This window comes from Haemophilus sp. HMSC61B11, from assembly GCF_001838615.1.
Classification (GTDB): Bacteria; Pseudomonadota; Gammaproteobacteria; order Enterobacterales; family Pasteurellaceae; genus Haemophilus_D; species Haemophilus_D parainfluenzae_AD.
Genome location: NZ_KV837982.1, coordinates 1 through 55,926, shown reverse-complemented (window position 1 = coordinate 55,926; position 55,926 = coordinate 1). Strand labels below are relative to the sequence as shown.

Annotated in this window: 59 protein-coding genes; 28 read left to right on the top strand and 31 right to left on the bottom strand. The window is 39.9% G+C overall.

The window, feature by feature from the left end:
* Positions 1 to 298 precede the first annotated feature (298 nt).
* From accC to menB, 5 genes are all read right to left on the bottom strand, one after another.
* On the bottom strand, positions 299 to 1,645 hold the full coding sequence (accC, locus tag HMPREF3263_RS06555; RefSeq protein ID WP_005698310.1) for an acetyl-CoA carboxylase biotin carboxylase subunit: 1,347 nt from the start codon (positions 1,643 to 1,645) through the stop codon (positions 299 to 301).
* A 59-nt stretch (positions 1,646 to 1,704) separates the two neighbouring features.
* On the bottom strand, positions 1,705 to 2,169 hold the full coding sequence (gene accB, locus HMPREF3263_RS06550; protein WP_005698314.1) for an acetyl-CoA carboxylase biotin carboxyl carrier protein: 465 nt from the start codon (positions 2,167 to 2,169) through the stop codon (positions 1,705 to 1,707).
* A gap of 160 nt (positions 2,170 to 2,329) precedes the next feature.
* A complete protein-coding gene (gene aroQ, locus HMPREF3263_RS06545) occupies positions 2,330 to 2,782 on the bottom strand; it encodes a type II 3-dehydroquinate dehydratase (RefSeq protein ID WP_005698327.1) in 453 nt (150 codons plus the stop codon).
* A 60-nt stretch (positions 2,783 to 2,842) separates the two neighbouring features.
* Positions 2,843 to 3,832, bottom strand: coding sequence for an o-succinylbenzoate synthase (gene menC, locus HMPREF3263_RS06540; protein ID WP_049375662.1), 990 nt, complete (start codon positions 3,830 to 3,832; stop codon positions 2,843 to 2,845).
* A 69-nt stretch (positions 3,833 to 3,901) separates the two neighbouring features.
* On the bottom strand, positions 3,902 to 4,759 hold the full coding sequence (menB, locus tag HMPREF3263_RS06535) for a 1,4-dihydroxy-2-naphthoyl-CoA synthase (protein ID WP_005698319.1): 858 nt from the start codon (positions 4,757 to 4,759) through the stop codon (positions 3,902 to 3,904).
* 144 nt (positions 4,760 to 4,903) lie between these two features.
* On the opposite strand from menB, the gene HMPREF3263_RS06530 reads away from it, so the two are divergent.
* The 3 genes from HMPREF3263_RS06530 (at position 4,904) to HMPREF3263_RS06520 (ending at position 8,618) form a co-directional block, all read left to right on the top strand.
* Positions 4,904 to 5,473: a DUF5358 domain-containing protein gene (locus tag HMPREF3263_RS06530; RefSeq protein WP_005696924.1), complete on the top strand. Its 570-nt coding sequence runs from the start codon at positions 4,904 to 4,906 to the stop codon at positions 5,471 to 5,473.
* A 159-nt stretch (positions 5,474 to 5,632) separates the two neighbouring features.
* Entirely contained in the window at positions 5,633 to 6,775 is a 1,143-nt protein-coding gene (lldD, locus tag HMPREF3263_RS06525) for an FMN-dependent L-lactate dehydrogenase LldD (RefSeq protein ID WP_005698312.1), read from the top strand.
* A gap of 184 nt (positions 6,776 to 6,959) precedes the next feature.
* Positions 6,960 to 8,618 carry a phospho-sugar mutase gene (locus tag HMPREF3263_RS06520; protein ID WP_070853108.1) on the top strand — a complete coding sequence of 553 codons (1,659 nt, stop codon included), beginning with the start codon at positions 6,960 to 6,962 and terminating at the stop codon, positions 8,616 to 8,618.
* Between the two features lie 61 nt (positions 8,619 to 8,679).
* Here the strand turns inward: HMPREF3263_RS06520 and murQ are convergent, their stop codons facing one another.
* From murQ to HMPREF3263_RS06480, 8 genes are all read right to left on the bottom strand, one after another.
* Positions 8,680 to 9,588, bottom strand: a complete 909-nt coding sequence (murQ, locus tag HMPREF3263_RS06515) for an N-acetylmuramic acid 6-phosphate etherase (protein WP_070853107.1) — start codon at positions 9,586 to 9,588, stop codon at positions 8,680 to 8,682.
* 3 nt (positions 9,589 to 9,591) lie between these two features.
* On the bottom strand, positions 9,592 to 10,710 hold the full coding sequence (locus HMPREF3263_RS06510; RefSeq protein ID WP_005696929.1) for an anhydro-N-acetylmuramic acid kinase: 1,119 nt from the start codon (positions 10,708 to 10,710) through the stop codon (positions 9,592 to 9,594).
* A 97-nt stretch (positions 10,711 to 10,807) separates the two neighbouring features.
* A complete protein-coding gene (locus tag HMPREF3263_RS06505; protein ID WP_005698323.1) occupies positions 10,808 to 11,506 on the bottom strand; it encodes a LutC/YkgG family protein in 699 nt (232 codons plus the stop codon).
* Between the two features lie 5 nt (positions 11,507 to 11,511).
* Positions 11,512 to 12,924: a LutB/LldF family L-lactate oxidation iron-sulfur protein gene (locus HMPREF3263_RS06500; protein WP_070853106.1), complete on the bottom strand. Its 1,413-nt coding sequence runs from the start codon at positions 12,922 to 12,924 to the stop codon at positions 11,512 to 11,514.
* A 1-nt stretch (position 12,925) separates the two neighbouring features.
* Entirely contained in the window at positions 12,926 to 13,657 is a 732-nt protein-coding gene (locus tag HMPREF3263_RS06495) for a (Fe-S)-binding protein (RefSeq protein WP_005698316.1), read from the bottom strand.
* Between the two features lie 96 nt (positions 13,658 to 13,753).
* Positions 13,754 to 15,355, bottom strand: coding sequence for a lactate permease LctP family transporter (locus HMPREF3263_RS06490; RefSeq protein ID WP_005696934.1), 1,602 nt, complete (start codon positions 15,353 to 15,355; stop codon positions 13,754 to 13,756).
* Positions 15,356 to 15,645: 290 nt separating this feature from the next.
* Positions 15,646 to 16,485, bottom strand: a complete 840-nt coding sequence (locus tag HMPREF3263_RS06485; RefSeq protein ID WP_005698307.1) for a CAF17-like 4Fe-4S cluster assembly/insertion protein YgfZ — start codon at positions 16,483 to 16,485, stop codon at positions 15,646 to 15,648.
* 8 nt (positions 16,486 to 16,493) lie between these two features.
* Positions 16,494 to 17,357 carry a YicC/YloC family endoribonuclease gene (locus tag HMPREF3263_RS06480; RefSeq protein ID WP_005698326.1) on the bottom strand — a complete coding sequence of 288 codons (864 nt, stop codon included), beginning with the start codon at positions 17,355 to 17,357 and terminating at the stop codon, positions 16,494 to 16,496.
* A gap of 176 nt (positions 17,358 to 17,533) precedes the next feature.
* On the opposite strand from HMPREF3263_RS06480, the gene HMPREF3263_RS06475 reads away from it, so the two are divergent.
* On the top strand, positions 17,534 to 18,748 hold the full coding sequence (locus HMPREF3263_RS06475; RefSeq protein ID WP_005698320.1) for an aromatic amino acid transporter: 1,215 nt from the start codon (positions 17,534 to 17,536) through the stop codon (positions 18,746 to 18,748).
* Between the two features lie 41 nt (positions 18,749 to 18,789).
* Here HMPREF3263_RS06475 and HMPREF3263_RS06470 read toward each other — a convergent pair whose 3' ends face one another.
* Positions 18,790 to 19,425 carry a DUF421 domain-containing protein gene (locus HMPREF3263_RS06470; protein WP_005697329.1) on the bottom strand — a complete coding sequence of 212 codons (636 nt, stop codon included), beginning with the start codon at positions 19,423 to 19,425 and terminating at the stop codon, positions 18,790 to 18,792.
* Entirely contained in the window at positions 19,425 to 19,880 is a 456-nt protein-coding gene (locus HMPREF3263_RS06465) for a DUF3290 family protein (protein WP_005697351.1), read from the bottom strand. Before HMPREF3263_RS06465 ends, HMPREF3263_RS06470 begins: the two co-directional genes overlap by 1 nt.
* Before the next feature lie 147 nt (positions 19,881 to 20,027).
* On the opposite strand from HMPREF3263_RS06465, the gene nudC reads away from it, so the two are divergent.
* From nudC to glmS, 6 genes are all read left to right on the top strand, one after another.
* Positions 20,028 to 20,813: an NAD(+) diphosphatase gene (gene nudC / locus HMPREF3263_RS06460; protein WP_032803903.1), complete on the top strand. Its 786-nt coding sequence runs from the start codon at positions 20,028 to 20,030 to the stop codon at positions 20,811 to 20,813.
* Between the two features lie 19 nt (positions 20,814 to 20,832).
* The gene (gene hemE / locus HMPREF3263_RS06455; protein WP_005697338.1) at positions 20,833 to 21,897 is read left to right on the top strand and encodes a uroporphyrinogen decarboxylase; all 1,065 of its coding nucleotides are present in this window, start codon (positions 20,833 to 20,835) and stop codon (positions 21,895 to 21,897) included.
* Between the two features lie 11 nt (positions 21,898 to 21,908).
* On the top strand, positions 21,909 to 22,499 hold the full coding sequence (locus HMPREF3263_RS06450; protein WP_032803901.1) for a YjaG family protein: 591 nt from the start codon (positions 21,909 to 21,911) through the stop codon (positions 22,497 to 22,499).
* A 136-nt stretch (positions 22,500 to 22,635) separates the two neighbouring features.
* Positions 22,636 to 22,908, top strand: a complete 273-nt coding sequence (locus HMPREF3263_RS06445; RefSeq protein WP_005696943.1) for an HU family DNA-binding protein — start codon at positions 22,636 to 22,638, stop codon at positions 22,906 to 22,908.
* 126 nt (positions 22,909 to 23,034) lie between these two features.
* On the top strand, positions 23,035 to 23,817 hold the full coding sequence (locus HMPREF3263_RS06440; protein WP_005697343.1) for a DeoR/GlpR family DNA-binding transcription regulator: 783 nt from the start codon (positions 23,035 to 23,037) through the stop codon (positions 23,815 to 23,817).
* 50 nt (positions 23,818 to 23,867) lie between these two features.
* Positions 23,868 to 25,700 (top strand): glutamine--fructose-6-phosphate transaminase (isomerizing), encoded by a 1,833-nt coding sequence (glmS, locus tag HMPREF3263_RS06435; protein WP_005697352.1) that lies wholly within the window; start codon positions 23,868 to 23,870, stop codon positions 25,698 to 25,700.
* 64 nt (positions 25,701 to 25,764) lie between these two features.
* Here glmS and lpxH read toward each other — a convergent pair whose 3' ends face one another.
* Positions 25,765 to 26,469: a UDP-2,3-diacylglucosamine diphosphatase gene (lpxH, locus tag HMPREF3263_RS06430; protein WP_005697334.1), complete on the bottom strand. Its 705-nt coding sequence runs from the start codon at positions 26,467 to 26,469 to the stop codon at positions 25,765 to 25,767.
* Positions 26,470 to 26,556: 87 nt separating this feature from the next.
* On the opposite strand from lpxH, the gene HMPREF3263_RS06425 reads away from it, so the two are divergent.
* The 8 genes from HMPREF3263_RS06425 to HMPREF3263_RS06390 all read left to right on the top strand — a co-directional run bounded on the left by HMPREF3263_RS06425 (position 26,557) and on the right by HMPREF3263_RS06390 (position 33,415).
* Positions 26,557 to 27,279 carry a 1-acylglycerol-3-phosphate O-acyltransferase gene (locus HMPREF3263_RS06425; RefSeq protein ID WP_005697324.1) on the top strand — a complete coding sequence of 241 codons (723 nt, stop codon included), beginning with the start codon at positions 26,557 to 26,559 and terminating at the stop codon, positions 27,277 to 27,279.
* Between the two features lies 1 nt (position 27,280).
* Positions 27,281 to 28,690 (top strand): multicopper oxidase domain-containing protein, encoded by a 1,410-nt coding sequence (locus tag HMPREF3263_RS06420; protein ID WP_070853105.1) that lies wholly within the window; start codon positions 27,281 to 27,283, stop codon positions 28,688 to 28,690.
* Positions 28,691 to 28,721: 31 nt separating this feature from the next.
* Positions 28,722 to 29,201, top strand: coding sequence for a hypothetical protein (locus tag HMPREF3263_RS06415; RefSeq protein ID WP_005697318.1), 480 nt, complete (start codon positions 28,722 to 28,724; stop codon positions 29,199 to 29,201).
* 144 nt (positions 29,202 to 29,345) lie between these two features.
* Positions 29,346 to 29,705 (top strand): MmcQ/YjbR family DNA-binding protein, encoded by a 360-nt coding sequence (locus HMPREF3263_RS06410; RefSeq protein WP_005696951.1) that lies wholly within the window; start codon positions 29,346 to 29,348, stop codon positions 29,703 to 29,705.
* 131 nt (positions 29,706 to 29,836) lie between these two features.
* Positions 29,837 to 30,814 carry an ABC transporter substrate-binding protein gene (locus HMPREF3263_RS06405; protein ID WP_070853104.1) on the top strand — a complete coding sequence of 326 codons (978 nt, stop codon included), beginning with the start codon at positions 29,837 to 29,839 and terminating at the stop codon, positions 30,812 to 30,814.
* 21 nt (positions 30,815 to 30,835) lie between these two features.
* On the top strand, positions 30,836 to 31,633 hold the full coding sequence (locus HMPREF3263_RS06400; RefSeq protein ID WP_005697337.1) for an ABC transporter permease: 798 nt from the start codon (positions 30,836 to 30,838) through the stop codon (positions 31,631 to 31,633).
* Positions 31,633 to 32,325: an ATP-binding cassette domain-containing protein gene (locus HMPREF3263_RS06395; protein WP_005697331.1), complete on the top strand. Its 693-nt coding sequence runs from the start codon at positions 31,633 to 31,635 to the stop codon at positions 32,323 to 32,325. The genes HMPREF3263_RS06400 and HMPREF3263_RS06395 overlap by 1 nt, the downstream gene beginning before the upstream one ends.
* Positions 32,318 to 33,415, top strand: coding sequence for an NnrS family protein (locus tag HMPREF3263_RS06390; RefSeq protein ID WP_005697315.1), 1,098 nt, complete (start codon positions 32,318 to 32,320; stop codon positions 33,413 to 33,415). Before HMPREF3263_RS06395 ends, HMPREF3263_RS06390 begins: the two co-directional genes overlap by 8 nt.
* Positions 33,416 to 33,466: 51 nt before the next feature.
* Here the strand turns inward: HMPREF3263_RS06390 and HMPREF3263_RS06385 are convergent, their stop codons facing one another.
* Positions 33,467 to 33,850, bottom strand: a complete 384-nt coding sequence (locus tag HMPREF3263_RS06385; RefSeq protein ID WP_005697341.1) for a MerR family transcriptional regulator — start codon at positions 33,848 to 33,850, stop codon at positions 33,467 to 33,469.
* An 85-nt stretch (positions 33,851 to 33,935) separates the two neighbouring features.
* Between HMPREF3263_RS06385 and HMPREF3263_RS06380 the strand changes: the two genes are divergently transcribed.
* Entirely contained in the window at positions 33,936 to 34,547 is a 612-nt protein-coding gene (locus tag HMPREF3263_RS06380) for a cation diffusion facilitator family transporter (protein WP_005697319.1), read from the top strand.
* Between the two features lie 54 nt (positions 34,548 to 34,601).
* Here the strand turns inward: HMPREF3263_RS06380 and folB are convergent, their stop codons facing one another.
* Positions 34,602 to 34,958, bottom strand: coding sequence for a dihydroneopterin aldolase (gene folB, locus HMPREF3263_RS06375; protein ID WP_005697339.1), 357 nt, complete (start codon positions 34,956 to 34,958; stop codon positions 34,602 to 34,604).
* 97 nt (positions 34,959 to 35,055) lie between these two features.
* Between folB and plsY the strand changes: the two genes are divergently transcribed.
* On the top strand, positions 35,056 to 35,655 hold the full coding sequence (plsY, locus tag HMPREF3263_RS06370) for a glycerol-3-phosphate 1-O-acyltransferase PlsY (protein ID WP_005697345.1): 600 nt from the start codon (positions 35,056 to 35,058) through the stop codon (positions 35,653 to 35,655).
* Between the two features lie 49 nt (positions 35,656 to 35,704).
* Here plsY and rpoH read toward each other — a convergent pair whose 3' ends face one another.
* The 7 genes from rpoH to HMPREF3263_RS06335 form a co-directional block, all read right to left on the bottom strand.
* Positions 35,705 to 36,547: an RNA polymerase sigma factor RpoH gene (gene rpoH / locus HMPREF3263_RS06365; RefSeq protein WP_005697336.1), complete on the bottom strand. Its 843-nt coding sequence runs from the start codon at positions 36,545 to 36,547 to the stop codon at positions 35,705 to 35,707.
* Between the two features lie 146 nt (positions 36,548 to 36,693).
* Positions 36,694 to 37,005: a DUF2322 family protein gene (locus HMPREF3263_RS06360; RefSeq protein ID WP_005697354.1), complete on the bottom strand. Its 312-nt coding sequence runs from the start codon at positions 37,003 to 37,005 to the stop codon at positions 36,694 to 36,696.
* A gap of 19 nt (positions 37,006 to 37,024) precedes the next feature.
* A complete protein-coding gene (gene murB / locus HMPREF3263_RS06355; RefSeq protein WP_005697332.1) occupies positions 37,025 to 38,050 on the bottom strand; it encodes a UDP-N-acetylmuramate dehydrogenase in 1,026 nt (341 codons plus the stop codon).
* 9 nt (positions 38,051 to 38,059) lie between these two features.
* Complete coding sequence (gene narQ, locus HMPREF3263_RS06350; protein ID WP_005697347.1) at positions 38,060 to 39,763, bottom strand: nitrate/nitrite two-component system sensor histidine kinase NarQ; 1,704 nt, start codon at positions 39,761 to 39,763, stop codon at positions 38,060 to 38,062.
* 134 nt (positions 39,764 to 39,897) lie between these two features.
* Positions 39,898 to 41,112 carry an MFS transporter gene (locus HMPREF3263_RS06345; RefSeq protein ID WP_005697322.1) on the bottom strand — a complete coding sequence of 405 codons (1,215 nt, stop codon included), beginning with the start codon at positions 41,110 to 41,112 and terminating at the stop codon, positions 39,898 to 39,900.
* 142 nt (positions 41,113 to 41,254) lie between these two features.
* Positions 41,255 to 41,407: a DUF1232 domain-containing protein gene (locus HMPREF3263_RS06340; RefSeq protein WP_005696968.1), complete on the bottom strand. Its 153-nt coding sequence runs from the start codon at positions 41,405 to 41,407 to the stop codon at positions 41,255 to 41,257.
* 35 nt (positions 41,408 to 41,442) lie between these two features.
* Complete coding sequence (locus tag HMPREF3263_RS06335) at positions 41,443 to 41,703, bottom strand: YfhL family 4Fe-4S dicluster ferredoxin (protein WP_032803898.1); 261 nt, start codon at positions 41,701 to 41,703, stop codon at positions 41,443 to 41,445.
* A gap of 75 nt (positions 41,704 to 41,778) precedes the next feature.
* On the opposite strand from HMPREF3263_RS06335, the gene HMPREF3263_RS06330 reads away from it, so the two are divergent.
* The 5 genes from HMPREF3263_RS06330 to HMPREF3263_RS06310 all read left to right on the top strand — a co-directional run bounded on the left by HMPREF3263_RS06330 (position 41,779) and on the right by HMPREF3263_RS06310 (position 47,276).
* Positions 41,779 to 42,492 carry a ribonuclease T2 family protein gene (locus HMPREF3263_RS06330; protein ID WP_005697325.1) on the top strand — a complete coding sequence of 238 codons (714 nt, stop codon included), beginning with the start codon at positions 41,779 to 41,781 and terminating at the stop codon, positions 42,490 to 42,492.
* Positions 42,493 to 42,590: 98 nt separating this feature from the next.
* Positions 42,591 to 43,751 (top strand): phosphoglycerate kinase, encoded by a 1,161-nt coding sequence (pgk, locus tag HMPREF3263_RS06325; protein WP_005697344.1) that lies wholly within the window; start codon positions 42,591 to 42,593, stop codon positions 43,749 to 43,751.
* Positions 43,752 to 43,842: 91 nt separating this feature from the next.
* Positions 43,843 to 44,922 carry a class II fructose-bisphosphate aldolase gene (gene fbaA, locus HMPREF3263_RS06320; protein WP_005697353.1) on the top strand — a complete coding sequence of 360 codons (1,080 nt, stop codon included), beginning with the start codon at positions 43,843 to 43,845 and terminating at the stop codon, positions 44,920 to 44,922.
* Between the two features lie 81 nt (positions 44,923 to 45,003).
* On the top strand, positions 45,004 to 46,248 hold the full coding sequence (locus HMPREF3263_RS06315) for an O-antigen ligase family protein (RefSeq protein ID WP_005697308.1): 1,245 nt from the start codon (positions 45,004 to 45,006) through the stop codon (positions 46,246 to 46,248).
* Entirely contained in the window at positions 46,245 to 47,276 is a 1,032-nt protein-coding gene (locus HMPREF3263_RS06310; RefSeq protein ID WP_032803896.1) for a glycosyltransferase family 9 protein, read from the top strand. The genes HMPREF3263_RS06315 and HMPREF3263_RS06310 overlap by 4 nt, the downstream gene beginning before the upstream one ends.
* On the opposite strand, the gene HMPREF3263_RS06305 is transcribed toward HMPREF3263_RS06310, so the two are convergent.
* Positions 47,226 to 47,891, bottom strand: coding sequence for a membrane protein YczE (locus HMPREF3263_RS06305; RefSeq protein WP_032803894.1), 666 nt, complete (start codon positions 47,889 to 47,891; stop codon positions 47,226 to 47,228). The two genes, HMPREF3263_RS06310 and HMPREF3263_RS06305, sit on opposite strands and share 51 nt — an antisense overlap.
* Before the next feature lie 190 nt (positions 47,892 to 48,081).
* Here HMPREF3263_RS06305 and HMPREF3263_RS06300 point away from each other — a divergent pair, with 190 nt between their 5' ends.
* Positions 48,082 to 49,623, top strand: coding sequence for a YjjI family glycine radical enzyme (locus HMPREF3263_RS06300; protein ID WP_005697349.1), 1,542 nt, complete (start codon positions 48,082 to 48,084; stop codon positions 49,621 to 49,623).
* Between the two features lie 41 nt (positions 49,624 to 49,664).
* On the opposite strand, the gene recQ is transcribed toward HMPREF3263_RS06300, so the two are convergent.
* Positions 49,665 to 51,521 carry a DNA helicase RecQ gene (recQ, locus tag HMPREF3263_RS06295; RefSeq protein ID WP_005697313.1) on the bottom strand — a complete coding sequence of 619 codons (1,857 nt, stop codon included), beginning with the start codon at positions 51,519 to 51,521 and terminating at the stop codon, positions 49,665 to 49,667.
* The gene (gene cyaY, locus HMPREF3263_RS06290) at positions 51,521 to 51,826 is read right to left on the bottom strand and encodes an iron donor protein CyaY (protein WP_005697330.1); all 306 of its coding nucleotides are present in this window, start codon (positions 51,824 to 51,826) and stop codon (positions 51,521 to 51,523) included. The genes recQ and cyaY overlap by 1 nt, the downstream gene beginning before the upstream one ends.
* A gap of 95 nt (positions 51,827 to 51,921) precedes the next feature.
* Here cyaY and HMPREF3263_RS10800 point away from each other — a divergent pair, with 95 nt between their 5' ends.
* Together HMPREF3263_RS10800 and lysA are read left to right on the top strand one after the other, a co-directional pair.
* A complete protein-coding gene (locus tag HMPREF3263_RS10800; RefSeq protein WP_005697346.1) occupies positions 51,922 to 52,047 on the top strand; it encodes an LPS translocon maturation chaperone LptM in 126 nt (41 codons plus the stop codon).
* A 27-nt stretch (positions 52,048 to 52,074) separates the two neighbouring features.
* A complete protein-coding gene (gene lysA / locus HMPREF3263_RS06285; protein WP_005697316.1) occupies positions 52,075 to 53,325 on the top strand; it encodes a diaminopimelate decarboxylase in 1,251 nt (416 codons plus the stop codon).
* Between the two features lie 56 nt (positions 53,326 to 53,381).
* Here the strand turns inward: lysA and hemN are convergent, their stop codons facing one another.
* From hemN to yihI, 3 genes are read right to left on the bottom strand one after another with little or no spacing between them, the layout of a single operon-like run.
* Entirely contained in the window at positions 53,382 to 54,749 is a 1,368-nt protein-coding gene (gene hemN, locus HMPREF3263_RS06280) for an oxygen-independent coproporphyrinogen III oxidase (RefSeq protein WP_005697309.1), read from the bottom strand.
* Positions 54,749 to 55,192, bottom strand: coding sequence for a DUF2489 domain-containing protein (locus HMPREF3263_RS06275; protein ID WP_070853103.1), 444 nt, complete (start codon positions 55,190 to 55,192; stop codon positions 54,749 to 54,751). Before HMPREF3263_RS06275 ends, hemN begins: the two co-directional genes overlap by 1 nt.
* Positions 55,193 to 55,197: 5 nt before the next feature.
* Positions 55,198 to 55,755 carry a Der GTPase-activating protein YihI gene (gene yihI / locus HMPREF3263_RS06270; RefSeq protein WP_005697340.1) on the bottom strand — a complete coding sequence of 186 codons (558 nt, stop codon included), beginning with the start codon at positions 55,753 to 55,755 and terminating at the stop codon, positions 55,198 to 55,200.
* Between the last annotated feature and the right edge of the window lie 171 nt (positions 55,756 to 55,926).

Here is a 55,926-nt window from a genome sequence, read left to right as displayed (position 1 = left end):
GGACTGCTCAGTTGGTTTGGACTGCTCAGTGGGTTTGGACTGCTCAGTGGGTTTGGGTTGACTCACTAATTGATTATTACCACCGCCACCACTTCCACAGGAAGCTAGCATTACCGTTGTAAGAATAGTTAAGCTGAATTTCGAAAGATTAAATTTCATTGTTTTTCCTTAAGTAAAAAATAGCCAAAAATTATATAGGGATTTTATATCATTTCAAATACATTTTATAAATCATTGGGATAAAATTAACTAAACTTAATAAAAAACGGCTAATCCATCTTGAATTAGCCGTTTCATTTTAATCATACATTCCTAATTTCTTCTCTAAATAGTGGATATTCGCACCACCTTTTTGGAAATTTTCATCTTCAAGAATAAGTTCATGAAGTGGGATATTTGTTTTGATACCATCAATGATCGTCTCTGATAATGCATTTTGCATACGACGGATTGCTACATCACGAGTATCACCGTATGTGATTAATTTTGCGATCATAGAATCATAATGTGGAGGAACGGTATAGCCACCATACACATGAGAATCCCAGCGAACACCTAAGCCACCCGGTGAGTGCAAGTGTGCCACTTTACCTGGAGATGGTAAGAATGTTTTTGGATCTTCTGCATTGATACGACATTCAATTGCATGACCTTTCACTTTAATATCTTCTTGTTTGTAAGAAAGTGGTAAACCAGCCGCAATACGCAATTGTTCTTTAACCAAATCCACGCCGGTAATCATTTCTGTTACTGGATGTTCTACTTGAATACGGGTATTCATTTCGATGAAATAGAACTCACCATTTTCATATAAGAATTCAAACGTACCTGCACCGCGATAGCCAATTTCAACGCAAGCCTTCGCACAGCGAGAGCCAATATCACGACGAACTTCTTCGGTAATACCTGGTGCGGGTGCTTCTTCTACGACTTTTTGGTGACGACGTTGCATAGAGCAATCACGCTCTGCAAGATAGATTGCGTTACCGTGTGTATCCGCTAAAACTTGGATTTCAATATGGCGTGGATTTTCTAAATATTTTTCCATATAAACCATATCATTGTTAAACGCTGCTTTTGCCTCTGCTTTAGTCATCGCAATAGATTCTTCAAGTGCATCTTCACTACGTACCACGCGCATACCACGACCACCGCCGCCGCCAGATGCCTTGATAATAATTGGATAGCCAATACGTTTTGCAATTTCTTTATTTTTCGCGATATCGCTACCTACTGGGCCATCTGAACCAGGTACGCAAGGCACGCCTGCTTTTTTCATTGCTTTAATCGCAGAAACTTTATCCCCCATCAAACGAATAACGTCTGCAGTTGGACCAATAAAGATAAAACCAGAACGCTCAACTTGCTCTGCAAAATCCGCGTTTTCAGAAAGGAAACCATAACCAGGGTGAATCGCATCCGCACCGGTTACTTCTGCTGCAGCAATAATCGCAGGAATATTTAAATAACTTTTTACAGATGGCGCTGGTCCGATACAAACTGTTTCATCTGCAAGTAATACGTGTTTTAAATCACGGTCAGCGGTAGAGTGAACCGCCACGGTTTTAATGCCTAATTCTTTACAGGCACGCAAAATACGCAGTGCAATTTCACCACGGTTAGCAATCACAACTTTTTCTAACATAACAATTTCCACTTGGGTGAAAAATGGCGAGAAAGCTCGCCATTTCAGATTGATAGGGATTATTCGATAACGATCAATGGTTGATCAAATTCAACCGCTTCGCCATCATTTACTAAGATTGCTTTAACCACACCAGCTTTATCAGCTTCGATACGGTTCATCATTTTCATTGCTTCAACGATACAAAGCGCATCGCCTACTTTGACTGTTTGTCCCACTTCCACAAAAGCTTTCGCTTCTGGGCTTGGGCTACGATAGAATGTACCTACCATTGGTGAACGCACTTGGTGTCCTGACACTTCAGCTGCTGGAGCTTCCGCAGGTGCAGCCGCTGCTGGTGCTGGTGCAGCAGCAGGAGCCGCAACCGGTGCGACAGGGGCTGCTGCATATTGAATTGCAGCAGGTGCAACAGCTGGTGCCGCACGACTAATACGTACTGTACCTTCTTCTTCTTGCACTTCTAATTCAGTGATGCCCGATTCTTCTACTAATTCAATCAGTTTTTTGATTTTACGAATGTCCATACGTTCTTCCTAAAAATAATAATGAATTATTAACCGCACTTTCAGAATTGATTCCCAAAGTGCGATCATTTTGAAACCTATTTTTTGTGTCGGCAAGATTACCGCAAAATCATGAACTTTGCGATAAATTTCTGCGAAAATCTGTAAATTTTGTGAAATTTTATGCTTTTTTATTTAAAAAATCTAACGCAAATTGGAGAGCGAACTCATAGCCTTTTGCACCTAAGCCACAAACCAGACCTTCAGCTACATCACTAAAGTAAGAATGATGACGGAATGGCTCGCGTTTATGTACATTAGACAAATGAATTTCAACAAAAGGAATTGACACCGCAAGCAACGCATCGCGCAATGCAACACTGGTATGCGTATAAGCTGCAGGGTTAATTAAAATAAAATCCACTTTCTGAAAACTTTGATGAATCTTATCAATTAACTTTTCTTCGCTATTTGCTTGGAAACACTCCAAATTCACATCATGCTGCGCAGCAAGTTTACCCACATTTTCTTCAATGGCAGATAATGAAAGTGAACCATAATGTTTTGGTTCCCTTGCGCCCAACATATTCAAGTTCGGGCCATTTAACAGCAAAATATTGAATTTTTTTGACATTTTCACATCCTTTAACTTGTGCGAATTATAGCGATTTTTTATGTAATGGTGGTCGTATCTCTATGCAATTTTGGTAATAAATTCTGAATTCAAATCAATTAACGGTAAATCTGAGCCTGGCCATGCACGTAATACCTGATGTTGCATTAAATTCAGGGTATCCAATCCTGGAGTTACATTAGGCGTATACTGTGCCGCAATACGAGCGAGTTGCGTCAATCCAAGACTACTTTCAAGGCTCGAGCTGATCACTGCTTTTATGCCTAAACTATGCGCTTGAGCAATCAGCTTTTGACAATCTTGCAACGAGCCAATCAATGTTGGTTTAATCACAATGGCGCTTAAGTGCGGTTCTTTTTCTACAAGAAAATCTGGCTCACGCACACTTTCATCCCAAGCAATATTAATACCTGTTTGAGCAGCAAATTGGCGACTCTCCTCACGAGTTTTACAAGGTTCTTCTAAAAATTGAATTCGAGAACGATGTTGTAGTTTTACTTTCTCCGCAAATTTTAATGCCTTTTCCAAGGTCCATTGACGATTCGCATCTAGACGTAATTGCAAATCAGGAATAGCTTCAAGAAACATATCCGTAATCAAACCATCACGATTCGCTTCATACATACCGACCTTAATTTTAGCCACTTTGTCACCTGGCATTTGATTCAGTTCTGCATATAATTCATCAGGATCGCCATAGCACAACGGTGCAGTATGATAGTTACCTTCCTCATTTAAATAACGTTTCATCTCATCCATCGCCGTGCTAATACCAAAAGCAACGGAAGGATAGCAACCGTCAAGGGGCACTCTTGGCGCTTCGCAGCTTGCATGACACCAATTCGTTAGCCATTCAAGTGCTTGCCCTTGCGCTTGTTCAAGGGTTTCTTCACTAAAGCCAGGTAAAGGGGCGATTTCTCCCCATCCATCACGGCTACAGGCAACACGCACAATCAAGCCCTCACGGCGTTTTAAAAAACGTCCACGTAAAATTAACTGACTATCGACGGGAATAGAATAACGATAAAGATTAAATGATTTGGTTTCCATCTTATTCTCCTTGATGGTAAAAGTGCGGTTAAAAACACACAGATTTTTAACCGCACTTTTATGTTCAAATTAAGGATTACGTCTGAATTTACTGAAGTCTGGTGCGCGTTTTTCGTTAAACGCGTTACGGCCTTCTTGACCTTCTTCAGTCATATAGAACAACATGGTTGCGTTACCCGCAAGCTCTTGTAAACCTGATTGACCATCGCAGTCTGCATTCAATGCAGCTTTTAAGCAACGCAATGCAATTGGGCTATTACGTAACATTTCACGGCACCAACGCACAGTTTCTTTTTCTAAATCTGCATAAGGCACGACAGTATTCACTAAGCCCATATCTAATGCTTCTTGCGCATTATATTGGCGGCATAAGAACCAAATTTCTCGGGCTTTTTTCTGACCGACTAAACGGGCCATATAGCTTGCGCCCCAACCACCATCAAATGAACCTACTTTAGGGCCAGTTTGACCGAAAATCGCATTGTCTGCCGCAATGGTTAAATCACATAACATATGAAGTACGTGACCACCACCGATCGCATAACCTGCGACCATTGCCACCACTGGTTTTGGACAAGTACGAATATCACGTTGGAAATCCAATACATTTAAGTGATGTACACCGCTTTCATCTTTGTAACCGCCGTAGTCACCACGAATTTTTTGGTCGCCACCAGAACAGAATGCTTTTTCGCCTTCACCGGTTAACACAATCACGCCAATTTTTTCATCGAAACGCGCGTTAGAAAATGCATGGATCATTTCTTTGACTGTTTGCGGACGAAATGCATTGCGCACTTCTGGACGATTAATGGTGATTTTTGCAATACCATCAGTCGATTTGTGGAAACGAATATCGGTATAGCCTTCGCTATGATCAACCCACTCAACTGGTGCATATAAAACATCATCTTTTGGATTTTGCATTGTTCTTTCCTTTATAAGTGTAAAAAGTGCGGTCATTATAGCGGAAGTTTTTTAGTTCGGGAAAGAAAATCAATTATTGAAGACTTTACAATTATGTCGTTATTGTTAAAATTCCGCCATTCCAACTTTAGTAAGGAAATTTAAGTGAAAAAAATTATTTTTTTAAGTAGCATCATGTTATTAAATGCTTGTAGTTTATTTGGTTCATCACAATCAACTATTCCTGCTGAATTCGCACAAGCAGACTATCTCCTGTCTGATGCCAATGCGAAAACATGGGCTGTAGCAAGTAAACAAGCTGAACAATGTATCTATCCAAATTTAACTCGCATTCAGCAACAACATTTTGCCAAAGAAGATAGCTATATTCATTCCCAATATGTCTTTTTCTATCCGTTAGAAAAAATCATCGGTGAAGACTATGTAAAAATGATTCAAAAAGATGAAAAATCGATGAATTATGCGACCTACCAATTTAAAAAATTCCGCGCAGAAATTGGTGATGTCGATGCATTAGAACCCAAAGCTTGCCAAATCTTACGTACTCAGGCAAAAGAAGACTTAAATGTGGTGAAAGGCCAGTATGTAAATGGCATGGTAGATGAAACGAAAAATGACGATGGCACACTGAAGAAAAGTGGTGATGGCATTGCCACCAATCAAAACAAATTCTTCTTTGATATTATTAAATGGGGCTCAGCTCTCCTTCTTTAGTAATTTTACTCTTCACGAGCAAAATCAGTTAAATGCACGATTCAGATGGAAAATCGTGCATTTTTATTTCCTAATTACAAATCTTCAAAAACTAATACCTTTATTAATGAATTTAACCTACAATAGAAGATAATGATTATCATTAATAACGAGGTAAATATGATTATTTCATCCGCAAACGACTATCGTCAAGTTGCTAAACGTAAGGTTCCCCCATTTATGTTTCATTATGCTGATGGTGGCTCTTATTCTGAACATACACTTACACGTAATGTAAGCGATCTATCTAACATAGCATTACGGCAACGTGTGCTCAATGATATGTCTCAATTAAATACTGAAATTGAATTATTCGGTGAAAAGCTTTCTATGCCGTTAGTATTGGCTCCTGTAGGTGCATGTGGAATGTACGCAAGTCGTGGTGAAGTTCAAGCCGCAAAAGCTGCTGATAACAAAGGTATTCCATTTACGCTTTCAACTGTATCAATTTGTCCAATTGAAGAAGTAGCTCCAACACTCAAACGTTCCATGTGGTTCCAACTTTATGTTCTAAAAGATCGAGGCTTTATGAAAAATGCTCTCGAACGAGCAAAAGCAGCAGGTTGCAAGACATTAGTCTTTACTGTAGATATGCCAACCCCTGGTGCACGTTATCGTGATATGCATTCAGGCATGAGTGGCGAATATAAATGGCTTCGTCGAACATTACAAGGTTTCACTCATCCATTATGGTCTTACGATATGCTCATGAAGGGGCGTCCATTTACATTAGGTAATGTTTCTCAATATATGGGTAAACCGGTAGGGTTAGATGATTACATTGGTTGGTTAACTGACAACTTCGACCCTTCTATTTCGTGGAAAGATTTAGAATGGATACGTGATTTTTGGGATGGCTCGATGGTTATCAAAGGTATTTTAGATGCTGAAGATGCTAAAGATGCTGTTCGCTTTGGTGCTGATGGGATCGTGGTATCCAACCACGGAGGTAGACAACTAGACGGTACACCATCAACAGCTCAAGCTTTACCTTATGTCGCCGATGCCGTCAAAGGTAATATAAAAATTCTTGCAGATAGTGGTATTCGTAATGGATTAGATGTAGTACGTATGATTGCATTAGGTGCTGATGCTACTATGATTGGTCGTTCTTTTGTCTATGCTCTTGGAGCAGATGGTCAACGTGGCGTAGAGAATATGCTCGATATATTTTATAAAGAAATGCGTGTAGCAATGACACTAACAAGCAATAAGAATATCACAGATATTACTCGTGATGCTTTAGTGGACTTCAGCAAATAAATTTTAAATTTCATAATCTAAAATCATTTAACAGCGTGAATATTTTACGCTGTTTTTATTTTATTAGAAAACGATTGCGATCAAAAAAAGCTTATCTTTTCAGGAAAAAAGAAAAATAGTCGTTTTAATCCGATCCATTTTCCGTTAGTCTATCCAGAATTACTTTTTACAAGGAGAAAACATCATGACAACGCTTTTTGATATTGCACAAAACTGGTTAAATCAAGATCCTGATGCAGAAACTCACGCAGAATTAACCGCACTTTTAACGGCGGCGAAAAATGGTGATGAAAAAGCACAATCTGAATTACAAGCTCGCTTTAGTGGCCGTTTACAATTTGGTACTGCGGGGCTTCGTGGACCATTACAAGCAGGCCCTATGGGTATGAACCGTGTTTTAGTGGCACAAGCTGCGGGCGGTTTAGCAGATTATTTAAAAGATTACGACAAACAACCTTCCATCGTGATTGGTTACGATGGTCGTAAAAACTCTGATGTTTTCGCACGTGATACCGCTGAAATCATGGCGGGTGCAGGCGTGAAAGCTTATTTACTTCCACGTAAATTACCAACGCCAGTATTAGCTTACGCAATCCAATATTTTGATACCACCGCAGGTGTCATGGTGACTGCAAGTCACAACCCACCAGAAGATAACGGCTATAAAGTTTACTTAGGTAAAGCGAACGGCGGTGGTCAAATCGTTTCTCCTGCTGACAAAGATATCGCCGCATTAATCGATAAAGTGGCAGCGGGCAACGTAAAAGATTTACCACGTAGCCAAGATTATGTGGTGTTAGATGATGAAGTGGTTAACGCTTATATCGAAAAAACCGCATCTCTTGCTAAAGAACCTCAAGCAGACATTAACTACGTTTATACCGCAATGCACGGTGTAGGCTATGAAGTGTTAAGCAAAACCTTAACCAAAGCGGGTCTTCCACAACCTCACATTGTGGCTGAACAAGTATGGCCAGATGGCACATTCCCAACAGTAAACTTCCCTAACCCGGAAGAAAAAGGTGCATTAGATTTAGCCATTAAAGTGGCAAAAGAACACAATGCAGAATTCATTATTGCCAATGACCCAGATGCAGACCGCTTAGCGGTTGCTGTTCCAGATGCACAAGGTAACTGGAAATCTTTACACGGCAACGTAGTCGGTTGTTTCTTAGGCTGGTATTTGGCAAAACAATATCACGCAAAAGGTGAAAAAGGCACATTAGCTTGCTCCCTAGTGTCTTCCCCGGCACTTGCTGAAATTGCGAAAAAATACGGCTTCCAATCAGAAGAAACCTTAACCGGTTTCAAATACATCGGTAAAGTTCAAGGCTTATTATTCGGTTTCGAAGAAGCACTTGGTTACTTAGTTGATCCTGATAAAGTACGTGATAAAGACGGTATTTCTGCAGCTATCGTATTCTTAGATTTAGTGCGTCACTTGAAAGCTCAAGGCAAAACCTTAGCGGATTACGCCAATGACTTCACGCAAGAATTCGGTGCTTATGTAAGTGGTCAAATTTCTATTCGTGTAAGCGATTTATCTGAAATTGGTAAATTAATGGCCGCACTTCGCAACACGCCTCCAGAAGAAGTAGGTGATGTTAAAGTGGCACAATTCATCGACCACACTAAAACTGATCGCCAAAGCGACATCCTTGTATTCGTATTAGAAAACGGTAGCCGCTTAATCGCTCGTCCATCTGGTACTGAGCCGAAAATCAAGTTCTACCTTGATGCTCGCGGTAAAGATCCAAAAGACGCAGATCAAGTTTTAGCACAATTTGAGGAAGGCGTTCGTCAAATTCTACGTCAAGATGCTTACGGTAAACAAGATTGCTAATTAAGCAAACTATTAAATGATAAAAAACGCTAGGTTTGATGCCTAGCGTTTTATTTTTTGCTTATTTCAACGCAAGTTGTAACTTGCCGTGATGTTTTTCTAATAAAGCTTCCGCTTGAGCACGATCTAGTCCACTCAAAATCATCATAATTGCTAATTTCGCATTTTGATCGGCAAGCTTTAATGTCTCTTCTGCGAGTGTCTTATCGCAATCCGTGGCTTGCATGACGATACGAATGGCACGAGCTTTCAGCTTCTCATTACTTGCCTGCACATCCACCATTAAGTTTTGATAGCATTTGCCCATTAAAATCATGGAAGCCGTAGTAAGCATATTCAGTACTAATTTTTGGGCGGTGCCTGATTTTAAGCGACTCGAACCAGTCAGCACTTCTGGCCCCACTACCGTATCAATAGCAATATCCACAATATTCGCCATCGCTGAATTCGGATTACTTGCAATCGAAACGGTCACTGAACCTAAACTTTTCGCATATTCCAATGCACCGATCACATAAGGCGTTCTGCCGCTGGCGGCAATGCCAACCAATACATCTTTTGAGGAAAAATGAATGGTTTGTAAGTCAAATACAGCTTGTGCTTTACTGTCTTCTGCGCCTTCAATTGGATGACGTAATGCGCGCTCTCCGCCTGCAATAATACCTTTCACCATTTCAGGTGACACACCAAATGTTGGCGGGCATTCAGAAGCATCGAGTACGCCTAATCGACCACTGGTTCCCGCGCCAATATAGACTAATCGACCACCTTGTTGAAATGCAGCAACAATACATTCGACCGCTTGGGCAATTTGAGGTAAGCATTTTTCAATTGCCAAAGGCACTTGTTTATCTTCCTTATTCATTAACTGCACAATTTCCAATGCAGACAAGCTATCCACATGCATGGAATTGGGATTCCGTTGTTCAGTAATTAAAGTTGAAAGGGTTTGTAATAAATTTTCTGCCATGGTTTATTCCTTTGGAAAAATCGCCCCTAAACTGACCGCACTTGTGGCACCCGTCACACTCGGTAAATTAGCGGGCAAATTATGCATACGACGATAGGCCAACCAAGCAAAAGCTGCCGCTTCCACATAATCGATATCAAGTTCTAATTCCGTCGTCAGTTGAATACGCCAATTTAGTAATGCCTGTTTTAAACCATTCATGATCACCTGATTTTTAGCACCTCCGCCACAAACAAGTAATCTGCATGGTAATGTCGTCTGAATATTATTAAGGGCTAATACAATACTTTGCACGGTAAATTCAGCCAAGGTGGCTTGCACATCTTGTGGTAAAAGTGCGGTCGTTTTGCCTGTTATTTTTTGAATTTTATTCTCTAGCCAAGCCAAATTAAATAATTCACGCCCCGTGCTTTTCGGTGGTGGAAGCTGAAAGAAATCTTCATCTAATAATACCGCTAACAAATCTGGATTCACTTGACCTGAAGCCGCCCATTCACCATTTTTGTCGTAAGCTTTGCCTTGATGTTTTTCGATCCATTGGTCGAGCAAGGCATTACCGGTTCCCGTATCAAAGCCAATGACAGGCTGTTCGGGTATCAATAACGATATATTGCTAATACCGCCAATATTAAGCACCACCGTTGCCCAGTTAGGGTCAAAAAATACCGCTTGATGAAAAGCGGGTACTAAAGGCGCCCCTTGTCCACCAAACGCCATATCTTTACGGCGCAAATCACCAACAACCGTAATACCTGTTTTAGCGGCTAATAAATTCATATCACCGATTTGCATGGTAAACGGGAATTGACTTTTTGGGGAATGCCACACTGTTTGACCATGGCAGCCAATGGCTTCGACCTGCTCAGGTTTTAACTCATGTTTACGTAAAAAGGCATTTACGCAATCGGCATAAAGAAAACCAAATTGATGATCAAGCTCCCCTAGAGCCTGTAAAGTGGTTTCGCCAGATTGAATAAGTGCGGTCACTTTTTCACGTAAATTTGCTGGCATCGGCGTGAAATCGGCCGCAATTAATTTGGTTTGATTCGAATGGATGTCAGTAAGAGCAATATCGACACCATCAAGACTGGTGCCCGACATAATGCCAAGATAATAAGTCATAATATTCAATTCGTGAGTTTTTCAGAATTATAGCGGATTTTAAAAAAATAAAAAAAGAGAGAACATTGTAGTTCTCTCTTTTCATCATGGATGATTCTTATAAGTCGTCAATGACTAAATAGATTTTTGCTACTGGGCCATGTACGCCAATCACTTTAATCAATTCAATATCTGCCGTTGAACTTGGACCTGAGATAATATTGATACAAGATGGCATACGCTCGCCTTGTTGTGCTTTATCGTGTAATACTTTCGCTACTTGTGCAACACGTGGAAGTACTTGGCTTTTACGTACAACAACAATCGATTTTTCAGGTAATAAACTCACTGAACGTCCACGATCTGCACTAGAGAATAAGACGATTCCGCCAGTTTCCGCCAAACCATATTCTGCATAAACCACACCAAGATTAGCTTTTTCAGAAAAACTAATATTATCTTGTGCCGTTTCTGGTGACCATGTATGGCAAGTATATTTCGCTTCAAGCGCCGCTGGAATACCAAGTGCGGTCAATCTTTCATCGGAATTAAGCACAACATCACCGCCGCCATATTTTTCACAGAGAGCAAGTAAGGTTTGTACTGCATCAGACTCTCTACACACATTTACATCCACCATCATGGTTTTCGCAGAATTGATAAATTCATTCGCTAAATCAACCGCACTTAAATGGGTTAAACGCTCAGTTGGGTATGTATTGACAGGGGCATCCATCGGTTCAGGTATGATAGCACGGGCTTTACCCATTTTCGCCGCTAATTTATTAAGAAAATTTTCGCGATTTTGTAAATCCATGCTTATTACCCTCTCTCTCTATTATTAAACCATTGACGGAAACTTTCACCATCTGCTTGTGGTAAATCTCGTGCTTTTGTCCATTCACCCAATGCACCAAATGTAATTGGTGCTTTCCCATTTTTGATCAGCTTACCCGCTAATTTTGCACCGATATTCACACCAGTTTTCCATAGTATTGGGTTGGCATTGGCTGTAGTGAAACCAAAAATAGATAAACGTTCCATCGCGGGAGTTTTACCTAACTCTACCATTTTCTCGCGGTGTTTTAAGATTAACTGCGCTAATGGAATACGCACCGGGCAGACCGAATTACACGCATTACATAAAGAACAAGCATACGGCAATTCTTTGAATTCATCATAGCCACCTAGTAACGGAGAAATCACTACACCAATTGGCCCCGGGTAAATAGAACCATATCCATGACCACCGATTTGACGATATGCGGGACAAGTATTCAAACAAGCACCGCAACGGATACAACGTAAAACTTCTTGGAATTCAGACGCTAAAATATCTGAACGGCCATTATCCACAATAACCAAATGGAATTCTTCAGGACCGTCGGTTTCACCAGCAAGACGAGGACCGGTTAACCAAGTGTTATAACCAGTTAATTTCGCCCCTACCGCACTACGAGCAAGCATCGTAATTAACACATCCACCTCTTGGAAAGTTGGCGCTAAACGCTCCATTCCCATCACGGCAATATGTGTTTTTGGTAAGGTCGTCGCTAAACGTAAGTTACCTTCGTTTGTCACTAAACAAACTGAGCCGGTTTCCGCTACAGCAAAGTTACAACCACTGATACCGATATCAGCCTCTAAAAAATCTTGACGAATTTTTTCACGTACGAAACGCGTCATATCTTCAGGCGTTTCCTCACCTTCATAGCCGAGTTTTTCAGATAAATCTTTGCGGATTTGGTGACGATCTTTGTGAATTGCAGGCACAACGATATGGGATGGTTTATCACCTGAAATTTGTAATAGATATTCACCCAAATCGGTTTCGATCACTTGCATGCCCTCTTTTTCAAGCACTTCGTTTAAACCGATTTCTTCTGTCACCATGGATTTGGATTTTACTATGTTCTTCGCATTTTTCTCTAATGCTACTTTGCGAATATAAGCACTCGCTTCTTCGGCAGTTTCAGCAAAATACACTTTACCGCCATTTTCTATCACTTTTTCGCTCAATTGATACAAATAGGCGTCTAAATTAGCTAAAACATGGTTACGAATCTGTTTGGATAAATCACGCCATTCTTCCCAATGACCTAATTCGTCCACCATTTTTTGACGATTAGCCCCAATAGTTTCTTGAGCTTTTACTACCGCTTTACGCATGATTGTGTTATGCACTTCATGATCGACACGCGCTTTAAAAGGAAGATTACTGGTTTTCAATGACATCTTATTTCTCCCCTCGCATTAATACTTCCGCAATGTGCATCACTTTGATCTTGCTACCTTCGCGTTGTAAACGACCATCAATATTTAATAAACAACTTACATCTGCACCGATTAAATATTGCGGTTCAACCTCTTCAATATGCTCAACTTTTTCTTTCACCATTTCGCCAGAAATCTCTGCCATTTTCACAGAGAAAGTTCCACCGAAGCCACAGCAAGTTTGTTGATTATGAATAGAAAGAAGATCTAACCCTTTTACGCCTTTCAAGAGAGCGATTGGTTCATCAACAATGCCTAATTTACGAGTAAGACTACAAGAAGGATGATAAACCGCTTTACCAGGCAAATAGGCGCCAACATCTGTTACACCTAATTTATTGACGATAAAATCCGTTAAATCACAGAAACGTGCGACGACCTTTTTCGCTCGCTCAGCCCAACCTAACTCACCAGCTTTAGTGAAATAGTCAGGATAGTTTTTGATAGCATAAACACAGGAACCTGCAGGGGCAACAATGGGATAATCGTTCACTTCAAAGGTTTCGACTAAGTTTTTCATGCCAGGGATGGCTTGTTTGGTGTAACCGCTGTTTAATGCTGGTTGCCCACAACAGCCTTGTTTTTCAAGGAAGATAACATTACAACCGAGTTTTTCCAGTAGTAATACAGTGTTTTTTGCCACACCGCTCTTTACTACGTCGGCAATACAAGTAACGTAGAAATTTACGTTCATAAATAATTACTCCAACAATAATAGAAAATAAAAAGTAAAATATTCGATAAAAGTTAAGCAACCGCCCACAAAGTGCGGTTGCTTTTTGCCTCTATTTTAGAGCGCATAGAATAGCGGAATTAAGAAACTTGCGCAAAGGGCTGCAATGATACCGTAAACGACCATTGGTACAATCGTAGTCTTAATGATTGTTCCTTCTTTGTTTTGAATATTCAACACGGAAGAAACTGCTACGATATTATTAATACATACCATATTACCCATCGCACCACCGACTGATTGTAACGCCAGAATTAAAGTCACAGATAAACCTGTAGTTTCTGCTGTCGATAATTGTACGCTACCGAATGTTAAGTTAGATACGGTATTTGAACCTGAGAAAAATGCGCCTACAGCACCTAAGAAGGATGAGAAGATTGTCCAGTCACTACCGGTAACTTCTGCAAAGGTACGACCTATGATTTTTACCATAGAATGCTCGCCACCCACTAACATCAAGTTTACCATCACTAAGGCTCCCATTAAGGCAATAAATGGATTTTTTACTTGGCTTAAGCTTGTACTAAAAATGCCTTTTGTTCTGCTGAAGTTCACTCCGAAAAGTGGTAATGAAATTAATACGGTAATTACAAATGGAATTAACGCAGGTACATAAAGAAGTTTATAGCTTTCACTCACTTCTGAACCGAAGATATTTTTCAAACTAAAAATTAAACCTTTGCTGACTTCAAATGTGCCTAATGAACCTAACGCTGTGGAGAACCACACATCTTTGTTATTCATTAAGCCTTTTAAGCCTAATTCTGGAATACGTGTAACGATTAAGAATAAAATTAATAAACCGGTTGGTAGTAATGCTTTAGCAACTTGGCCTGCGCTAACAGCATTATTATCTAACTTGTTTTCAACTTTCGCTAAACCAATACCTTTATTCGCTACAAATACAGAAATAAAGAGACCAATTGCGCCACCAACTAATGATGGGAACTCATAGTTAAATTGTGCAATTAAGAAGTAAGGAATCACGCAAGAGAATACGCTGATATAAATGAAAACAATATTTTGACGGATTTCTTTCCAGGTCACCATGATGCGTAATGCCATCAATGGAATCACTAATGCCGCAATGGAGTGGATAAACGCTGTCATCGAACCAATTTCAAGAATCGATTTTGAATCTAATTTTAACGGACCAAAACCGAACCAAGTTGGTGTACCTACAGCTCCAAAAGAAACCGGAACCGAATTCATCACTAAAGCTAACATGGCGACTTTTAATGGATTAAAACCTAACCCCATTAAAATTGGAGCTGCAATCGCTGCTGGTGTACCAAAGCCGCTTGCCCCCTCAATCATAAAAGCAAATGCCCAACCGATAATCATTAATTGTGCAACTGGGTTTGGATTAATATTGCCTAACCATTTACGCATCGTATCAGTTGCGCCAGATACTTCTGAAAATTTGTTAAAGAGAATTGCACCAAAAATAACAGTAATTGGTGTTTGAACAGCCACGATTGCTGCAGTCACATTCGCACTAATTGTCACTATATCGGTATTAAAATGAAGAAGATGAACCCCCATTACTAGAGTTGCAATCCAAGGTAATGCAACATAAGAAGGTAATGCATTACGCTTTACCATTAAATAGATCAACAGGATGATCGGAAAAACACTAAGAATAAAAGATAGGGTCATACTTACTCCTCTTACATAACTAAAAATTGCGCGTATTCTATGGGTTTTAAAGAAAAAACCTATACCCTATTAAGTGAAATTTATTGAAAATGTGACAAAGATCTCATAATTTTTTAACATTTCCCTTTTATCCTTGTAACATTTTTTTAACTATTCAAAAAATCTGACAAAAATACAGAAATTGTGCTAGAAAATAAATTTTCATTACAAAAGGCATAATAAAAAAATCCTTGCAAAGATTGACTTCGCCAAGGATTTTTAAGTTTAAAATAGATTAAGAGACAATATCTTTAGTTGTTTATGGAATAAGGAAGAGATTTAATTTTCAGAACTGTTCCATCTTCAGGTAAACGGAAATGCGTCCCTTCTTCTAAATCGTTGTTCATCACCACTTGTAACCATAAAACACCGTCAAAATTGACCGCACTTACGATCGAGCCCGTTTTACGCCAAGCCGTTTCTAACTGCATTTCAATTTCGCTGCCGATTTTCGGTGTAACAGCTGTTTCCCCTGAAAGCACATACATCCCACGTTTATTGGCACCACGATATTTTGCTCGAGCAACAGTTTCCTGCCCGATATAACACCCTTTAGTAAAAGAAATCGCTTGTTCGATAGCTTGTAGATTTAATGCCTGCGGGATAAATTCATTTTGCGTTTCCGCACTCAAGCTTGGTAAGCCCGATTGAATATCCGCACAAAGCCATTGTTTTTCATCGCCATTGAAGGTGACATCTAACGGGGTAGGATTGATCAAAATTGTGCGATTTTCATCAATATCCAAGATGATTTGTGCTTGAATTCGACCGCACTTTTCACCAATCAAGCCAACAATTTGCCAATCTAATACTTGAAAAGTCACTTTTGAAAACACGGCGTATTTTTTTAAATGCTCGAGTGGAGTAAATAAATTTTTCGGCATTAAAATCAAAAACTGCTCAGATGAAAGCTTAATTAAGCGAAACAACGAGTTCATTTTGCCTTTAGGATCGCAATGCGCGGTAAGCGTTGAAGCGCCAGCTGCTAAATGCACCACATCACACGTTAATTGGCCTTGCAGATATTTCTCCGCATCCAAGCCCGCCACTTCCACCAAATCATATTGGTTTAATGAAATAAATGTTGCCATGATTTTTCCTATTCAAGGTTTTGAATTTGCTCACGCATTTGTTCGATTAATACTTTTAATTCCACGGCAGAAGCGGTGATATCAGCATTAATGGATTTTGATGCCAACGTGTTAGATTCACGATTCAGTTCTTGCATCATAAAATCCAGTTTACGACCTACTGCCCCACCTTTTTTCAAGATGTTGTTGGTTTCTTTCACATGCATTTGCAAACGATCTAATTCTTCTGCCACATCCACGCGTTGCGCCAATAAAATCATTTCTTGTTCAACACGTTGTGGATCAAGTTGAATCTTCGCTTCTTCAAAACGTTGCAATAAACGCTCACGCTGCCATTGTAAAACTGCCGGCATTTGTGACCGCACTTTTTCGGCTTCCACGGTGATGCCATCAAGACGTTGTTGAATAATGGCTTGCAATTTTTCGCCTTCACGTCCACGCATTGCAATAAATTCCACCAACAATTCATCGAAAGCTGTCAACAAATCTTGACTGATGGCATCTAAATCTTGCTCAGTCGCTTCCACCACGCCAGGATAACGCAATACATCCGTTAAATTGATTTCGCCCTCACCTGCTTGCGCCTTAATCCATTGTAAAGATTGAATAACTTGATTCGCCAACTCTTTATTTAAATTGAGTTCAGCCGCTGCTTGTTTTTTGCTATCAATACGCAATGAACATTCAATTTTACCGCGAGTGAGATTTTGACGAAGTTTCTCACGCAAAGCATTTTCCAAGCCTCTAAATTGCTCTGGCAAGCGGAAAAAGTTTTCCAAATAACGTTGGTTAACCGAACGAATTTCCCAAACTGCATCGCCCCAATCTTTCTTGATTTCAAGGCGTGCAAAAGCTGTCATACTATAAATCATAAGCGCTCTCCTACTATTGTCTCTCGTCTTAATTGATTTGGTGGCTATTTTATCGGGAAAGTGCTGTCATTTCTACCGTACATTTTGTAGAAGAATTTTGTTTCTTCTACTTTACACACTGTAAAGATTAAAATACAATCATCGTAAATTTATTATTACAATTAAAGGAAAGTAAAATGAACAAGACTGTAGGAAGTACCTTACTTGTTGCTGGAACCATGATTGGGGCGGGGATGCTGGCAATGCCGCTCACCTCTGCAGGGATTGGCTTAACGGCGACGGTTTTCTTATTAATTGGCTTGTGGGCGGTGCTCACTTTCACCGCATTGTTATTCGTGGAACTGTATCAAACCGCTGACAGTGATGCAGGGATCGGCACACTTGCTGCACAATATTTTGGTAAAGCAGGGCGAATTATTTCCACTGCTGTTTTAATTGTCTTCTTATATGCCTTAATTGCCGCTTATGTGAGTGGTGGTGGTTCTTTATTAATGGATTTACTCCCAGCCATTGGCGATAAAGACACCATGAACAAAATCGCGGTGCTTGTATTCACGATTTTCTTCGGTAGTTTTATTGTCATCGGCACGCACAGTGTAGACAAAGTCAATCGTGTCTTATTCTTTGTGATGATTGCCACTTTTATCTTAGTACTCGCATTAATGCTACCAAACATTAAATTTGATAACTTAATGGCGATGCCCATTGATAACGCCTTAATTATTTCTGCAAGCCCTGTATTTTTCACGGCATTTGGCTTCCACGGTTCGATTCCTAGCTTAAATAAATACTTAGACGGTAATGTGAAATCCTTACGCATTGCGATTTTAGTTGGTTCTGGCATCACGTTATTTGCTTACTTTTTATGGCAGCTTTCGACGCACGGCTTACTCAGCCAAAATGAGTTCTTACAAATTTTACGCGAAGACGCCACATTAAATGGCTTAGTGAAAGCAACCTTAGAAATCACCCAAAGCCCAATTATTGCAAATGCGGTAAAAATCTTCTCCACTTTGGCGTTGGTAACCTCATTCTTAGGCGTGGCATTAGGCTTATTAGAATGTATTGAAGACTTGCTCAAGCAATCTTTTAATATTCATGCAGGACGCATTTCATTAGGTTTAATGACCTTCATTCCACCGGTACTATTCTCCCTTTTCTATCCAGAAGGTTTTATTCTCGCACTGGGTTATGCCGGTCAAATGTTTGCGTTCTACGCGGTAGTTTTACCGGTGGCATTAGTCTGGAAAGCACGCTCAATTTATCCAAACTTGCCATATCGCGTATGGGGCGGTAAAGCGTTGTTAGTGATCATATTGATGCTTGGCGTGATTATTACTTCAATTCCTTTTGCTATCCGAGCGGGTTACTTACCTTTTGTTGTAGGTTAAAATGGAATAAAAAAGACCGCACTTTTAAGGTGCGGTCTTTTTTATTTATTTTCGTATAAATGGGTGACTAACTGACCATTTAAATATTCACCGACATACACTTGGTTAACTGCAAGATTCTGTTTTTCTAACTCCGATTTAACCCATTCCTCGTCACGCCCAACGACTTCTAAAATATCGTTATCTAATTGCCCATCAATAATTAATGGGTAACGTAAATTTTCATCGCCATATTGAATAATGGAAAGTTGCCCATTTTGTTCGAGTACAGCACGTTTTACACTATTAATTTCATAAATACCGGCAGCACGTAACTTAAACATGAGATCATGAGCGGTAATACCATTTCTCATACATTCAGCCGTCTGAACCTTACCATTTAAAATGACCCAAACAGGTTTACCATCAATCAAGGATTTAACAAATTGATTATGATTTTTGATAAAACGCAGGGTAAAAATCAATAACGTCCAAAGTACGAGTACGAGAGAGAATTGGAGCACTCCAATACTATCACTATAAATTACCCCACCAATAATACCGCCCAGCACGTAATTTTGTACCTGATCCATTGCGGAGGTCGGGGCGAGATTACCTTTACCCATTAAATTGATTTGAAGTACGAGTCCAATAATACCCATGGCCAATTTCAAGCCTAATAATGTATAGCCATCCATTAGTTTTCCTCCTTATCAATAACAGTAACATTAGGGTTTACTAAGTTAATTGGGGATAAGGTATATGCGGTAAAATCATTATTAAAATGGACTTCGAAATACTGATCCCGAATATTTAAAATCATGCCGTTACTTAATGTACGGCTATTGGTACGAATATCTTCTTTCTGTAAATTTTGACTGTCTTTCACCGAATTTAAAAATGTCACCACGCGAGAGGTATCAGCTGCATAGACTTCACTTCGCTCATATTGGTTATATTGCACACCGAGCAAGAAAATGATTAATAAAAGAAAAATGATACTGAGATCACGGTATTTGGTTTGTAACCGATGACGCAAATATAAGCTTGTCACCACAAACAATGCACCTAACGAGACAAAAATGGCGATATATTTAAGATAACCTTGAAAAGACATCGCATTTTCTAAAAAAGCAAAAGAGAAAAAAGACATTTTGCATTCCTAATTTTGAAGAGAAAAACAGACTGCCAATGTAGCACAACGAAAACTGACTAGCCATTTTTATCACATAAATTAAATTCGTTTTTCCGAAAAATCCCTTTTATAATGACCGCACTTTTGAAACAAAAAGAGAAAAATATGAAAGCAATTCAGCCCGAAGATCAGGGATATTGGCTGTTCACCAAAGGATCGATGATTTATTGGCAGGAAAATGATCTGCCTTTCGGATCAGCAAAGGAACTCGGCCTCACAACACAAAAAGCAATGTTGCTCGGGAAATGGAAATCACAACCTTTATGGCTTGTGGCAGAAAATGAGCAAGATGAACGAGAATATCTTTCCTTACGAAGTTTGTTGTCCTTACTGACTGAAGATTTTCATTTATTAAGCCGAGGCGTGGAAATCAATCATTTTCTGAAAACCCACCAATTCTGCGGAAAGTGCGGCCAAAAAGCGGAACAAACCCACGATGAGCTAGCGGTTCAATGCACAAGTTGCAGCTATCGTACTTACCCAGTTATTTGCCCTTCGATCATTGTCGCCGTTCGCCGTGGCACAGAGATTTTATTAGCCAACCATAAACGCCATTACACACCAGGCAAAGCCGGTATTTACACCACGCTAGCAGGTTTTGTGGAAGTAGGTGAAACCTTCGAAGATGCCGTTCGTCGCGAAGTGTTTGAAGAAACCGGCATTCGCATTAAAAATATTCGCTATTTCGGTAGCCAACCTTGGGCATTCCCAAATTCACAAATGGTGGGTTTTTTAGCTGATTACGACAGCGGGGACATTCAACTGCAAGAAACGGAACTGCATGATGCACAATGGTTTTCTAGCGCTGCCCCCTTGCCAGAATTACCGCCAACAGGTACTATCGCACTCAAATTAATTAATGCTACGCTTGAGCTTTGCAAAGCGGAATAAAATAAATAAAGGAAAGCCCATGTCTGAATTAAAAAATGATCGTTATTTAAAAGCCTTATTACGCGAACCAGTGGATATGACCCCCGTATGGATGATGCGCCAAGCGGGGCGCTATTTGCCTGAATATAAAGCAACGCGTGCAGAAGCGGGCGATTTTATGTCTCTTTGCCGTAATGCGGATTTAGCTTGCGAAGTCACCTTACAGCCACTTCGTCGCTATGCTTTAGACGCTGCCATTTTGTTCTCAGATATTTTAACTATTCCTGATGCAATGGGCTTAGGCTTAAGTTTTGGTGCTGGTGAAGGCCCGAAATTTGCTCATCCAATTAAAAATAAAAGTGCGGTCGAAAATTTACCGATTCCTGACCCTGAAGGCGAACTTCAATATGTGATGAATGCGGTGCGCACAATTCGTCGCGAACTAAAAGGCGAAGTGCCACTGATTGGTTTCTCTGGTAGCCCGTGGACACTGGCAACGTATATGGTTGAAGGTGGTAGCAGCAAAACCTTCAATAAAATCAAAAAAATGATGTATGCCGAACCGCAAACCTTGCATCTTTTATTAGATAAAGTGGCGGATTCCGTCATTTTATATTTAAACGCGCAAATCAAAGCCGGCGCACAAGCGGTGATGGTATTTGATACTTGGGGCGGAGTGTTAGGTCATCGTGAATATTTAGACTTCTCTCTACAATATATGCATAAAATCGTCGATGGTTTAATTCGTGAACATGATGGCCGTAAAGTGCCCGTGACTTTATTTACTAAAGGCGGCGGTTTATGGTTAGAAGCCATGGCTAATACAGGCTGTGATGCGCTAGGATTAGACTGGACAGTTAATTTGGCAGATGCAAAAGCGCGTGTAGGTCATAAAGTAGCGCTACAAGGCAATATGGATCCAAGCGTGTTATATGCACCTGCAGAGCGTATTGAGCAAGAAGTGCGGTCAATTTTAGCTGATTTTGGGCAAGGCAGTGGACATGTATTTAATTTAGGTCATGGTATTCACCAAGATGTGCCGGAAAGTGCGCCAAAAATCTTCGTGGATGCTATCCATGAGTTCTCTAAAGCCTATCATAAATAAGCGAGAAGAAAATGCGAAATCCGATTCACAAGCGTCTCGAAAATGTTGAAAGCTGGCAACATCTAACCTTTATGGCCTGCTTATGCGAACGCATGGCACCGAACTTTGCCCTGTTTTGTCAAATGACAGAACAGGAGCAAGCAGAAAAGACCTATCACAACATTTTAAACTTAGTGTGGGAATTTCTAACCGTTAAAGGGGCGAAAATCAATTTCGAAAACCAATTAGAGAAGCTCGAAGAAATTATTCCTAATGTGAATGATTACGACTTCTTTGGTGTGGTGCCCGCCCTCGATGCTTGTGAAGCGTTAGGTGAATTGTTGCATGCTATTATTGCAGGCGAAACATTAGAAAAAGCGATTCAAATCAGCCAAATTTCACTAGGCACAGTTTGTTCTTTGTTAGAAACACAAGAAAATCGTGATCTTTCCGAAGCAGAACTAAAAACCCGTGAAGAAATTGAAGAAGAACTTGACCTTCAATGGCAAATCTATCGATTACTCAAAGACTGTGAAAAACGCGATGTAGACTTAATTTTATCTCTCCGAAATGAGATCAAACAGGAGGGAATCTCCAATATTGGTATAAAAATTGAGCAATAACGTGAGATTTATCACAATTTTTGCAAATCGTGCTTTTATTTCCTAGAAAGTTAGATTATCCTTTCTTAAGCCATAGTTGGTTACAGGCCTCTTACTTAACAGAGTCAAATTTTAATTTAACAAAAGGTACAAATTTATGAACAAAACAGATTTAATCGATGCAATTGCAAGTGCTGCTGAATTAAATAAAAAACAAGCTAAAGCTGCATTAGAAGCTACTTTAGCTGCTATCACTGGTAGCCTTAAAAAAGGTGAACCAGTTCAGTTAATCGGTTTTGGTACATTTAAAGTAAATAAACGTGCAGCTCGTACTGGACGTAACCCACAAACTGGTGCGGAAATCAAAATCGCAGCATCTAAAGTTCCTGCATTCGTATCTGGTAAAGCATTAAAAGACGCAATCAAATAATTTGTCTTAAAACGGACTTTAATTGAACCCTGCTTTGTCAGGGTTTTTTGTTGCCTAAATTTTAGCTTTACAATCATCATTTTGCTTATATAATTCCGAACCGAAACTTATTACGGAATATAAATAATGAAACGAAACATTCAACACCGAAATACCCAACAACGCAGACATGCCATCATGCAACTTCTGCAGGAACAAGGTGAAGTCAGTGTAGAACAGCTAGTACAGTTATTTGACACCTCTGAAGTGACGATTCGAAAAGATCTCACTGCATTAGAAAGTAATGGTTTCCTTCTTCGTAAATACGGTGGTGCAATTTTAATGCCACAAGAAATCATCGAAGAAGAACAAGATGATGAACTTTCGCAACGAAAGTTAGTCTTAGCAAAGGCTGCCGCAGAACGTATTCGTGATCACAACCGCATTATTGTGGATAGTGGCAGCACAACCGCCGCCTTGATTAAACAACTTAATCGCAAGCAAGGCTTGGTTGTGATGACGAATTCGCTTTCGGTGGCCACCGCATTACATTCACTCGAAAATGAACCGACGCTCTTAATGACGGGAGGCACTTGGGACACACGTTCCGAATCCTTCCAAGGCAATATTGCCGAGCAAGTGCTACGTTCTTATGATTTTGACCAATTATTTATTGGTGCCGATGGCATTGATTTAGAACGTGGTACAACAACATTTAATGAGCTGGTTCGCTTAAGCCAAGTGATGGCTGAAGTGTCTCGTGAAGTGATTGTGATGGTGGAATCACAAAAAATTGGCAGAAAAATGCCAAATGTGGAATTAACCTGGCAGCAAATTGATGTACTGATTACCGATAACAAATTATCTCAGGCCGACAAAGAAGCCATAATGGCGCAAGGCGTAGAAGTAATTTGTGTAGACGTGGCATAAAGTGCGGTCAGAAAAACAAGACTTTTAATTTTAGTAAATAAGGAAAAACTATGTGTGGTATTGTTGGTGCGGTAGCACAACGTGATGTAGCAGAAATTTTAATTAACGGTTTACACCGCTTAGAGTATCGTGGTTATGATTCTGCAGGTGTGGCTGTTGTGGATCCAAACCATGAATTACACCGCGTGCGCTGCTTGGGTAAAGTAAAAGCCCTTGATGAAGCAGTTGCGGTAAAACCATTAATTGGTGGTACAGGGATTGCACACACTCGTTGGGCAACTCATGGTGAACCGTCTGAGGCCAATGCTCACCCGCATACTTCGGGCAACTTTGCTGTCGTCCATAACGGCATCATCGAAAACCACGAAGAATTACGTGAATTACTAAAATCACGTGGCTATGTGTTCAATTCTCAAACCGATACCGAAGTGATCGCTCACCTTGTTAATTGGGAGATGCGTACAGCCTCAACTCTTCTTGAAGCTGTTCAAAAAACCGTAAAACAACTTACTGGCGCATACGGTATGGTGGTATTAGATCGTGAGCATCCAGAACATTTAGTTGCTGCTCGTTCAGGTAGCCCATTGGTGATTGGTTTAGGGATCGGCGAAAACTTCCTTGCATCTGACCAACTCGCGTTATTAAGCGTAACTCGTCGTTTCATCTATTTAGAAGAAGGCGATATTGCAGAAATTACACGTCGTACCGTGGATATTTACGATGCGAATGGTCAGAAAGTAGAACGTGAAGTGCACGAATCTAACCTTGAAAATGATGCGGCAGAAAAAGGTAAATTCCGCCATTTCATGCAAAAAGAAATCTATGAGCAACCAAATGCATTAATCAACACGATGGAAGGTCGTATTCTTCATAATAATGTAATTGTGGATGCTATTGGTAATGGCGCAGCAGAAATCTTAGAAAAAATTGAACACATTCAAATCGTGGCTTGTGGTACCTCATATAATGCAGGGATGACCGCTCGTTACTGGTTTGAAGCACTAGCTGGCGTGAGCTGTGATGTCGAAATCGCGTCTGAATTCCGCTATCGCAAATTTGTCACTCGCCCAAATAGCTTATTAGTAACCATCTCTCAATCAGGTGAAACGGCAGATACCCTTGCCGCACTTCGTCTTGCAAAAGAAAAAGGTTATATGGCTGCCTTAACGATCTGTAACGTATCAAGTTCATCTTTAGTGCGTGAATCGGATCTTGCCTTCATGACTCGTGCAGGCGTTGAAGTCGGTGTGGCATCAACAAAAGCCTTTACCACTCAGTTGGCCGCATTATTAATGTTAGTCACTGCAATTGGTAAAGTAAAAGGCAATATCTCAAACGAACAAGAAGTGGAAATTGTAAAAGCGTTACAATCACTTCCAGCTGAAGTTGAAAAAGCCCTTGCATTTGATAAAGACATCGAAGCGTTAGCAGAAGATTTTGCCGAGAAAAATCATGCGCTTTTCTTAGGTCGTGGTGAGTTCTACCCTATCGCTATGGAAGCTTCATTGAAATTAAAAGAAATTTCTTATATTCATGCTGAAGCTTATGCGGCGGGTGAATTAAAACATGGTCCACTCGCCTTAATCGATGCAGATATGCCGGTTATCGTGGTTGCACCAAACAATGAATTGCTTGAAAAAGTGAAATCAAACATTGAAGAGGTACGCGCACGTGGTGGTCAGCTTTATGTGTTCGCTGATAAAGAAGCGGGCTTCACACCAAGCGAAGGCATGAAAATCATCACAATGCCAAAAGTGAATGAAATTATTGCGCCAATTTTCTACACCGTTCCAATGCAATTATTGTCATACCATGTGGCATTAATTAAAGGAACCGACGTGGACCAACCTCGTAACTTAGCTAAATCGGTAACGGTAGAATAAAGTGCGGTTGAAAATTAGCACGTTTTAATACAAAAAAGCACAGGTTTAATCCTGTGCTTTTTGTTTAAATAAACCGATAACCGTTTTCTGTCACTTCCAAAATGGAGGCATAATCCTTTCGCCAATCGCCTAACACAATGCGCGTGTATGTTTCTTCCTGATGAATGGCTTCTCGATGTGTATGACCGTGAATTAATCGTTCCACGCCAAATGCTTTCACCATTTGTGCTGTAAACGCTAAATTCACATCCATGATATCCAGTGACTTATATTGTTTATCTTGTTTACTCTTCGCGCGAATTTTCTCTGCAATTTTTAACCGCACTTTTAATGGCAAACATAAAAACAATCTTTGTCGCCATTTTTGATGCACTTTTCGGCGAAATTGTTGATATTTCACATCATCAATACATAAGGTATCACCATGACAAATTAAGGTTTTTACACCATAAAGATCAACACAATGATAATCTGGCAATAAGGTTAAACCACAATCTTGTGCAAATTTTTTCCCCAGCAGAAAATCACGATTGCCATGAATGAAATAACAAGCGATGCCCTTTTCTGTTAGGTTTTTGATTTGGTGTTTGACTTGTGAGATTAAAGGTGAGGTCTCATCATCACCAATCCAAAAATCAAAAAGATCTCCCAAAATATAAACCGCTTGTGCTTCTTGCGCTTTGTTTTGCATAAAATCGTTAAAAAGTGCGGTTAATTCCGGATACGTTTCGCTCAAATGAAGATCTGCAATAAAATAAATGGGTTTCATAACTATTCCGTCATTTTTTTCATTAGATTAGCACACATTTTTGTGTAATTTGCTATACTTTCCAAAAATTTTAATTAGGTATTTTCTATGTTAAAAATCGCCAGAATTGTCATCGTTGCACTTTGTTGTATTTTAATTTGTGTGCTTGGTACGATCTATTCCTTTATTTGTTTCAGAAACCCAAGCAATGTGGGCATTATGGCTCGCTGGTTTGGACGTTTATTCCCTTTATTTGGCTTAAATGTAGAACACCGCTTTCCACAAAATAAAGAGAATATGCCGCGCTGTATTTACATCGGTAACCACCAAAATAATTTCGATATGGTGACCATCTCTTACATGGTACTTCCACGCACGGTAAGTGTGGGTAAAAAAAGCCTAATTTGGATTCCATTCTTCGGTATTTTATACTGGGTGACGGGCAATATTTTCTTAGATCGTGAAAATCGTTCTAAAGCACATAGTACCATGACTGAGCTTGCTCGCCGTATCAATAAAGATAATCTATCAATTTGGATGTTCCCTGAAGGCACACGTAGCCGTGGTCGTGGTTTATTGCCATTCAAAACAGGCGCATTCCATGCAGCGATTGCGGCTGGCGTACCAATCGTACCTGTTGTATGCTCAACAACTCACAACAAAATTGATTTAAATCGCTGGGATAACGGCAAGGTGATTTGTGAAATGATGGACCCGATTGATGTATCATCATACACAAAAGACAATGTTCGCGAACTTGCCTCTTACTGCCATGATTTAATGGAAAAACGCATTGCCGAACTCGATGCGGAAATTGCGCAAGGAAAATAATATGTTGCGTCTTTCTCGTCGCCAATTATTAAAAACTACTGCAATTTCAACCGCACTTGCTGCCACACCTCAATCGGTATTAGCGGCATCCCGTGAAAAATTAACTATTCCTCCATTGATGGAAGCAAAACGTGGCCGTCCCATTATTCTTAATATGGAAGAAACCGGCTACAAGTTAGATGGTTCCCATAGTGTCAGTGTATGGGGCTTTAACGGCAATTATCTTGGACCCACTATTCGCATCAAATCGGGTTCTTTTGCAAAACTCAATTATCACAACAATTTGCCACAAAGCATTGCTCTCTCTATTCAGGGATTACAAGCCAGTGGCGAATTATTTGGTGGCGCCGCAAAAGTCCTCAAAAAAGGGGAATCTTGGGCACCGATTATTCCAATTGACCAACCTGCTGCGACTTGTTGGTATCGCTCTGCGACCTTGGCTAACTCGGCTTATCAAACTTATCGCGGCATCGTCGGGATGTGGTTGATTGAGGATGATCAAAGCTTAAAATCTCAGCTACCTCATAAATACGGTGTGGACGATATTCCATTAATCTTACAAGACATGGAGTTTAATGGTGATGGATTGCAATTATTTAAGCAAAATCAACCGCACTTTGTCGGCAACCGCCTTCTTGTGAATGGACAAGAAGCGCCTTATCTTGAAGTCCCGCGCGGTTGGATACGTTTACGTTTACTCAATGCTTCATTAGCAAGAGCCTACGATCTCCGTTTAGATAACGAACAAGACATGTTGCTCATTGCAAGAGATTTAGGCTTTTTATCACAAGGCAAAGCGATTAACTCTCTTATTCTTGCACCAGGTGAACGAGCAGAAGTGCTAGTCAATTTAAGCGAAGGGGAAGGTGTATCACTTATTTCGGGCGTAAAACGTGGTTTCTTCGATAAAATCAAAAATGTCTTCAGTTCAGGTAATGATTTTGCCGATAACACTGTTTTAGAACTTCGTCCACTTGGTGAAATCTCTGCATTCAACAAAAAAATGAATGAGTCATTCAATACTGATGCCACGGCTATGCTCGAAAGTAAAATCGCCCAAGAACGCACCTTTGAACTAGATGTGACTAACGGCTTAATTAACAAACAACGTTTTGATCCGCGTCGAGTTGATGTTTCAGCTAAAGTCGGTACTGTCGAACGTTGGATTATCAACAGCTCGTTGCCTGTCGGTTTTACCATTCAGAGTGCAAAATTTGTTATTGAAAATCAAGATGACGTCAATATCAGTCCAACTGAACTTGTTTGGAAAGACACCGTTTGGGTGAAAAAGAAAGTACAAATTTTAGTAAAATTTGAGCAACCTTCATCAAATAGCCATCCTTTTTTATTTGGTGCATCAAATTTGATGTTAGCTGATATGGGATGTATCGGAATGATGGTTATTCAATAAAACCAACTTATTACATAAAAAGGAATCAAAAATGAAAAAATTAACCTTCTTCTTAGCAACAATATTTCCAATCTCGGCCCTGGCTGTAACCGAACAATCAAAAGACACTAAACAACAAGCTGACGAGCCTCATATTTATCTTTCTATCTTTGATAGAACCCAAATGCCCTCAGTCGATTTACATAAAAAAGAAATTTCTCGTTCTAATAAAAATGAGAAAGTATGTTGGATTGCAACAGGACATTTCAGAAAAACTGTCAATGTCACTGAAACATTCAAAGCACAGGCTAAAAGTCAAATGGAGTTCAATGACGCGACTAATGGACAAATAACATCATCCCCTAATAAAAAAACTCACAGCATTAGTTATACTGCCAAACCGTTAGAAAATGGAAAATATGTAACAAATTGCTGGGAATTCGGTCGATGGGACCCTACCGGTAAATATGTACTTACTGTAAAAATTGGAAAACATGAATTTGAAAAACAAGTTTTCTATGTAACTGAGTAATTAAAAATATCCAAAAATGACTGCACTTTAAATGGTAATATTTGGTAACTTAAGTCTAAAAAGCCGCCTGAAATTCAATTTTCAGGCGGTCTTTGTTTATTCTAAGAACGATGACAAACCAACTCATTATTCAAGGAGCAAAACTTGAATCAAGTACAACAAATATTTGATTATGCTGCCAAACAATATGCTACGCAGCCAGAATATCTTTGGTCGAAATTTCCAGAATATGCAATCTTGCGTCATGGCAATGGTAAAGGAAAATGGTATGCACTTATCGGCAAAATTACGAAGATTAGATTGGGTTTACAAGAAGAAGGCACAACAGATTTCATCAATCTCAAATGTCCACCCGATATGGTAAGCATCTTACAGCAATCACCTAATTTCTTACCCGCTTACCATATGAACAAAACCCATTGGCTAACGATTGTGTTAGATCATGGCGTAGAAACCGAAGAAATCTTTAAGTTGTTGGATTGGAGTTACGACTTAACAAAGTAGAAGAATTTAAAAACACCTAAAAATCTGACCGCACTTTTGCTTTTCTTTACTTTAGTCACGGCTAGTAAGATAATGAATGAAAACTATTATCAAAATACAAGCATTGAGTTTGATTCAATAAGGAGATAACCATGGCAATGAATAGACGTAATTTTTTAAGAATGAGCGCAGCACTTACGGCAGCGAGCATGTCGCCTTCTCTCTTTGCAGCAACAAAAGAACAATTTACCATTTATGGCGCACCAGCGATGCCAAGTGTGACTATTGCGGTGGCTGCGGCACAAGGTAAATTAGCCAAACAAGCGGATGTCGCATTAGAGATTTGGCGTTCGCCTGATCAACTGCGTGCGGGTGTGGCAAGTGGGCAATTTAAAGTGATGATGAGCCCAAGTAATGTGGGCGTAAATTTACGTAATCAAGGGCAACAAGTTGGCATGGTGAATATTCTCACCAATGGCATTACGCAGTTGATGTGTAAAGGTGGCGCCATTACTTCACCGCAAGAATTGGTGGGTAAAAAAATCCTTGTGCCATTTAAAAACGATATGCCTGACATCGTATTGCAAGCTTTACTGAAAAAACTAAATATTGATATTAATAAAGTGGATATCACCTATGCCGCCACACCAACGGAAGCGATTGGTTTGTTTTTACTGAAAGATTTCCATGCGGCAATCTTGCCAGAACCAATGGCGAGTGCCGTTGTGCAGAAAGCTAAAATTGTCGGTACGGAGATTGTGCGTGGGTTTGACTTAGTGAAAGAATGGGGACAAGCGTTTAACACCAAACCACTTATTCCAATGGCAGGCATTATTGCCAATGAAGAATACTTCCACGCACATAAGGCAGAGTTTGATCTATTCCATCAAGATTTAAGCGATGCATTAAACTGGATTATGGCTAACCGAAAAAGTGCGGCTGAAATTGGTGCCAATTATCTGCCAGCACCAGAAGCCGCTATTGAAATGGGCTTAGACGGTGCGCGCTTAACGGTGACCAAAGCCAGTGAACTGAAGAATGAAATCATGCAATTCTATGAAACCTTGATGGAGTTCAATCCAAAACTCTTAGGTGGTAAATTGCCGGATGATAAATTCTTCTTGGCTTAATTTGAAACTGAATCACAACACATGATTAAAACTGACAAAATCCGTAAACCACAACCTGTCCTGTTTTACATTATCGACTATCTCTGGAGTGGCTTTACTGGCTTGAGTGTGGCGATGATGGTTGTTGCCTTGTGGGCTTGGGGCAGCGCAGTATTTGGTGAATTTATGCTGCCTGCTCCCGCGGATGTTTTTCAAAAAGCCCTTGAGCTGCTCGAACATTTCCAACAAAACGAAATCGGCATTTCGTTGTGGCGTTCTGTGGTGGGTATTACCATTGCATTAGTCGCTGGCTTAGCCGCAGGACTGATTGCAGGTAGCTTTAAAACCGCTATGGCATTGCTCAAACCCGTGATTACGATTTTGTTAGCCATGCCGCCAATCATTTGGGTCGTGATGGCCTTATTTTGGTTTGGCTTTGGCAATCCTAGCGTGCTATTTACCATTATCGTATTAGTCGCCCCGCTGACCTTTGCCAGCGCTGCTATGGGCATGGCAAGTGTAAACAAACAACATGAAGAATTGTTTGATGCTTACAAACTCGGATTGTGGAAAAAAATCCGCTATTTGTATGTTCCCCATCTCACAGGATATGTGATTTCCAGCATTGGCGTCGCGGTTGCCATGGGTGTGAAAGTGGTGATTATGGCAGAGCTTTTGGGTGCCAATGAGGGTGTGGGTGCAAAAATTGCCGATGCCAGAGCGATGTTAGATACGTCAACAGTAATGGCTTATGTGTTGTTGGTGATTGTGTTTGTTTCCCTCTTTGAATATTTGATTACCAAGCCATTGGAAATCCTGTTTATGCCGTGGAGAAGATAATGCTGAGTTTAAAGAATGTGCGTTTTGAAATTCTCCGCGATCCCATCGTTCGCGATTTCAGTATGGATTTACAATCGGGTGAAGTGAAAACTTTATTCGGTCCAAGCGGTTGTGGTAAAACCACTGTGCTGCGTTTGATTTCAGGTTTGGAAACGCCAAAATCGGGTGAAATCAAGAATACATTTCGTAAAACGGGCTTTCTGTTTCAAGAAAATCGTCTATTGGAAAATCTCACGGCTATGCAGAATATCGCCATTTTTATGGATGAACCAAATGAACATGAAATCATTACGCTGGCAGAAAAGATCGGACTTTCCTCTGGGGATTTGAATAAATACCCGACCGAATTATCGGGCGGTATGGCAAAACGCGTGGCATTTTTGCGTCTATTACTATGCGGCTGTGATTTAGCCTTATTGGACGAACCTTTTGTCGGTTTAGATCGCGATTTACGTGATATTTTAGCTGCGATGTTAGTGGAAAAAATTGAGCAACAAGGTATGGCTTGTATTTTAGTTACACACGATCGTTTTGAAGCAGCTCGATTAAGCCGAGAGATTATGCAACTTTCTCCAAAAGGGATGGATGTACAAAATGTGATTACTTTGCCAACGCCATTATCCGAACGCAATTCAGCCTTTGAAGAAACCGTAGTCGCACGCGAATTTCAAGGAATCCATTATTATGAATAATTTCTTTACCCATCCGATGCGACCCTTTTTTGTTGGTGCAGCCATTCTTGCGATTATTGGTGCCTTGAGCTTTTTCATCAACCCCGATGATCTCATCCTACACCGCAAAATTTTCTTAGAATTTATGCTGCCAGCCGCATACGGCGGCTTTCTGACAGCTTCCATGCTTGAATGGACAAATTACAAAGGCAATTTAAAACCTATTGCGACGATTTTAGCGGTACTCTTACTTACGGGATTGATGTTATTGCCATTTTCCCCGCAAACCGCCTCGTTTTTAGTGGCTGCTTATTGGCTCGCGTTGTTACTCTTTTGTGCTTGGCTGTTTTGGTTGGATCGCAATACCGACAATTTTACTTTACTGATGTTACTTGCGGCATTTATGGTTTGTCAGACTGCTTACGCCATGACTGATAGCCTGAAATTATTGCGGGCACAGGTGCATTTGAATATGGCGGCAGTGATGTTTGTATCAATTCGAGTCAGCATTCTATTAGGCGCAGAGGCACTGAAAGAAAGCACCTTAAAAGATCCTGTATTTATCCCAAATGTCGTGTATAAAAATATTGCAATTACATTCTTGCTGCTCCATACCGCAGCAGAGCTTTGGTTGCCTGCGCAAACAGCCACTTTTACTGCTTTTGCCGTTGGCTTTATCTTGCTGGCCAAGTTACGCGAATTACATCATCACGAACTGCTACGTAAACATTACGTACGCACTTATTATTTCCTTCAACTGTTCGCCGCAATTGGCTATTTGTGGATGGGCATCAATAAATTAATTGATGAACCTACTGCCGATCCATTACACATGGTGACACTCGGCGGCATTCTCGGCAGTATGATGATGATTTGGCTCACCGCGGGATTATGGCATAGTGGTTTTACGAAACTGGATTACCCAAAACTCTGTCGCCTTGCCGTGCTTTGTCTTTTCACGGCGGCGCTTTCCCGGGCTTGTTTAATGTATGTGGACGAGCTGTTTTTTATCACGATTCCCGCTATTTTAATTGCCATTGTGTTTGTGCTGTATCTCGCAACCTTTGTGCCGATATTCCGAAACAATGCCTTTACGGATGATCCGGAATAATGACCAATCCGCACATCCACGTGCGGATTTTTGATATTTTTTAGACCGCACTTAATAGGCTTTTAATTGGGCCATGGCTTTACAATCTGCAGCTTGATGATCATATTCAGTAATTAAACTCTGTAAGAAATGTTTAATTTCAGTCAGTTCGGCAATTTTTTCTTCGACTGAAACCAAATGTTTTGCCAACATACTATCCACTTCACAATGTTGAGATTGCTGCGTTTTCAACGCATTAAAAAATTTAATTTCGGCCAAGCTAAAATCTAATGCCCGGCAGGTTTTAATAAATTTTAATTGCTTCAAACTAGCTTCATCATAATCTCGATAACCATTTGCCAGCCGTTTAGGCTCTGGCATTAACCCCATTTTTTCATAATACCGAATCGTTTCTAAATGAATACCGCTTTGTTTGCTCAATTCGTGAATCTTCATCTTGTTAAAATTAAGCCTTGACCTTGTAGTTACTACGGGCTTTATACTTTATCCCAAGTTAATCAAATAGACAATAAGGAGCCGTATGTCCGAACATCATTCCCATGAACATCATGATCATTCATCTCATGAGCATATTCCACAGGATAAAAAAATCTTAGCGCTCAGTTTTGCCATCATTACTGGCTTTATGATTGTCGAATTTATTGGTGGCTATTGGTTTAACAGCTTGGCACTCATGGCTGATGCGGGACACATGGCAAATGATAGTTTATCGTTATTTTTAGCCTTGCTAGCGTTGTTTCTATCTACTCAAAAACAAAGATACATTGCCCTACTTAATAGCAGCTCATTGATTGTTGTGGCATTGATGATTTTAGTTGAAGCCATTCAACGCTGGCAAAATCCCATCGAGATGATGGCATTACCAATGCTTGGGGTTGCCTCTCTCGGATTATTGGTGAATCTTTTCGTTGCAAAGATCATGTTGAACAGCGATCATGATAATCCCAATATCAAAGCGGCGTATCTCCATGTACTGACCGATTTATTCGGTTCCATTATTGCTATGCTTTCGGGGCTAAGCGCCTATTTACTTGGATGGTTATGGGTTGATCCGCTAGCAAGTATGATATTAAGTGTGCTGGTATTAAAAAGTGGAATCGGAGCGTTCCGCTTGGTATTAAAAAACACTTAAAAAACTAACCGCACTTTGGTTTGATATTTCCAAAGTGCGGTCAATTTTCAGCGATTATTTCCACTCGCCTCGCTCTACAATAATGCCAACATTACTTGCTTGAGCAACCGCTCTGGGTTTGCTTAATTTGAGGCGTATCCATGAAATACCAAAACGTTGTTGTAATTGCTCTGCCACTTCATAAGCCACTCGCTCAATCAATAAAAATGGCTTAGCTTGGACATAATCTAAAATAAATTGGCTCACTTCGGCATAATTGAGGCAGTATTGCACATCATCCATCTCTGCGGCTTTTTGACAATCCCATGCCATTTCCAAATCAAAAACAAGCTTTTGTTTGATTTGTTGCTCCCAGTCATACACGCCAATTTGTGCGAAGACGACTAATTCTTCAATAAAAATTCGATCCATCTCTCATTCCTGTAAAAATATAGTGGGCTTATGCTATCAAGTTTGGTTAAAATAACGAACAAGTTTTTCAAATACAATCAAGATTGTGGAGCACAAAATGAGCCTATTTGCCCTTTTTTATATGATTTTTGCTTATTTGCTGGGTTCGATTTCCAGTGCAATTTTGATTTGTAAAATAGCAGGCTTGCCTGACCCACGAAAAAACGGATCTCATAACCCTGGTGCAACCAATGTATTGCGTATTGGCGGACGTTGGGCGGCTCTCGCAGTATTAATTTGCGATATTTTAAAAGGGATGTTACCCGTTTGGGCGGGTTATTATTTAGGCCTCACACAATTTGAATTAGGCATGGTTGCATTAGGCGCGTGCTTAGGGCACATCTTCCCCATTTTCTTTCAATTTAAAGGCGGGAAAGGTGTAGCAACCGCATTCGGTGCCATTGCGCCAATCTCTTGGGGCGTTGCCGGTTCAACATTAGGCACTTGGTTATTGGTCTTCTTAATTAGCCGTTATTCCTCATTAAGCGCTGTCATTACGGCACTTCTCGTGCCATTTTATGTTTGGTGGCTTAAACCTGAATTTACTTTCCCCGTTGCCTTAGTTTGCTGCTTGCTGATTTATCGCCACCACGACAACATTCAGCGCTTATGGCGCGGCCAAGAAGATAAGATGTGGGGCAAATCCAAAAAGAAATAAAGAAAAAAACCTGTCGATAATCGACAGGTTTTCTTTTTATCAAAACAGCTTAGAAATCAACCGCACTTTTAAGTTTTTTCAATGCGTTGGCTTCAAGCTGACGAATACGTTCTGCAGACACATTATATTTTGCTGCCAGATCGTGAAGGGTTGCTTTCTCATCATCTAACCAACGTGCTTTGATAATCTCTTGGCTACGTTCATCAAGATTTGCTAAGGCTGTACCTAATTTTTCTGTGGCTTGTTCTTCAAAGTTTTCACTTTCAAGTTCTGCAGCAAAGTTTGAGCTTTTATCTTCTAAATATAAAGAAGGTACATAAGCTTCGTCATCATCGTCTGTTGGCAAATCAAAGCCCACATCTGCCCCTGTCATACGGGATTCCATTTCGATGACATCTTCTTTTGACACGCCAAGCTCATTCGCCACCATATCCACTTCGTTTTCATTGAACCAACCTAAACGCTGTTTAGTTTTACGTAGGTTAAAGAACAATTTACGTTGTGCTTTTGTAGTAGCGACTTTCACAATACGCCAATTACGAAGGACATATTCGTGGATTTCGGCTTTGATCCAGTGCACAGCAAAAGACACAAGGCGAACGCCCACTTCCGGATTAAAACGTTTTACCGCTTTCATTAATCCGATATTACCTTCTTGAATTAAATCTGCTTGTGGCAATCCATAACCTGAATAACCACGCGCAACATGAATAACAAAACGTAAGTGTGATAAAACTAATTTTTTCGCTGCTTCAATATCACCGTCATAATACAAACGTTCTGCTAAGCTTTTTTCTTCCTCTGCAGTTAGCATCGGATATTCGTTTGCTGCTCGAATATAACCTTCGATGCTACCTTGAGGTACTAACATCATTTGAGTTTCTTTATTCATTCTTCTCCTCACAGCATGCGGAGCTAAGCCCCGACTCATTACTTATTTGTTATTGTATAACAACTATTGTCATTATACCTCAATTTGTTTTATTTGACAGTTTTTAACGATTAAAAGTTCAAATGAATCACTGAAAATTTTCCAAATCACTTTAATGGAACAAGCGAATAAACGACATCCTCTGCCACAACCTTAAACAATAGATCAATATTCGGGTGTTTTCCAGGGTTTTGTTTCGCATCTTCAACATGTTCTGCAAACCATTCAATGCCTTGTTGTGCGGAAGTGCGGTCTAATTTTCCGTTAAATTTTTCTGCTAACGCATTATAAAGACGGAGTGAGCCAAGCTTACCTGGTGCGGCAGGAATATGATGAATCACTGTTTCACCATTTAATACGTCTAAACCTGTTAGATGATCAATGGTGGGTAAAGTCTCTAAAATGTCTTTAAAATTCATGATTGCTTTCCTCTATAAATTAACTAATGGCTTGCTCTGAATTCACTTCACCATTCGCGCCCATAAAGCGCACTTCTGGCTGTAAATACACACCAAATTTATCCGCCACGGTTTGACGGATATGATGTGCTAGCTTCACAACATCCTGACCTGTGGCATTACCTTTATTAATCAGTACTAAAGCTTGTTGTTGATGAACAGCCGCACCACCAATTTGAAAACCTTTTAAATGGGATTGATCGATTAACCAACCCGCAGCAAGTTTCACAGAGCCGTCCGGTTGTGGAAAGTGCGGTAGATTTTCGACCTGTTTTTGGATTTTTGCAAATTGCTCTGCACTCACCACAGGATTTTTGAAGAAACTGCCCGCGTTGCCAAATTCTTTTGGATCCGGCAATTTACTGCGGCGAATATGGCACACCTCATAAAACACTTGTTTTGCCGTTACAGTTTGAGGATCAAAATTCACTAATGAGCCATATTTTAAAATAGGTTGCCAATTTTTGGTTAATTTCAATCCAACTGCTGTAATCACATAACCTTGTGCATAACGATGTTTAAAAATACTTTCACGGTAACCAAATTCACATTCGTTAGCCTGTAAGCGGAATTGTTCGCCTGAGTTGAGATTCAACACATCGACATAATTACACACATCTTTAAATTCTACACCGTACGCACCAATATTTTGAATCGGTGCAGAGCCGGCACAGCCTGGAATAAGTGCGAGATTTTCTAAACCATTAATTCCCTGTGAAAGCGACCATTCCACTAACTGATGCCAATTTTCGCCACCATTAACATGCAAATAATGGTAATCGCTATCTTCCGTATGCTGAATACCCGATAAACGGTTAACAATCACCATTCCTTGGAAATCTTCTAAAAACAGCATATTGCTGCCTTGACCTAAAAATAAGACAGGTAGCTTTTCAGCTTGTGCTTTTTGCCAAGCTTGTTGGATTTGTTCAATCGATGTGGCTTCAATAATTTCACGTGCATTTGCCGGAATATTGAAGGTGTGAAACGGTTGTAAACTTTGCATTAACTTTCCTTAAAAAAATGTGTGAGGGAGTGTAATTTTAACCATCGTACCACCTTGCTCCCCTTTTGAAATCGTAAGTTGGGCATTTAATTGGCGACTGCGTTCAGTCATGATATTTAAACCATAATGCCCTTCAGGTTCATCTAACGTTGGAATCCCTACCCCATTATCTTGCACAAGAATTTCGTATTCCCCTTCTGCATTGATATGTGCTTTTACCTCAATCAACGTACCTTTTGAGTGTTTAATCGCATTCAGCGTTGCTTCACGCACAATTTGCAAAACGTGCACTAATTCTTGTGGATTTAAACTTTGCGATGGCAAACTGCAGTCCACCGTCATTTGCATCTTCGTTTGTGAACGCAAGCTCTCAATAACTTGTTCTAAAGCAACCTGTAAATTAGCCTCTTGTACCGTTAAACGGAAGGTCGCCAATAATTCTCTCAGTTGAGAATATCCATCTGATAAGGCTTGTTCAAATTCACCAATGATCGCAATGCTTTTCTTTTTTGATTCCTCGTCTTCTTTCTTCAAATTATGTTTTAACAGCGTTAATTGAATTTGTAAGAAAGACAGCACTTGCGCCAACGAGTCATGTAATTCCCGTGCAATAATTGACCGCTCTTCCATCAATAATAGCTGCTCTTGCTGCCGTTGCGTTTTGTGTGAATACAACGCTTTTGCCACCATTTGCCCTAAGTTTTTCATCATACGCGGATCAGGACAAGGCAAACCGGCTTGCCACGAGAGCACTGCTAAGTTTTCATTTTCAATAGAAAGTTCTTCGACTTGAAGTGATTGTTTAGGATCTTTTTGTCCAAAGGAAATTTCCCAATGTTCTGAGCCGAAAATTTCTAACTCAATGTAGCGTAAATGTTCGCTAACACGAATATGATTGAGCACTTGGCTGAGAATTTTATCATTAATCTTCGTGGGCGTAAGCAACTGCGAGCTTTGATAAAGTGTGGTTAAAGAGCGGTTAGTTTGGCGTAACTTTTGCGTTTTCTCATTAACGGCATCTTCTAAACGTGAATAAAGTCGCCCTAATTCCGATGACATTTGCGTAAACACTTTCGCCAAAACACCAAGCTCATTACCACTTTCTGTATCAAGCTGGATATGTTTAAACTGCCCCATTTGCACTTGCATACTGGCTTTCGTCATGAGCTCTAAAGGCTTCACCACTTCGAGCTTCATATACCAAATGACATAAGACACCATCGCGAGGATCAATAGCATTGAAATACATAGCACTGAAACCGCACTAATCCATTTTTGTTCAGCAAAGCGTTGCAATTCCAACACGAAATCATCGACATCTTGTACATAACTTTTCAGTTCTGCATGATATTTTTCGATTTGATGCGCACGAGCGAAATCTGACATCACTGACCATCGTTGAAGGATTTTTTGATAAGACGCTTTCATCCCAGAAGGCGCAAAAAGCTGATTCTGCACAGTAAGCAAGACATTAGCGTTGAGACTATCTTGGTAACGCACTAAATTCTGTTCAACTGTATTAGGTGAACGTTCCATTTCCGTTAATAACCGATAACTTTGCATACGCAAAGAACCGGAAATATTAATAGCTTCCGCATCCGATTTATTACTGGCCATCACGAGCAAACTCAATGAGCTAATAATGCCCATGAAGATGATGACCACAAATAAATATTTAGCAATACGGGTAGAAACTGAACGTTTAGCGTACACAATAATTCTTCAACATTGGGGAAAGTGCCCATAGTTTAACATAAAGTGCGTTTAAAATTGGCTGATTTTTCACAAATAAAAAACATCGACTTTGACACCGATGTTTTCAAAAACTTAAATTTTTTTGACCGCACTTAGCTTAATTCTTTGCCTTTTAATTCGGGCACTAAGAAGACTGTCGCCACCATGTCGATAACATAAATCACCGCTAAGAAAGCAATCGCAATGCTGAATGAGTACGCGGATACAATCGCCCCAACAACAACCGGTCCAAAGCCACCAACAGCACGACCTAAGTTAAACAATACATTTTGTGCGGTTGCACGCGCTTCTGTCGGATAGGCTTCTGCCATTAACGCCCCATAACCGCCCATCATGCCGTTTACGAACATTCCTAAGAATGCGCCAGCCACCAACATCGCAGTTGGATCAGTTAATTGAGAATAAGTAATGATGCTGATCACAGCTCCAAGTTGGAATAATAAGAAACTTGGTTTACGTCCGATTCTATCTGCTAGACGCCCGAAGATCCAAATCCCCGCCATCATGCCGCATACGGTAACTGCCGTCCATAAACCTGATTTCGTTAAACTAAAGCCAAGTTGTTTAGATAAGAAGTTTGGCATCCAAATCATAATACCGTAGTAACCGAAGTTTTGTACCGAAGTTAACACCACTATACCAAGGCTTACTTTTGTGGTTGCTTTATCTTTCACTAAGAGTTTAAAAGATTCCAGTTTAGATATTTTTTGGGTAGAAAGTTCGGTCTGTTTTTGTGAGAAAATTTCAGGTTCATGTAAGCGAACTCGTAAATACCAAGCAACAAATGCCGGGAAGATACCGACAACGAACATACCGCGCCAGCCGATATGTGGAAGCAATACTGGTGTGAGTAACGCGGCGGCTAACACACCCACTTGCCAACCTAACGCCACATAAGACGCCGCTTTTGCGCGGTGTTTGGCAGGCCACGCCTCAATGGCTAATGCCATACCGATACCAAATTCACCGCCCAAACCGATACCTGCAATGGTGCGATAAATTAATAAATCCCAATAGCCTTGCGCAATTGCACATAATCCGGTAAAGACCGCGAAGAGGACAATTGTCCAAGTTAGTACGCGTACACGTCCATAACGATCGCTTAATGCACCAAATACAATACCGCCCACCACAGCACCAATAAGTGTCCAGGTGACTAATGAGCCAGATTGTGCGGGAGTTAAATTAAGATCGGCCGAAATGGCACTAAGCATAAATCCAAGAATAAGAAGATCGAATCCATCCATCGCGTAGCCGACAGCAGATCCAATCAAGGCTTTCCAGCCATATTGATTGACGTTTGTCATGATTGAGGTCCCTTTTGCTACTCACGGGTAGCGTTTAAAGTGAAATGATGAGGAAAGAAATATTCCGACGCGTAGTTTAGAGAAATTGACGGGATTTTGCAAGAATGAGAAAAGCAAAGTGCGGTTGATTTTATTCAAGTTTTTATTTTTTCAATAAAATTCGAATTAATAAAGCAATGGCTGCCGCATCATCCACCAAACCTAATGGGCCAAGCACCGCTTCAGGCAAAATATCAATGGGGCTGAACAAATAAATCAGAATGATGGCGATTTTAATTAACTTTGTTTTATTCATAGTCATTGGACGAAAAGAAAAAGATCAGGTAAATTCTACAACTTATCCGAATGGTGAATCATCACAAAATGTTCCCAAAGCTGCTCTTCGCTTTCTTGGTGTTCAGGATCTGGCTTAATGCAGTTTGTAATTGGGCAAACTTTTTGGCAGGTTGGCGTGTCATAATGACCAACACATTCCGTACAAAGTACAGGATCGATCACATAGATCTCCTCGCCGATTGAAATTGCTTCATTCGGACATTCGGGGAGGCACATATCGCAGTTTGTGCATTTGTTTGTGATCAGTAACGCCATACCATTCCTTTATATGAGAAAGCGGCGAATTATAGCCGACAAAAACAAAATTGACAAAATTTAAACAGGATTTTTATGAAAAAACAGGTTTCTACTCTTTCCCTTATTGCCCTTGCTACATTTAGTATTTGGCAATATTTCACTGAACACAAAAAAGACACAAACCCCGCCCCAACAACTACACAACAACAAAGCCAAAGTGCGGTCAAAAATACCAAAGATTTTGGAAATTATGATGTCATCATGCGCGATGATGCCATTGGACAAAATAAAAACGCCCCTGTTGATTACTATATGTTGGCCTTATCTTGGTCGCCTGCATTCTGTGAAAAACAACGTGCGCAATATGGCAATAATTTACCTGATTCAGCGCAATATCAATGTAGTACAAAAAATCATTTTGGCTGGGTGGTGCATGGCTTATGGCCACAAAATGCGAATGCACGTTCTGTTACGGATCATCCACGTTTTTGTAAGGGTGATTTAGCACCGCTTCCAATTGAAACCCTCGAACCTTATCTTTCAATCTCGCCAGGTGCAAAATTATTGCAAGGCGAATGGGAAAAACATGGTAGCTGTGCGTTTGATTCAGCGGAAGCTTATTTCAAACAAGAGAAAGCATTATTTGAATCACTCTTCTTGCCAAACGAACAATTAAGCCGTAAAGAATTATTTCAATGGATGAAGCAGAATAATCCACAACTAAAAGGCGCTTATTTAGGCGCGAGCCATAATGAATTATTCATTTGCTATGATCGCCAATGGCAAGTAATCGATTGCCCTAAATAAGCATAACTCGCTTTTTTATTTGATCTACATCGTTACAACCTAGTAAGATCTAGGTATAATGTCCCAGTTTAATTTTAACTAACCCAAGAGGAAAGCTTATGTCAGTAATCAAAATGACCGACTTAGATTTAAAAGGTAAACGTGTATTTATTCGTGCGGACTTAAACGTACCGGTAAAAGATGGCAAAGTGACATCTGATGCGCGTATTCGTGCGACTATCCCGACCTTAAAACTGGCTTTAGAGAAAGGCGCAAAAGTGATGGTTACCTCTCACTTAGGTCGTCCAACTGAAGGTGAATTCAAGCCTGAAGACTCTTTACAACCGGTTGTTGATTACTTAAAAGACGCAGGTTTCAATGTGCGTTTAGTACAAGACTACTTAAACGGTGTGGATGTTAAAGAAGGCGAAATCGTTGTTTTAGAAAACGTACGTGTAAACAAAGGTGAGAAGAAAAACGATCCTGAATTAGGTAAAAAATATGCCGCACTTTGCGATGTCTTCGTAATGGATGCATTCGGTACCGCTCACCGTGCACAAGCGTCAACTTACGGCGTAGCGGAATTTGCACCAATTGCTTGTGCAGGTCCATTATTAGCGGCTGAGTTAGATGCATTAGGTAAAGCATTAAAAGAGCCAGCTCGTCCAATGGTTGCGATCGTAGGCGGTTCTAAAGTTTCTACTAAATTAGAAGTATTAAACTCTCTTTCAAAAATTGCTGACCAAATTATCGTGGGCGGTGGTATTGCGAACACATTTATCGCGGCAGCAGGCCACAATGTAGGTAAATCGTTATATGAAGCAGATTTAATCCCTGTAGCAAAAGAATTAGCAGCCAGCACTGACATTCCAGTACCAGTTGATGTACGTGTAGGTACTGAATTCTCTGAAACTGCACCAGCGACAGAAAAATCAGTGACCGAAGTGAAAGATGATGAATCTATCTTTGATATTGGTGACAAATCTGCAGAACAATTAACAGAAATCATCAAAAATGCTAAAACCGTTTTATGGAATGGTCCAGTTGGCGTGTTTGAATTCCCTAACTTCCGTAAAGGTACTGAAATCATTTCTCACGCGATTGCAAACAGCGATGCATTCTCTATTGCAGGGGGTGGTGATACTTTAGCAGCAATCGATTTATTCGGTATCGCAGATAAAATCTCTTACATCTCTACCGGTGGTGGTGCATTCTTAGAATTCGTTGAAGGTAAAGTATTACCTGCAGTAGAAATTCTTGAAAAACGTGCAAACGGTTAATTAAATGGCTTCTATCCCCTCGCAAAGAGGAGATAAATATTGATTCTTCAAACAGAGGAATAAATCCTCCAAAACAAAAGGAAACACAACTATGGCTAAATTATTAGATATCGTAAAACCTGGCGTAGTAACAGGTGAAGATGTACAAAAAATCTTTGCTTATGCCAAAGCAAACAACTTCGCGATCCCAGCAGTAAACTGCGTGGGTTCTGACTCCGTAAACGCTGTATTGGAAACCGCTGCACGTGTGAAAGCGCCAGTAATTATCCAATTCTCAAACGGTGGTGCAGCTTTTTACGCAGGTAAAGGTATCAAACCAACAAGTGGTGCTCGTCCAGACGTTTTAGGTGCGATCGCAGGGGCGAAACACGTTCATACTTTAGCCAAAGAATACGGTGTGCCAGTTATTCTTCATACCGACCACGCAGCGAAAAAATTACTTCCATGGATTGATGGCTTACTTGAAGCCGGCGAAAAACACTTCGCAGAAACCGGTCGTCCATTATTCTCTTCCCACATGCTCGATCTTTCCGAAGAGCCAATGGAAGAAAACATGGCAATCTGTCGCGAATATCTTGCCCGTATGGACAAAATGGGTATGACTCTTGAAATCGAAATCGGTATCACCGGTGGTGAAGAAGATGGTGTGGATAACTCCGATGTGGATGAATCCCGTCTTTACACCCAACCGTCTGATGTGCTTTATGTTTACGACCAATTACATCCAGTTAGCCCGAACTTTACCGTTGCCGCAGCATTTGGTAACGTACACGGTGTTTACAAACCGGGTAACGTGAAATTAAAACCATCTATTTTAGGCGCATCACAAGAATTCGTGGCAAAAGAACGCAATCTTCCTGCTAAACCAATCAACTTCGTATTCCACGGTGGTTCAGGTTCTAGCCGCGAAGAAATCCGCGAAGCGATTAGCTATGGTGCGATCAAAATGAATATCGATACTGATACTCAATGGGCTGCATGGAATGGTATCTTAAACTTCTATAAAGCAAATGAAGCTTATCTTCAAGGTCAATTAGGTAACCCTGAAGGTCCTGATGCACCAAACAAAAAATACTACGACCCACGTGTTTGGTTACGTAAAATGGAAGAATCAATGTCTAAACGTTTAGAACAATCTTTCGAAGACTTAAACTGCGTTGATGTTTTATAATCCATAAAAATAGACTAAAATAAGACCGCACTTTCTAGTGCGGTTTTTTATTTTACATAACCTAAATATCGACCATAATCTATGCAAATAACAAAACAAAATTGGTTAATCACCATAATAAACGTCTCGGTAACGCTTTTTTTTCTTTCGATATTTATTGTCAAAGGGGGATATAATGCTGCACCGCTTCTACTGATGTTAATCGGTTTAGGTTATGGTGTCTATGCTTTAATCAAGAAACCGATCGTAAACTTATCAAAAGTCGATAAATACTTAATTTACAGTTACCTTTTTTATTTTATTACCTTTGTACTTTCTCTCAGTATTAATGGGGGGAAAATGCGCGATCTTGATACGGCAAGCCGCGTCGTTTTCTTTGTTCCTGTTTTACTTTTATTATTAAAATACCCTATCAAAACTTGCGTTTTGAGTTATTCTATTCCGCTTGGTAGTATTATTTCCCTTTGCGTAGCACTTTATGATAAATTTATCTTGAATTTACGCCCAGAGCAAAATCCTCGAATTATGCATATTCAAGGTGGCGATATTTCTATGTCATTAGGTATTTTTAGCCTAATTATTGCCCTATATGCCCATCAGAAAAAAGACGTAAGATTAACCACTCTTAGTGTCATCGGTGGTTTATGTGGCATCGTAGGAAGTTTACTTTCTACCGCTCGAGGTGGATGGGTAGCATTACCCGTCTTACTTATTGTTATCCCTTATATTTATCGCCATTCTCTTTCAAAACGTTTTTTCCTGACTTTCTTTGGAATTATTGTGGTCGCAAGCATTGGTATTAGTCAATTGCCAAATAACCGCATTATGGAACGAATTAATGTTGCTCAAAAAGATATCCAACTTTATCTAGACAAAAATAATGGCAACACCTCTCTAGGTGCTCGTTTTGAAATGTGGAAAAGTGCGATTGCAATGGCGAAAGAAAAGCCGTTATTTGGTTGGGGTATTCAAGGCGCAACAGAAAAACGTAAGCAAGAAACGAAAGAAAAAATTGCTACGGGTAATATTGGACAATTTACTCATGCTCATAATCAATATTTAGACGACCTATCCAAACGAGGAATTGTCGGATTACTTGCTTTGCTTGCTGTTTTATTTATTCCTCTACGTGCCTTTATGAAAAAGCTGAATACCAAGAATGATGAGGTCAAACTGATTGCAACGTTAGGCGTTGCCCATGTTTTATCTGTGATGATTTATGGCTTAAGCCAAGGTTTCTTGGTACATAATTCAGGTACTATTTTTTACTTTTTCTTAACGATTGTGTTTTATGCTGCAATACGAACACATCAGAAGGCAGAATAATGAAAATTTTAGTCATTCGTAACGATAAACTGGGCGACTTTGTTCAAGCATTCCCTGCTTTTGCGATGTTGAAAGCCTCAAATCCTGCGCTAAAACTGACCGCACTTGTGCCGGCTTATACCGCGCCTCTTGCTCAAATCTGCCCCTATTTAGATGATGTCATTATTGACAGTATTAAGAACGATAAAGCCGACTTCAATCGTCTTATTAAAGAAATCAAAGAGCAGAAATTTGATGGCATGATTAGCTTCTTTTCCAATACTCATAACGGTAAATTAGCTTGGAAAAGTAGGATTCCTTATCGTCTTGCACCTGCGACAAAATGGGTGCAAATCCTTTATAACCATCGTTTAACACAACGCCGTTCACGCTCAGAAAAATCTGAAGCAGAATACAATCAAGATCTGGCTCGAGCGTTCTTAAAGAAATATAACATGCCGATTGTGGAACCCAAACCACCTTACCTTTCACTTTCTGAAAGTGCGGTTAAAAATCAACGTGTTTTTCTTCAAGAACAATTCGGTTTATCGGCAGATAAAAAATGGGTGTTTGTGCATAACGGAACAGGTGGTTCAGCAACAAGTCTCTCATTGTCGCAATATGCTAAATTGATACAAGGCTTGTTAAGTGAATTTGATTGCCAGATTATCTTAACAGCAGGACCCGGTGAAAGTGAAAAAGCCCATGAGTTAGCGGCAAAAGTCGATCACCCAAATGTGGTTGTATACGATAAAAATAAAGGATTAGTGGATTTTGCACACTCTCTGGCTTGTTCAGATTTATTTATTGCGGGCTCTACTGGACCATTGCATTTAAGCAGTGCATTCAATGTGCCAACGATCGGATTCTATCCAAATAGTCGCTCATCTCAGCCTCGTCGTTGGAAGCCGATTAATGATGCAGATAAACATCTTGCTTTCTGCCCACCAAAAGGAAAAGAGGAAATGAATTTAGGCTTAATTTCGATTGATGATGCTTTAATTGAGATTATTCCCTTCGTACGGAAGATGTGGCAAACGGGCAATTGAGTTTAGGCATAACTGTACAATCCAACCTATTGCGGCGGCAAAAACAACGGTACCTATGCCAACTGTGCCGCCGAGGAGATAACCTAGCACACAAACCGACACTTCAAGGCTTGTTCTCACAATACCCACTTTTAAATGAAGGCGTTGACAAAACCCTACCATTAATCCATCCCGCGGGCCAGCGCCTTGATGACAGGTTAAATATAATGCTGTTCCAAGCCCATAAAGCAAAAGCCCAATTCCGCCGAATAAGATTCGACTCAAAAGTACGGTTGGTTCAGGTACAATTTTCACAGTTAAACCAAGAAAAAAAGCAATCACGATAATATTCAAAATCGTGCCAAGCCCAAATCTTAACTTAAGGGGAATCCAAGCTAACATCACCAAACAGCTAATCCAAAATGATGCCCAACCAATACTAACTCCAGCTTGTAATGCCACGCCTTGAGAAAGTACGGTCCAAGGTGAAGAACCCAAATTAGCGAGCACAATCAAGCCATCTCCAATGCCCAGTATTGCCAAAGCAAATAAGAGCATCAACATGGTTTTACCTTCGACTGACCATAGCGATTTAGCGGCCCAACTGGTGTGAGGAATCACCCGTGCTTTTTTCATATTATTCCCATTTATATTTAACGCTTACATCATAATGGGAAACCCCATAAAACCAAAGCATTTTAACGTCATATGATATAACCGAATTGACTGATAAATATCATAAATGTGATGTAGATCACATTGTCAAAATTGTCATCATCCAATCACTGACTTAAAATAGGCTACCCTTTTAAATTAGGACATAATTATGCTTGCATCTCTTCAAGATATTTTGGATACCGTAAAATCCAATACACTCACCTATCAACAAAAACTCATGTGTTTAGGCAATATTGCCGAGCGATTATTTGATCCTCGTGAATTATTAGGCTACACAGATGAAGAATGGCAATTCCTTCAAAATCAAATGATCTGTGATTTAAATGAAGGCTACGCGATTTATCGTCCTCGCTATATCTTGCCGGATTACAATGTGTATATTAAAAAAGGCTGTGAATTCCTTGAATTGCCAGCACCAAAAAATCTTGATGAAGCATTAGATGGCTTATTGATTTTATATTCCCACGTGCCATCAATTACCACATTCCCGGTTTACATTGGGCGTTTAGACATGCTACTTGATCCGTTTATTACCGATGAAAAACAAGACTACATCAAAATTAAACGTTTCTTAAATCATGTGGATAAAACTGTGCCAGATTCATTCTGTCATGCCAATATTGGACCTTATGACACCAAAGCAGGGCGTTTGATTTTAAAAGCGGTGATTGAGTTGGAAGCACCAACACCCAATATGACCATTCGTTACGATAAGAGTAAAACAAGTCATGAATTTGCAGAATTAGCGGCAAAAGCGTGCTTATTGGTTTCGAAACCATCTTTTGCCAATGATGCTTACTACATTTCTGACTTAGGTGAGCAATATGGTATTGCAAGCTGCTACAATGCGCTTCCTGAGTGTGGTGGCGCTTATACCCTCACCAGACTACGTTTGGGTACCATTGCACGTGCCTGTAAAACCGTGGATGAAATGGTCAATGAGCTTTTACCTCGTGTCGCAAAATGTGCACTTTCCACCATGGATAAACGCCATAAATTTGTAGTAGAAGAAAGCAACTTCTTCAATACCTCATTCCTCGAAAAAGAAGGGTTTATCAAACGAACCAATTTCACAGGAATGTTCGCCATTGTAGGGCTTGCAGATGCAGCAAATCACTTGTTACAACAAGAAGGATTAAATGAAACCTTTGGTAAAAGCCAACGCGGTGATGAAATTGCGACCTTGATTATGGATAAATTAAAAGAAGTCACGGATAACCATGAAGGCGTGTATGCTGAACGTACGGGCAACCGTTATTTATTGCATGCGCAAGTAGGTGCAAGCAATCATGAAGAAGATAAACGTAATGCACCTGCGCATCGTATTCGTGTGGGTGAAGAACCAACGTTATTGGCTCATTTAAAACAATCGGCGCCATTCCATAAATACTTCCCATCAGGTACGGGGGATTTGTTTGCCTTTGACCAAACCTATGTGGATCATTTAGATGCTGTCGTCGATATTATCGATGGTTCATTTGCACAAGGTTACCGCTATATCACCACTTACCTTAAAAACACCGATTTGATTCGTGTAACGGGTTATTTGGTGAAGAAAAGCGAAGTGGAAAAATACCGTAAAGGTGAAGTAGCATTGCGTGATACCACTTGGTATGGTTCGGGTACCGATGATTGCGCACAAGTCTTTGATCGTCAATTACGCGATGAACAAGATGTAAGTGCAAGCTAGAAAAAAGTGCGGTCAAAAAACTCTCTATTTTTTGACCGCACTTACTCTTTTTCTGCCTTTTCTAAAATTGCTTTGTGTTCTCGAATCAATGCCATAAACGGCTGCCCAAAGCGTTCTAATTTAATCGCCCCGACTCCATTAATTTGTAACATTTCAATATTGCTTGTTGGCATATATTGCGCCATTTCCTGTAACGTCGCATCGTTAAAGACAATATAAGGCGGAATATTTTCTTTATCCGCAAGTTGCTTCCTTAAGAAACGCAAACGCGCAAACAAATCTTTATCATAATTTGCCACTGTATTTTTGTGGGATGTATGCACAATTTTATTAACGGATGAAATGCGCGGCATCGCTAATTCAAGTGGCACTTCGCCTTTTAAAACAGGGCGTGCACTTTCTGTGAGCTGAAGCGTGGCACTATTAAACTCTCCGAGCACTTGCTGAATAAAACCCAGATGAATAAGCTGACGAATGACCGATTGCCAATGTTCTTTGCTTTTATCTTTGCCAATGCCATAAACACTTAACTTATCATGTTGACGTTCTACAATTTTTTGATTGTGCATCCCTCGCAATACCGCAATGACATATTGCACACCGAAACATTGCCCCACACGATAAATCGTCGACATCACTTTTTGCGCATCAATTAAGCCATCATATTTCTTTGGCGGGTCTAGACAAATATCACAGTTTTGACAAGGCGTTTGACGATGTTCACCAAAATAATTGAGTAACACCAAACGACGACAAGTTTGACTTTCTGCAAATTCACCAATGGCTTCCAATTTATGTTGCTCAATTTGACGTTGTGGTGTTTCTGGTTTTTCAAGCAGAATTTTCTGCAACCAAGCATAATCAGCCGGCTCGTAGAAAAGCACCGCTTCCGCAGGTAAATCATCTCGTCCCGCACGACCAGTTTCTTGATAATATGATTCAATGCTTCTCGGCAAATCAAAATGGGCAACAAAACGTACATTGGATTTATTAATGCCCATCCCAAACGCAATCGTCGCAACCACAACTTGAACATTATCTCGTTGAAAATCTTGTTGGACGCGTTCACGCAGTGCTGTTTCCATCCCTGCATGATACGCTGCAGCCGACACGCCTTTATTTCGCAAAATTTCTGCTATACGCTCCACTTTCGAACGACTATTGCAATACACAATGCCGCTTTTACCTTTCTGAGCTAAGACAAAACGCGTAAGCTGCTCCATCGGCTTAAACTTTTCTTCCAACGTATAACGAATATTCGGGCGGTCAAAACTGCCAATGTATTTGTGAGGATTGTCTAATTTCAGATGAGTCAGGATATCCTGTCTTGTCGCGTAATCAGCCGTAGCCGTTAATGCCATAATCGGCGCATTTGGAAACGCTGCTTTTAAGCCCCCAAGCTGAGTATATTCAGGACGGAAATCATGGCCCCACTGTGAAATACAATGGGCTTCATCAATGGCAATAAAGGAAATTTGAGCATAAGAAATCAGCTGAAAAAAGCTGTTTGTCATCACTTTTTCAGGTGAAACATATAATAATTTTAATTGGCCTGAAATCAGCTTATTCTCAACTTGCTGTTGTTGTTCGGGCGTCTGACTAGAATTTAGAAAATCGGCTTCAATACCGTTTGCTTGTAGTTGATCTACCTGATCTTTCATTAAAGAAATCAAAGGCGAAATCACTAACGTGAGACCAGGAAAACAAAGTGCCGGAATTTGATAACACAAGGATTTACCGTTTCCTGTGGCCATCACTACTAAAGCATCCTGACCGCTTAATGCGGCATGAATTACTTCTTCCTGCCCTTTGCGGAAAGATTGGTAACCAAAAACAGACCGCAACGTATGAAGTGCGGTCGTTTTTAAATCTGTTTTTTGCGGGGCAAGTTCCGCCATTAGAATGTTACCATTTCTCCATGAGCAGCAACCGCCTCGGTTAAAGAATCCCAAAAGCGTTTACCATCATTTGCCACCCAATCATTGTTTTTATAGGCAAAATGAAATCCACCCAATCGGCTCGCAAGCCAAAGCTCAAGGAGCGGCTCTTGCTTATTGATAACAATTTGTGAACGATCATCAAATGTAATAGTAAATACCGAACCTTGCGTTTCGCAATCTACATCACAACCTTGATTCTCTAGCTCTTCTTCAATTTTTTGCCAAACCTGTTCAATATTTTGGTGAAATTCTGCAACATTCATAAAATTTTCCGATTAAATCTGATAGAATGCCGTGAATTATAAAGCCTTTCACCTCGTTGGCAAAGGCAGATTTTACTTATTAGAGAGATTGAAAAATGAAAAAATTACTTTCTATTTTATTACTCAGTGCATTCTGTACTTTAGCGACAGGTTGTGGTGTAAAAGGGCCATTATATTTTCCTGAAAAAGAACAACCACAAAACACGCAAAAAACACAATAAAAACTGACCGCACTTAAAGGATTCGTCATGGATTTTTTCCAATATAAAAACGAGCAACTTTATGTTGAAGATTTGCCCGTCAAACAACTCGCTGAAGAATTCGGCACACCGCTTTATATTTATTCTCGTGCCACACTTGAACGCCATTGGCATGCCTTTGATTCTGCTTTAGGAAAGCATCCACACTTGATTTGTTATGCCGTTAAAGCCAATTCCAATATTGGTATCTTGAATGTCATGGCAAAATTAGGTTCTGGTTTTGATATCGTTTCGCAAGGCGAATTAGAACGCGTATTAGCAGCAGGTGGAGAGGCATCAAAAGTTGTCTTTTCTGGCGTGGCAAAATCTCGTGCAGAAATTATGCGAGCGTTAGAAGTAGGAATTCGTTGTTTTAATGTGGAATCTATTGCGGAATTACACCATATCAACCAAATTGCGGGTGAAATGGGCAAAGTAGCCCCTATTTCTTTACGCGTAAACCCAGATGTCGATGCCCATACACATCCTTACATTTCCACAGGATTAAAGGAAAATAAATTTGGTGTAAGCGTAGACGAAGCGCGTGAGGTATATAAATTAGCAGCAACCTTATCTCATGTAAAAATTACAGGTATGGATTGCCATATTGGCTCTCAGCTTACTGAATTACAACCTTTCTTAGATGCAACTGATCGCCTCATTCGTTTAATGGAACAATTAAAAGAAGATGGCATCACATTAAAACACTTAGATCTCGGCGGTGGTTTAGGCGTAACTTATACTGATGAAACGCCACCTCACCCAAGTGACTATGCAACTGCGTTGCTAAATAAATTAAAAGATTATGAAGATCTCGAAATTATTCTAGAACCTGGCCGAGCGATTGCGGCGAATGCGGGGATTTTAGTGGCTAAAGTTCAATACTTAAAAACTAATGAAAGCCGTAACTTCGCGATTACCGATACTGGCATGAACGATATGATTCGCCCGGCACTCTATGAAGCTTATATGAACATCATTGAAATTGACCGCACTTTAGAACGTGAAAGAGCCATTTATGATGTTGTTGGCCCAGTATGCGAAACCTCTGATTTCTTAGGTAAACAGCGTGAGCTCGCCATTGCTGAAGGGGATTATATTGCTCAACGTTCTGCTGGTGCTTATGGTGCAAGTATGTCTTCAAACTACAATTCTCGTCCACGTACGGCTGAAGTGTTAGTGGATGGAGACAAAGTTCATTTAATTCGTCGTAGAGAAAATCTCAGCGAGTTATGGGCTCTAGAAAGTATCGCAGAATAAAAATAGATAGAAAGAAAAAACGGTCGAGACTTACATCTTGACCGTTTTTTATATAACTAAATAATTCGAGAGAATTGTTGTCGTTTTGCCGCAGCTCTTGAATAGGTATCAAAGCATAAACAAATATTACGGATTAATAAGCGACCTTTAGGCGAAACTTGTAAGCCTGTTTCTGTTTCAGAAATTAATCCATCTTCAAGTAATGGTTTTAATAACTGTAAATCTTCAGCAAAGTGTTTTTTGAAATCAATATTGTATTGTTTTTCAATGGGTGCAAAATCAAGCTTAAAGTTACAAATCAACTGCTTAATCACATCACGGCGTAAGCAATCTTCTTCTGTCATCGCTAAACCTTTATGTAATGCGATTCCTGAATTTTCTACATCATGATAATAATGTTTTAATTCTTTTTGGTTTTGAGCATATGTATCACCTAATAAACTAATGGCTGATACACCTAAACCGAGCAAATCACATTCTTCCTGAGTGGTATAGCCTTGGAAATTTCGGTGTAAGATACCTTTCTCTTGAGCAATCGCTAATTCATCATCGGGTTTAGCAAAGTGATCCATACCGATAAACTTATAGCCTGCATTCCCTAAGGTTTCGATAGTTTTCTGTAAGATTTCTAACTTAGTTTCTGGTGGCGGTAATTGATCTTCTTTAATTTTTGCTTGCCCCGCAAATCGACTTGGCAAATGGGCATAGTTAAAGATACTTAAACGATCTGGATTCAATTCAATCACTTTATTTAATGTGAACATAAAACTTTCCACATTTTGAAGTGGCAATCCATAAATTAAATCAAGATTCGTCGATTGGAAACCTAACTCACGAGCGCGAACAAGCAATGCATTCACAAATTCTTCATCTTGTTCACGGTTTACCGCTTTTTGAACCGCTTTATTGAAATCTTGTACACCCATGCTAATTCGGTTAAAACCAATATTGCGCAAATGATCAAGCATATCGAGTTCAATTTCGCGTGGGTCCATCTCAATACTGACTTCTGCATTGTCCGCAATCGTAAAGTGATCTTTAAGCATCTTCATCAAACGAGCAGATTGCTCTTCTGTCAAATAAGTCGGTGTACCACCGCCCCAATGCACTTGAGTAGCAATGCGATTTTTAAATAATTCTGAACGCGCTTTGATTTCTTTTTCAAGGTAATCAAGATAAATATCCGCCTTATGTTGATGACGAGTAATCACCTTATTACAGCCACAGAAATAGCAAAGTTTGTGACAAAACGGAATGTGTACGTAAAGGGAAAGTGGTCTTTCCGGATAACGATTGACCGCTGCAATAAAATCTTCGTTTGTGTAACTTTCATTAAATTCTAATGCAGTTGGATAAGATGTATAACGAGGTCCTGATTGATTATACTTTTGAATTAACGCAAGATCCCAAATAATTTCAGACATTAAGCTTCCCCAAATTTCTCTACGTCATTAAAAAACTGACGCAACTCCAACATAATTTCTTCTTCAAATTTTGCTTCTGCACTTTCTCGCTCAAGATCAAGTTTCATTCTTTCTTTTTTTAACAATGCTTTCCGAGCTTCATGCGTAGGCATTTCTTTCACAATATTATAAAGTGCATACATCGCTTGATATGGCTGTAAAGATTGTCCAAAAGGGAGTAAAAGCATTGATAAACGAATCACCCCTTCTGAATGGTTACAATCTCCATTTTGCATTGCTTTAGCGATAATTACCATACTCTCTTTTAGGCGTTTTGTACGAGCTATTTTAGCCTGTTTGATGATCATGTTTTGCTCGCGTAACTTCCTCAGTAATTTGAAAGCATAAAATGATACGCCAGCAATAATTCCCAAAGCAATAATACTTAAAATAATCGACCACATGACAATTATCTGAATTGGTTAATATCAATCTTCTCGAAGGTTCGATAGAGATCATCCTCTGTCTCCTCTTCATCTTGAATACCTAATTCTTCCATTAATTGAGCAATACGATCTAAGCATTCATCCACAAATTGTTGATCAGCTTTACTAATTGTTTTGCCTTCATCTAAGGCATCCAACAATTCATTTAGAATTTCATTATTTTCTAAACGTTCTAACTCAACTTCAGGCGCAAGTTTTTTCGGTTCTTTTACGGTTAGAATTGTCATCCCTTTCTCAGGTTTATTCACAAATTCAACAATCAGTGGAACCTTTTTACGGCTACCAATACGCGGATCTTTTTGTTCAACGAATTGGTTATTTTTATTTTGCTCTGCGTGACTATGACGAGAACCGGATGCTAAACCTTTATGTTTACGTTTTTTCTTATCTTCTCTTGCTTTAGCATCTAATTCATAACGTGTTAATTTCTTACCTGATAGCTTCGGTGCTTCAGGCTTCTTATCTGATTTACGAATTGGCATGATATCGCTAATTTTACGAGTTTTCTTTTTACGAGCCATTTGTGTTATTTATCCTATAAAAAATTTTGGTGATTGTACCATTCCACCTCTATTTTCTCATTAAAAGATTTAAACATCTTTAATAAAACTATTCTGATTTTGACCGCACTTTCCTTTTTTCAAACTAATCTTTAGTCAACGATCCATAAACAAAAACCCCAAGCTCTTCAG

Excerpts from the sequence above, each read along its gene's own strand:
- HMPREF3263_RS06335 (WP_032803898.1), bottom strand. The coding sequence starts at position 41,703 with ATGGCGTTACTGATCACAAACAAATGCACAAACTGCGATATGTGCCTC.
- HMPREF3263_RS06300 (WP_005697349.1), top strand. The coding sequence starts at position 48,082 with ATGCTTGCATCTCTTCAAGATATTTTGGATACCGTAAAATCCAATACA.
- hemE (WP_005697338.1), top strand. The coding sequence starts at position 20,833 with ATGTCTGAATTAAAAAATGATCGTTATTTAAAAGCCTTATTACGCGAA.
- HMPREF3263_RS06490 (WP_005696934.1), bottom strand. The coding sequence starts at position 15,355 with ATGACCCTATCTTTTATTCTTAGTGTTTTTCCGATCATCCTGTTGATC.
- accC (WP_005698310.1), bottom strand. The coding sequence starts at position 1,645 with ATGTTAGAAAAAGTTGTGATTGCTAACCGTGGTGAAATTGCACTGCGT.
- cyaY (WP_005697330.1), bottom strand. The coding sequence starts at position 51,826 with ATGAATGTTGCAGAATTTCACCAAAATATTGAACAGGTTTGGCAAAAA.
- HMPREF3263_RS06340 (WP_005696968.1), bottom strand. The coding sequence starts at position 41,407 with ATGAATAAAACAAAGTTAATTAAAATCGCCATCATTCTGATTTATTTG.
- HMPREF3263_RS06480 (WP_005698326.1), bottom strand. The coding sequence starts at position 17,357 with ATGATTTATAGTATGACAGCTTTTGCACGCCTTGAAATCAAGAAAGAT.
- HMPREF3263_RS06450 (WP_032803901.1), top strand. The coding sequence starts at position 21,909 with ATGCGAAATCCGATTCACAAGCGTCTCGAAAATGTTGAAAGCTGGCAA.
- HMPREF3263_RS06420 (WP_070853105.1), top strand. The coding sequence starts at position 27,281 with ATGTTGCGTCTTTCTCGTCGCCAATTATTAAAAACTACTGCAATTTCA.
- recQ (WP_005697313.1), bottom strand. The coding sequence starts at position 51,521 with ATGGCGGAACTTGCCCCGCAAAAAACAGATTTAAAAACGACCGCACTT.
- HMPREF3263_RS06465 (WP_005697351.1), bottom strand. The coding sequence starts at position 19,880 with ATGTCTTTTTTCTCTTTTGCTTTTTTAGAAAATGCGATGTCTTTTCAA.
- HMPREF3263_RS10800 (WP_005697346.1), top strand. The coding sequence starts at position 51,922 with ATGAAAAAATTACTTTCTATTTTATTACTCAGTGCATTCTGTACTTTA.
- HMPREF3263_RS06470 (WP_005697329.1), bottom strand. The coding sequence starts at position 19,425 with ATGGATGGCTATACATTATTAGGCTTGAAATTGGCCATGGGTATTATT.
- menC (WP_049375662.1), bottom strand. The coding sequence starts at position 3,832 with ATGGAAACCAAATCATTTAATCTTTATCGTTATTCTATTCCCGTCGAT.
- aroQ (WP_005698327.1), bottom strand. The coding sequence starts at position 2,782 with ATGTCAAAAAAATTCAATATTTTGCTGTTAAATGGCCCGAACTTGAAT.
- HMPREF3263_RS06385 (WP_005697341.1), bottom strand. The coding sequence starts at position 33,850 with ATGAAGATTCACGAATTGAGCAAACAAAGCGGTATTCATTTAGAAACG.
- HMPREF3263_RS06305 (WP_032803894.1), bottom strand. The coding sequence starts at position 47,891 with ATGAAAAAAGCACGGGTGATTCCTCACACCAGTTGGGCCGCTAAATCG.
- lysA (WP_005697316.1), top strand. The coding sequence starts at position 52,075 with ATGGATTTTTTCCAATATAAAAACGAGCAACTTTATGTTGAAGATTTG.
- HMPREF3263_RS06395 (WP_005697331.1), top strand. The coding sequence starts at position 31,633 with ATGCTGAGTTTAAAGAATGTGCGTTTTGAAATTCTCCGCGATCCCATC.
- plsY (WP_005697345.1), top strand. The coding sequence starts at position 35,056 with ATGAGCCTATTTGCCCTTTTTTATATGATTTTTGCTTATTTGCTGGGT.
- HMPREF3263_RS06500 (WP_070853106.1), bottom strand. The coding sequence starts at position 12,924 with ATGTCATTGAAAACCAGTAATCTTCCTTTTAAAGCGCGTGTCGATCAT.
- HMPREF3263_RS06475 (WP_005698320.1), top strand. The coding sequence starts at position 17,534 with ATGAACAAGACTGTAGGAAGTACCTTACTTGTTGCTGGAACCATGATT.
- HMPREF3263_RS06400 (WP_005697337.1), top strand. The coding sequence starts at position 30,836 with ATGATTAAAACTGACAAAATCCGTAAACCACAACCTGTCCTGTTTTAC.
- murQ (WP_070853107.1), bottom strand. The coding sequence starts at position 9,588 with ATGGCAGAAAATTTATTACAAACCCTTTCAACTTTAATTACTGAACAA.
- murB (WP_005697332.1), bottom strand. The coding sequence starts at position 38,050 with ATGCAAAGTTTACAACCGTTTCACACCTTCAATATTCCGGCAAATGCA.
- fbaA (WP_005697353.1), top strand. The coding sequence starts at position 43,843 with ATGGCTAAATTATTAGATATCGTAAAACCTGGCGTAGTAACAGGTGAA.
- lldD (WP_005698312.1), top strand. The coding sequence starts at position 5,633 with ATGATTATTTCATCCGCAAACGACTATCGTCAAGTTGCTAAACGTAAG.
- HMPREF3263_RS06330 (WP_005697325.1), top strand. The coding sequence starts at position 41,779 with ATGAAAAAACAGGTTTCTACTCTTTCCCTTATTGCCCTTGCTACATTT.
- HMPREF3263_RS06440 (WP_005697343.1), top strand. The coding sequence starts at position 23,035 with ATGAAACGAAACATTCAACACCGAAATACCCAACAACGCAGACATGCC.
- HMPREF3263_RS06315 (WP_005697308.1), top strand. The coding sequence starts at position 45,004 with ATGCAAATAACAAAACAAAATTGGTTAATCACCATAATAAACGTCTCG.
- HMPREF3263_RS06405 (WP_070853104.1), top strand. The coding sequence starts at position 29,837 with ATGGCAATGAATAGACGTAATTTTTTAAGAATGAGCGCAGCACTTACG.
- pgk (WP_005697344.1), top strand. The coding sequence starts at position 42,591 with ATGTCAGTAATCAAAATGACCGACTTAGATTTAAAAGGTAAACGTGTA.
- HMPREF3263_RS06345 (WP_005697322.1), bottom strand. The coding sequence starts at position 41,112 with ATGACAAACGTCAATCAATATGGCTGGAAAGCCTTGATTGGATCTGCT.
- HMPREF3263_RS06510 (WP_005696929.1), bottom strand. The coding sequence starts at position 10,710 with ATGACTTATTATCTTGGCATTATGTCGGGCACCAGTCTTGATGGTGTC.
- HMPREF3263_RS06425 (WP_005697324.1), top strand. The coding sequence starts at position 26,557 with ATGTTAAAAATCGCCAGAATTGTCATCGTTGCACTTTGTTGTATTTTA.
- lpxH (WP_005697334.1), bottom strand. The coding sequence starts at position 26,469 with ATGAAACCCATTTATTTTATTGCAGATCTTCATTTGAGCGAAACGTAT.
- nudC (WP_032803903.1), top strand. The coding sequence starts at position 20,028 with ATGAAAGCAATTCAGCCCGAAGATCAGGGATATTGGCTGTTCACCAAA.
- HMPREF3263_RS06380 (WP_005697319.1), top strand. The coding sequence starts at position 33,936 with ATGTCCGAACATCATTCCCATGAACATCATGATCATTCATCTCATGAG.
- menB (WP_005698319.1), bottom strand. The coding sequence starts at position 4,759 with ATGCAAAATCCAAAAGATGATGTTTTATATGCACCAGTTGAGTGGGTT.
- accB (WP_005698314.1), bottom strand. The coding sequence starts at position 2,169 with ATGGACATTCGTAAAATCAAAAAACTGATTGAATTAGTAGAAGAATCG.
- HMPREF3263_RS06390 (WP_005697315.1), top strand. The coding sequence starts at position 32,318 with ATGAATAATTTCTTTACCCATCCGATGCGACCCTTTTTTGTTGGTGCA.
- HMPREF3263_RS06505 (WP_005698323.1), bottom strand. The coding sequence starts at position 11,506 with ATGGATTTACAAAATCGCGAAAATTTTCTTAATAAATTAGCGGCGAAA.
- hemN (WP_005697309.1), bottom strand. The coding sequence starts at position 54,749 with ATGTCTGAAATTATTTGGGATCTTGCGTTAATTCAAAAGTATAATCAA.
- HMPREF3263_RS06495 (WP_005698316.1), bottom strand. The coding sequence starts at position 13,657 with ATGAACGTAAATTTCTACGTTACTTGTATTGCCGACGTAGTAAAGAGC.
- HMPREF3263_RS06360 (WP_005697354.1), bottom strand. The coding sequence starts at position 37,005 with ATGAATTTTAAAGACATTTTAGAGACTTTACCCACCATTGATCATCTA.
- glmS (WP_005697352.1), top strand. The coding sequence starts at position 23,868 with ATGTGTGGTATTGTTGGTGCGGTAGCACAACGTGATGTAGCAGAAATT.
- HMPREF3263_RS06445 (WP_005696943.1), top strand. The coding sequence starts at position 22,636 with ATGAACAAAACAGATTTAATCGATGCAATTGCAAGTGCTGCTGAATTA.
- yihI (WP_005697340.1), bottom strand. The coding sequence starts at position 55,755 with ATGGCTCGTAAAAAGAAAACTCGTAAAATTAGCGATATCATGCCAATT.
- HMPREF3263_RS06415 (WP_005697318.1), top strand. The coding sequence starts at position 28,722 with ATGAAAAAATTAACCTTCTTCTTAGCAACAATATTTCCAATCTCGGCC.
- folB (WP_005697339.1), bottom strand. The coding sequence starts at position 34,958 with ATGGATCGAATTTTTATTGAAGAATTAGTCGTCTTCGCACAAATTGGC.
- HMPREF3263_RS06485 (WP_005698307.1), bottom strand. The coding sequence starts at position 16,485 with ATGGCAACATTTATTTCATTAAACCAATATGATTTGGTGGAAGTGGCG.
- rpoH (WP_005697336.1), bottom strand. The coding sequence starts at position 36,547 with ATGAATAAAGAAACTCAAATGATGTTAGTACCTCAAGGTAGCATCGAA.
- HMPREF3263_RS06520 (WP_070853108.1), top strand. The coding sequence starts at position 6,960 with ATGACAACGCTTTTTGATATTGCACAAAACTGGTTAAATCAAGATCCT.
- HMPREF3263_RS06275 (WP_070853103.1), bottom strand. The coding sequence starts at position 55,192 with ATGTGGTCGATTATTTTAAGTATTATTGCTTTGGGAATTATTGCTGGC.